General features: G+C 72.3%; 51 protein-coding genes (2 of these 51 cut by a window edge). 30 read left to right on the top strand and 21 right to left on the bottom strand.

The annotated features are described in order from the left end of the window. Positions 1–925, bottom strand: partial view of an aa3-type cytochrome oxidase subunit II gene (gene ctaC / locus QNO09_RS09270; protein ID WP_283969604.1) — the 5' portion only. The gene continues 41 nt to the left of window position 1, outside the view; 925 of the gene's 966 nt are visible here — the first part of the coding sequence; it begins with the start codon at positions 923–925; its stop codon lies beyond the left edge, outside the window. A gap of 264 nt (positions 926–1,189) precedes the next feature. Between ctaC and QNO09_RS09265 the strand changes: the two genes are divergently transcribed. Further along, the gene (locus QNO09_RS09265; protein WP_283969603.1) at positions 1,190–2,569 is read left to right on the top strand and encodes a cysteine desulfurase/sulfurtransferase TusA family protein; all 1,380 of its coding nucleotides are present in this window, start codon (positions 1,190–1,192) and stop codon (positions 2,567–2,569) included. A 63-nt stretch (positions 2,570–2,632) separates the two neighbouring features. Here QNO09_RS09265 and QNO09_RS09260 read toward each other — a convergent pair whose 3' ends face one another. Next, the gene (locus QNO09_RS09260) at positions 2,633–3,607 is read right to left on the bottom strand and encodes a carbohydrate kinase family protein (RefSeq protein ID WP_283969602.1); all 975 of its coding nucleotides are present in this window, start codon (positions 3,605–3,607) and stop codon (positions 2,633–2,635) included. Between the two features lie 132 nt (positions 3,608–3,739). Here QNO09_RS09260 and QNO09_RS09255 point away from each other — a divergent pair, with 132 nt between their 5' ends. After that, positions 3,740–3,949 (top strand): hypothetical protein, encoded by a 210-nt coding sequence (locus QNO09_RS09255; protein ID WP_283969601.1) that lies wholly within the window; start codon positions 3,740–3,742, stop codon positions 3,947–3,949. 146 nt (positions 3,950–4,095) lie between these two features. Continuing rightward, positions 4,096–6,216, top strand: coding sequence for a hypothetical protein (locus QNO09_RS09250; RefSeq protein WP_349636956.1), 2,121 nt, complete (start codon positions 4,096–4,098; stop codon positions 6,214–6,216). Positions 6,217–6,306: 90 nt separating this feature from the next. Here the strand turns inward: QNO09_RS09250 and QNO09_RS09245 are convergent, their stop codons facing one another. Beyond that, complete coding sequence (locus QNO09_RS09245) at positions 6,307–6,663, bottom strand: HesB/IscA family protein (protein WP_031109243.1); 357 nt, start codon at positions 6,661–6,663, stop codon at positions 6,307–6,309. A 283-nt stretch (positions 6,664–6,946) separates the two neighbouring features. Here QNO09_RS09245 and nadA point away from each other — a divergent pair, with 283 nt between their 5' ends. After that, complete coding sequence (gene nadA, locus QNO09_RS09240; RefSeq protein ID WP_283969600.1) at positions 6,947–8,143, top strand: quinolinate synthase NadA; 1,197 nt, start codon at positions 6,947–6,949, stop codon at positions 8,141–8,143. 18 nt (positions 8,144–8,161) lie between these two features. Here nadA and QNO09_RS09235 read toward each other — a convergent pair whose 3' ends face one another. The 6 genes from QNO09_RS09235 to QNO09_RS09210 all read right to left on the bottom strand — a co-directional run bounded on the left by QNO09_RS09235 (position 8,162) and on the right by QNO09_RS09210 (position 16,835). Then, on the bottom strand, positions 8,162–10,375 hold the full coding sequence (locus tag QNO09_RS09235; RefSeq protein ID WP_283969599.1) for a protein kinase domain-containing protein: 2,214 nt from the start codon (positions 10,373–10,375) through the stop codon (positions 8,162–8,164). A 115-nt stretch (positions 10,376–10,490) separates the two neighbouring features. Next, positions 10,491–13,613, bottom strand: coding sequence for an efflux RND transporter permease subunit (locus QNO09_RS09230; RefSeq protein ID WP_283969598.1), 3,123 nt, complete (start codon positions 13,611–13,613; stop codon positions 10,491–10,493). A 160-nt stretch (positions 13,614–13,773) separates the two neighbouring features. After that, complete coding sequence (locus tag QNO09_RS09225) at positions 13,774–14,457, bottom strand: response regulator (protein ID WP_283969597.1); 684 nt, start codon at positions 14,455–14,457, stop codon at positions 13,774–13,776. Then, entirely contained in the window at positions 14,454–15,677 is a 1,224-nt protein-coding gene (locus QNO09_RS09220) for a sensor histidine kinase (protein WP_283969596.1), read from the bottom strand. The genes QNO09_RS09225 and QNO09_RS09220 overlap by 4 nt, the downstream gene beginning before the upstream one ends. A 70-nt stretch (positions 15,678–15,747) precedes the next feature. Beyond that, a complete protein-coding gene (gene pspAA / locus QNO09_RS09215) occupies positions 15,748–16,026 on the bottom strand; it encodes a PspA-associated protein PspAA (protein WP_283969595.1) in 279 nt (92 codons plus the stop codon). A gap of 23 nt (positions 16,027–16,049) precedes the next feature. After that, on the bottom strand, positions 16,050–16,835 hold the full coding sequence (locus QNO09_RS09210) for a PspA/IM30 family protein (protein ID WP_283969594.1): 786 nt from the start codon (positions 16,833–16,835) through the stop codon (positions 16,050–16,052). A 317-nt stretch (positions 16,836–17,152) separates the two neighbouring features. Between QNO09_RS09210 and QNO09_RS09205 the strand changes: the two genes are divergently transcribed. Both QNO09_RS09205 and QNO09_RS09200 read left to right on the top strand, forming a co-directional pair. Further along, positions 17,153–17,752: a DUF3043 domain-containing protein gene (locus tag QNO09_RS09205; protein WP_283969593.1), complete on the top strand. Its 600-nt coding sequence runs from the start codon at positions 17,153–17,155 to the stop codon at positions 17,750–17,752. An 83-nt stretch (positions 17,753–17,835) separates the two neighbouring features. Next, a complete protein-coding gene (locus QNO09_RS09200; protein WP_283969592.1) occupies positions 17,836–18,537 on the top strand; it encodes a class I SAM-dependent methyltransferase in 702 nt (233 codons plus the stop codon). 73 nt (positions 18,538–18,610) lie between these two features. Here the strand turns inward: QNO09_RS09200 and QNO09_RS09195 are convergent, their stop codons facing one another. Next, positions 18,611–18,823, bottom strand: coding sequence for a hypothetical protein (locus tag QNO09_RS09195; RefSeq protein ID WP_283969591.1), 213 nt, complete (start codon positions 18,821–18,823; stop codon positions 18,611–18,613). 222 nt (positions 18,824–19,045) lie between these two features. On the opposite strand from QNO09_RS09195, the gene QNO09_RS09190 reads away from it, so the two are divergent. Continuing rightward, complete coding sequence (locus QNO09_RS09190; protein ID WP_283969590.1) at positions 19,046–20,245, top strand: bifunctional adenosylcobinamide kinase/adenosylcobinamide-phosphate guanylyltransferase; 1,200 nt, start codon at positions 19,046–19,048, stop codon at positions 20,243–20,245. Positions 20,246–20,272: 27 nt separating this feature from the next. Here the strand turns inward: QNO09_RS09190 and QNO09_RS09185 are convergent, their stop codons facing one another. Beyond that, entirely contained in the window at positions 20,273–21,319 is a 1,047-nt protein-coding gene (locus tag QNO09_RS09185; RefSeq protein ID WP_283969589.1) for a class I SAM-dependent methyltransferase, read from the bottom strand. 184 nt (positions 21,320–21,503) lie between these two features. On the opposite strand from QNO09_RS09185, the gene cobT reads away from it, so the two are divergent. After that, positions 21,504–22,667 carry a nicotinate-nucleotide--dimethylbenzimidazole phosphoribosyltransferase gene (cobT, locus tag QNO09_RS09180; RefSeq protein ID WP_283969588.1) on the top strand — a complete coding sequence of 388 codons (1,164 nt, stop codon included), beginning with the start codon at positions 21,504–21,506 and terminating at the stop codon, positions 22,665–22,667. A 392-nt stretch (positions 22,668–23,059) separates the two neighbouring features. Here cobT and QNO09_RS09175 read toward each other — a convergent pair whose 3' ends face one another. Continuing rightward, positions 23,060–23,824: a hypothetical protein gene (locus QNO09_RS09175; RefSeq protein ID WP_283969587.1), complete on the bottom strand. Its 765-nt coding sequence runs from the start codon at positions 23,822–23,824 to the stop codon at positions 23,060–23,062. Positions 23,825–23,884: 60 nt separating this feature from the next. Between QNO09_RS09175 and QNO09_RS09170 the strand changes: the two genes are divergently transcribed. Continuing rightward, entirely contained in the window at positions 23,885–24,667 is a 783-nt protein-coding gene (locus tag QNO09_RS09170) for an adenosylcobinamide-GDP ribazoletransferase (RefSeq protein WP_283969586.1), read from the top strand. Positions 24,668–24,747: 80 nt separating this feature from the next. Here QNO09_RS09170 and QNO09_RS09165 read toward each other — a convergent pair whose 3' ends face one another. Then, positions 24,748–25,530 (bottom strand): endo alpha-1,4 polygalactosaminidase, encoded by a 783-nt coding sequence (locus QNO09_RS09165; RefSeq protein WP_283969585.1) that lies wholly within the window; start codon positions 25,528–25,530, stop codon positions 24,748–24,750. Beyond that, positions 25,527–26,138 carry a putative glycoside hydrolase gene (locus QNO09_RS09160; protein WP_283969584.1) on the bottom strand — a complete coding sequence of 204 codons (612 nt, stop codon included), beginning with the start codon at positions 26,136–26,138 and terminating at the stop codon, positions 25,527–25,529. The genes QNO09_RS09165 and QNO09_RS09160 overlap by 4 nt, the downstream gene beginning before the upstream one ends. 367 nt (positions 26,139–26,505) lie before the next feature. Between QNO09_RS09160 and QNO09_RS09155 the strand changes: the two genes are divergently transcribed. From QNO09_RS09155 to aceE, 5 genes are all read left to right on the top strand, one after another. Then, positions 26,506–28,032 carry a leucyl aminopeptidase gene (locus QNO09_RS09155; RefSeq protein WP_283969583.1) on the top strand — a complete coding sequence of 509 codons (1,527 nt, stop codon included), beginning with the start codon at positions 26,506–26,508 and terminating at the stop codon, positions 28,030–28,032. 746 nt (positions 28,033–28,778) lie between these two features. Next, on the top strand, positions 28,779–30,167 hold the full coding sequence (gene lpdA / locus QNO09_RS09150; protein WP_283969582.1) for a dihydrolipoyl dehydrogenase: 1,389 nt from the start codon (positions 28,779–28,781) through the stop codon (positions 30,165–30,167). Positions 30,168–30,231: 64 nt separating this feature from the next. After that, positions 30,232–32,070, top strand: coding sequence for a 2-oxoglutarate dehydrogenase, E2 component, dihydrolipoamide succinyltransferase (sucB, locus tag QNO09_RS09145; protein WP_283969581.1), 1,839 nt, complete (start codon positions 30,232–30,234; stop codon positions 32,068–32,070). 258 nt (positions 32,071–32,328) lie between these two features. After that, complete coding sequence (locus QNO09_RS09140) at positions 32,329–32,952, top strand: GntR family transcriptional regulator (RefSeq protein WP_283969580.1); 624 nt, start codon at positions 32,329–32,331, stop codon at positions 32,950–32,952. A 293-nt stretch (positions 32,953–33,245) separates the two neighbouring features. Continuing rightward, entirely contained in the window at positions 33,246–35,948 is a 2,703-nt protein-coding gene (aceE, locus tag QNO09_RS09135; protein WP_283969579.1) for a pyruvate dehydrogenase (acetyl-transferring), homodimeric type, read from the top strand. An 82-nt stretch (positions 35,949–36,030) separates the two neighbouring features. On the opposite strand, the gene QNO09_RS09130 is transcribed toward aceE, so the two are convergent. Next, positions 36,031–36,171, bottom strand: a complete 141-nt coding sequence (locus QNO09_RS09130) for a methionine/alanine import family NSS transporter small subunit (protein ID WP_283969578.1) — start codon at positions 36,169–36,171, stop codon at positions 36,031–36,033. After that, positions 36,171–37,739, bottom strand: a complete 1,569-nt coding sequence (locus tag QNO09_RS09125) for a sodium-dependent transporter (RefSeq protein WP_283969577.1) — start codon at positions 37,737–37,739, stop codon at positions 36,171–36,173. Before QNO09_RS09125 ends, QNO09_RS09130 begins: the two co-directional genes overlap by 1 nt. Before the next feature lie 139 nt (positions 37,740–37,878). On the opposite strand from QNO09_RS09125, the gene QNO09_RS09120 reads away from it, so the two are divergent. Then, positions 37,879–38,865 carry a helix-turn-helix transcriptional regulator gene (locus QNO09_RS09120; protein ID WP_283969576.1) on the top strand — a complete coding sequence of 329 codons (987 nt, stop codon included), beginning with the start codon at positions 37,879–37,881 and terminating at the stop codon, positions 38,863–38,865. 56 nt (positions 38,866–38,921) lie between these two features. Further along, the gene (locus QNO09_RS09115; protein WP_283969826.1) at positions 38,922–39,440 is read left to right on the top strand and encodes a DUF4240 domain-containing protein; all 519 of its coding nucleotides are present in this window, start codon (positions 38,922–38,924) and stop codon (positions 39,438–39,440) included. On the opposite strand, the gene QNO09_RS09110 is transcribed toward QNO09_RS09115, so the two are convergent. Next, entirely contained in the window at positions 39,441–39,626 is a 186-nt protein-coding gene (locus tag QNO09_RS09110; RefSeq protein WP_451523712.1) for a hypothetical protein, read from the bottom strand. 102 nt (positions 39,627–39,728) lie between these two features. Next, a complete protein-coding gene (locus QNO09_RS09105; protein WP_283969825.1) occupies positions 39,729–40,505 on the bottom strand; it encodes a peptidoglycan recognition protein family protein in 777 nt (258 codons plus the stop codon). Positions 40,506–40,773: 268 nt separating this feature from the next. On the opposite strand from QNO09_RS09105, the gene QNO09_RS09100 reads away from it, so the two are divergent. Continuing rightward, entirely contained in the window at positions 40,774–41,955 is a 1,182-nt protein-coding gene (locus QNO09_RS09100; RefSeq protein WP_283969574.1) for a MarP family serine protease, read from the top strand. Positions 41,956–41,959: 4 nt separating this feature from the next. Here the strand turns inward: QNO09_RS09100 and QNO09_RS09095 are convergent, their stop codons facing one another. Next, entirely contained in the window at positions 41,960–42,457 is a 498-nt protein-coding gene (locus tag QNO09_RS09095) for a GNAT family N-acetyltransferase (protein ID WP_283969573.1), read from the bottom strand. 71 nt (positions 42,458–42,528) lie between these two features. Between QNO09_RS09095 and QNO09_RS09090 the strand changes: the two genes are divergently transcribed. Both QNO09_RS09090 and QNO09_RS09085 read left to right on the top strand, forming a co-directional pair. After that, a complete protein-coding gene (locus QNO09_RS09090; RefSeq protein WP_283969572.1) occupies positions 42,529–43,431 on the top strand; it encodes a TIGR01777 family oxidoreductase in 903 nt (300 codons plus the stop codon). A 326-nt stretch (positions 43,432–43,757) separates the two neighbouring features. Continuing rightward, positions 43,758–45,164, top strand: coding sequence for an NAD(P)/FAD-dependent oxidoreductase (locus QNO09_RS09085; protein ID WP_283969571.1), 1,407 nt, complete (start codon positions 43,758–43,760; stop codon positions 45,162–45,164). Between the two features lie 301 nt (positions 45,165–45,465). Here QNO09_RS09085 and QNO09_RS09080 read toward each other — a convergent pair whose 3' ends face one another. Then, entirely contained in the window at positions 45,466–46,944 is a 1,479-nt protein-coding gene (locus QNO09_RS09080) for an NsdA family TPR-like regulatory protein (protein ID WP_283969570.1), read from the bottom strand. Between the two features lie 239 nt (positions 46,945–47,183). Here QNO09_RS09080 and lipB point away from each other — a divergent pair, with 239 nt between their 5' ends. From lipB to QNO09_RS09060, 4 genes are all read left to right on the top strand, one after another. Further along, a complete protein-coding gene (gene lipB, locus QNO09_RS09075; protein ID WP_283969569.1) occupies positions 47,184–47,984 on the top strand; it encodes a lipoyl(octanoyl) transferase LipB in 801 nt (266 codons plus the stop codon). Positions 47,985–48,085: 101 nt separating this feature from the next. Then, positions 48,086–49,075 carry a lipoyl synthase gene (lipA, locus tag QNO09_RS09070; protein WP_283969568.1) on the top strand — a complete coding sequence of 330 codons (990 nt, stop codon included), beginning with the start codon at positions 48,086–48,088 and terminating at the stop codon, positions 49,073–49,075. Positions 49,076–49,337: 262 nt separating this feature from the next. Continuing rightward, positions 49,338–49,541, top strand: coding sequence for an SCO2195 family GlnR-regulated protein (locus QNO09_RS09065; RefSeq protein ID WP_283969567.1), 204 nt, complete (start codon positions 49,338–49,340; stop codon positions 49,539–49,541). Positions 49,542–49,616: 75 nt separating this feature from the next. Further along, complete coding sequence (locus QNO09_RS09060; protein WP_283969566.1) at positions 49,617–50,318, top strand: DUF4191 domain-containing protein; 702 nt, start codon at positions 49,617–49,619, stop codon at positions 50,316–50,318. A gap of 100 nt (positions 50,319–50,418) precedes the next feature. Here QNO09_RS09060 and QNO09_RS09055 read toward each other — a convergent pair whose 3' ends face one another. Then, complete coding sequence (locus QNO09_RS09055) at positions 50,419–50,886, bottom strand: RDD family protein (RefSeq protein WP_283969565.1); 468 nt, start codon at positions 50,884–50,886, stop codon at positions 50,419–50,421. A gap of 210 nt (positions 50,887–51,096) precedes the next feature. On the opposite strand from QNO09_RS09055, the gene glnA reads away from it, so the two are divergent. The 7 genes from glnA to QNO09_RS09020 form a co-directional block, all read left to right on the top strand. After that, positions 51,097–52,506, top strand: a complete 1,410-nt coding sequence (gene glnA / locus QNO09_RS09050) for a type I glutamate--ammonia ligase (RefSeq protein WP_283969564.1) — start codon at positions 51,097–51,099, stop codon at positions 52,504–52,506. A gap of 112 nt (positions 52,507–52,618) precedes the next feature. Further along, a complete protein-coding gene (locus tag QNO09_RS09045; RefSeq protein ID WP_283969563.1) occupies positions 52,619–52,882 on the top strand; it encodes an SCO2583/SCO2584 N-terminal domain-containing protein in 264 nt (87 codons plus the stop codon). 88 nt (positions 52,883–52,970) lie between these two features. Further along, complete coding sequence (locus QNO09_RS09040; RefSeq protein WP_283969562.1) at positions 52,971–54,290, top strand: hypothetical protein; 1,320 nt, start codon at positions 52,971–52,973, stop codon at positions 54,288–54,290. 11 nt (positions 54,291–54,301) lie between these two features. After that, positions 54,302–54,673 (top strand): cupin domain-containing protein, encoded by a 372-nt coding sequence (locus QNO09_RS09035; protein WP_283969561.1) that lies wholly within the window; start codon positions 54,302–54,304, stop codon positions 54,671–54,673. A gap of 98 nt (positions 54,674–54,771) precedes the next feature. Next, positions 54,772–55,686: a zinc metalloprotease HtpX gene (gene htpX, locus QNO09_RS09030; RefSeq protein WP_283969560.1), complete on the top strand. Its 915-nt coding sequence runs from the start codon at positions 54,772–54,774 to the stop codon at positions 55,684–55,686. Between the two features lie 7 nt (positions 55,687–55,693). Beyond that, entirely contained in the window at positions 55,694–56,278 is a 585-nt protein-coding gene (gene pspAB, locus QNO09_RS09025) for a PspA-associated protein PspAB (RefSeq protein WP_283969559.1), read from the top strand. 40 nt (positions 56,279–56,318) lie between these two features. Further along, a protein-coding gene (locus QNO09_RS09020) for an alpha/beta fold hydrolase (protein ID WP_283969558.1) crosses the window boundary here: on the top strand, positions 56,319–57,671 show its 5' portion. 270 nt of this gene lie beyond the right edge of the window; 1,353 of the gene's 1,623 nt are visible here — the first part of the coding sequence; its start codon is at positions 56,319–56,321; its stop codon lies off the right edge, out of view.

Here is a 57,671-nt window from a genome sequence, read left to right as displayed (position 1 = left end):
GCTCGATGCCGGCGGGTACGTAACCGGTCTGCCCCTTCTTCACGAGGTCCTTGAGGTGCTGCTCGTAGCGCTCGGGGGAGACGACCTTCACGTTGAACAGCATCCGGGAGTGGTCGACGCCGCAGAGCTCGGCGCACTTGCCGAGGAAGGTGCCCTGCTTGTTGGGGGTCACCTCGAAGGCGTTGGTGTGGCCCGGGATGACGTCCTGCTTCATGAGGAACGGCACCACCCAGAAGGAGTGGATGACGTCACGCGAGGTCAGGACGAAGCGGACCGTCTTGCCCTCGGGGAGCCAGAGGGTCGGGCCCGGGTTGTTGGTCTGCGGGTTCCGCGTACCGGGGGTGCCGCAGTCGTAGGTGCCGCCGGCGTTGGCCGGGAAGTCCTCCTTGAAGCGGTCCGGGATCGCGTCCAGGTCCCTGGAGGTCTTCGCGTCACCGGAGGAACCGGCGACGGGCTCGATGTAGTTGAAGCACCAGCTCCACTGGAAGCCGACCACGTTGACCGTGACGTCGGGCTTCTTCTTGAGGGTGAGCAGCTCGGACTCGTCACGGGCGGTGAAGTAGAACAGCACCGAGACGATGATGAGCGGGACCACGGTGTACAGGGCCTCGATGGGCATGTTGTACCGGGTCTGCGGAGGAACTTCGACCTTGGTGCGGCTGCGCCGGTGGAAGAAAGCACTCCACAGGATCAGACCCCACACCAGCACGCCGACGGCGAGCGCAGCCGCCCAGGACCCCTGCCACAGGGAGAGGATCCGCGGAGCCTCTTCCGTGGTCGGGGTGGGCATACCAAGGCGGGGGAAGTCTTCCCAGTTGTACGAGCAACCGGTGGCTGTCGCCAAGACCAGGCCCGCGGTCAGTGCCTGCAGCAGCTTCCGCCGCATCGGGCGCCGCGGCGAGCGGTCGGAGCCGTTGGGACTCACGTAGCGCCTTCCCGAGAGTCTCGCCCGCGCGGATCGGCTGCGGCCTGGCCTTCTCGCTGGTCGGTCGCGGCCCTGCGTCGGGCAGGGGTTTGGATGTTTATGCGGACCAAACCCTAGCCGACGCCCTCAGGGGGTTCTCGAGGAGGGGTGCCTACTCACCCGGGTGGTTCGCCGATTTGGCGGCTGCGGGTGGTTTGTGGCTGTTCGCGCGGTTCCCCGCGCCCCCGGGGCCCACTGTCCCCGGGGACGTTCTAGCGTTGCCGTGTGGCCTACTTCGACGCTGCTTCCGCTGCTCCGCTGCACCCGATCGCCCGGCAGGCTCTGCTGGCCTCGCTCGACGAGGGGTGGGCGGATCCCGCGCGCCTCTACAGGGAGGGGCGGCGAGCCCGGGTGCTGTTGGACGCCGCGCGGGAGGCCGCCGCCGAGGCGGTGGGATGCCGGCCGGACGAGCTGATCTTCACCTCGTCCGGAACCCGTGCCGTGCACACGGGGATTGCCGGGGCGCTGGCCGGGCGGCGACGGGTCGGGCGTCACCTGATCGTGTCCGCGGTCGAACACTCCTCTGTACTGCATTCGGCGGAGCTCCTGGAGGCGGCCGGAGGGAGCGTCACCCAGGTCGGGGTGGACCGCACCGGGTTGGCGGATCCGGCGGCCTACGCCGCTGCCCTGCGCGAGGACACCGCGCTGGCCTGTCTCCAGTCCGCCAACCACGAGGTCGGGACCGAGCAGCCCGTCGCGGCGGTGGCCGAGGTGTGCCGGGAGGCCGGGGTGCCGTTGCTGGTGGACGCGGCGCAGTCGCTGGGGTGGGGGCCGGTGGAAGGGGACTGGTCACTGCTCGCGGGCAGTGCGCACAAATGGGGCGGCCCGTCCGGGGTCGGGCTGCTCGTCGTGCGCAAGGGCGTGCGGTTCGCCGCGCAAGGTCCGGTGGACGAGCGGGAGTCGGGGCGGGCGCCCGGTTTCGAGAACATCCCGGCGATCGTGGCGGCGGCCGCGTCGCTGCGGGCCGTACGGGCGGAGGCGGCCGAGGAGGCGGCGCGGCTGCGGGAGCTGACGGAGCGGATCCGGGCACGGGTGCCGCGACTGGTCCCCGACGTCGAGGTGGTGGGCCATCCGGTGCGCCGGCTGCCCGGGGTCGTCACCTTCTCCTGCCTCTACGTCGACGGCGAGGCGCTCCTGCACGAGCTGGACCGCGAGGATTTCTCCGTCTCGTCCGGATCGTCCTGCACGAGCAGCACGCTGACGCCGAGCCATGTGCTGCGGGCCATGGGCGCGCTGAGTGAGGGAAACGTGCGGGTTTCGCTGCCGCCGGGGGTGGCCGAGGAGGAAGTGGAGAGATTCCTGGCCGTCCTTCCCGGGACCGTGGCGGCGGTCCGGGAGAAGCTGGGCGCGCCGGTCGCCTCCGCGGTCGCCCGCGAGGAGGACGTCCTGGTCGTGGACTCCCTCGGCAAGCGCTGCCCGATTCCGGTGATCGAGCTGGCGAAGGTCATCGGCGATGTGCCGGTGGGCGGGCTGGTGCGGGTCCTGTCCGACGACGAGGCGGCCCGGCTGGACATTCCCGCGTGGTGCGAGATGCGGGGTCAGGAGTACGTCGGGGAGGAGACGGCGGACCGGGGTACCGCCTATCTGGTCCGCCGGGTGGGCTGACCGGCCCGACGGGACGCGGGGGACTGTGCGACCGGCCCCCGCGCGCCCGCGCACGGACGACGGTCAGGACAGATGCGCCTGCACCTCCGCCGCCGCCTCGTCCCCGTAGGCCTTGGTGAACCGCTCCATGAAGTGCCCGCGACGCAGCTGGTACTCCTGCGTCCCCACCGTCTCGATGACGAGCGTCGCCAGCATGCACCCGACCTGCGCGGCACGCTCCAGGGAGACGCCCCACGCCAGACCCGAGAGGAAGCCGGCGCGGAAGGCGTCGCCGACGCCCGTGGGGTCGGCCTTGCGCTCCTCGTCGGGCGTGCCGACCTCGATCGGGTCCTCGCCGGTCCGCTCGATGCGTACGCCGCGGGCGCCGAGGGTGGTGACCCGGTGGCCCACCCGGGAGAGGATCTCGGCGTCGCTCCAGCCGGTCTTGGTCTCGATGAGGCCCTTCTCGTACTCGTTGGAGAAGAGGTACGTCGCCCCGTCCAGCAGGATGCGGATCTCCTCGCCGTCCATCCGGGCGATCTGCTGGGAGAAGTCCGCGGCGAACGGGATGTTCCGGGAGCGGCACTCCTCGGTGTGGCGGAGCATGGCCTCCGGGTCGTCGGCACCGATGGAGACCAGGTCGAGACCGCCGACGCGGTCGGCGACGGTCTTGAGCTCGATGAGGCGGGCCTCGCTCATGGCACCGGTGTAGAAGGAGCCGATCTGGTTGTGGTCGGCGTCCGTCGTGCACACGAAGCGGGCGGTGTGCAGCGTGTCGGAGATGCGGACGGAGTCGGTGTCCACGCCGTGCCGCTCCAGCCAGGCCCGGTACTCGTCGAAGTCCGCGCCCGCGGCGCCGACCAGGATCGGGCGGGTGCCGAGCTGTCCCATGCCGAACGCGATGTTCGCGGCGACGCCGCCGCGGCGGACGTCGAGCTTGTCGACCAGGAACGACAGCGAGACCGTGTGCAGCTGGTCCGCTACGAGCTGGTCGGCGAAGCGGCCGGGGAAGGTCATGAGGTGGTCGGTGGCGATGGAGCCGGAGACTGCGATGCGCACGGCGTGGACTCTCCTGAGGGAGGCGGACCTTGACGGTTCACGCTATCGGGTGGGCGGGGCGGCTCTGAAGGCATCGAAACTACCCGATAGTAGATCTTTCTCCGTGAGCTCGACCGTGCGTACGGTGCCGTTATGACGAACCTCAAGTTCCACATGCCCGTTCCGGTCGATCTGGAAGGCGAACTGGCGTCGCTGCCGGGCGACGGGGCACGGATGGCTCCGCACTGGGCGGTCCCCGACCGGGTCGCCTCCCGGCCGGTCTCCCCCGCCCTGATCCACGGCGTGTCCGTACCCCCGGCTTCCGCACGGCTGCTCGACGCCATGGAGGACTACGGCGACTGAACGGCGCATTCGCGGGAACCGTGTGCTCCCCCGCTGCGTCCCATCGCTGTCCCCCGTAAAGGGGAGGCGGGATACGACCCACCAGCGGGCCCGTAGGTGACGGGCCGGGTCCCATGGGACAGCTGTGCAGCCGAAGGAGCGATGCGGTGAACACCGAGCGACCCGACAAGGACGACGACGCCAGGGAAGCGGCCGGCGCGACCACCGGCGCCCCGGAGGCCGAACAGCCGGGTACGGCGGATGCCGGTACCTCGGCGCGGGCCGAGGCGTCGGCCGACGGCGAGGTGTCGCCGGGTACCGCCGGGTCTGCCGAGGCCACCGGGTCTGCCGAGGCCACCGGCGCCCCCGATGGCGGGCAGCGCGCCGCGGAGGCCGAGACGACGGAGGGCGACGAGCCCGAGGCGGCGGCCCCGGAGGCCGTCCAGCACGGGGCGCCGGAAGCCGCGCAGACGGATGAACATGGTGCGCAGGCGGACGAACGCGGCGCGCGGGAGGCCGCGCGGGCGGACGGGCACGGGGCGCAAGCCGCGCAGGCGGACGCGCCCGAAGACCGGCAGGCCGGCGACGAGCGGGCCACGGCGACCGGGGCCCGGGAAGCCGGTGCCGAGTCGGCCCCGGATCGCGAACCCGCCGCCGAAGGCGCGGGAGCCGAAAACCCGGGAGCCGAAAACCCGGGCATCGAGGAGGCCCACCCCGTCCCGGTACCAGGACCGGGATCGGGATCGGGATCGGGATCGGGACCGGCCCACGGCGCCACCGCGGAGGACACCGGTGCCGGGGCAGCCCGCCCTCGTGCCACAGCGGCACCGGGTGACGACCTGGTCCAGCACGCAGGGGGCCGTCCCCGTACGCCCGCGATCATCGCCTCCGTCGCCGCCGCCGTGCTGCTGATCGGTGGGGGCGGGGCCTGGCTCGCCTCCAACGCGTCCGGTGGGGCGGGCGGCGGTACGACCTCCGGTGCGCCCGGCGGGGACGGCACTCCCCCGCCGCTCGCGCTCGACGGGTACTCGGAGTCCGGGGCGGACAGCGGGGACGGCATCGCGCCCGGCGAGCCCAACCCGTACGGCGTCACCTACCGGGCCGACGGCACGCTGCCGGACGGTCCGGGCAAGGCGGCGGTGTACCGGGCGCGGGGCGAGGTGAGCAGGGAGGACGTGGCCCGGCTGGCGAGGGCCCTCGGGGTCGACGGGGCGCCGGTGGCGCAGGGCGAGGCCTGGAGGATCGGGGGTAAGGACGGGTCCGGGCCGAGCCTCCAGGTGGACAGGCGGGCGCCCGGGGCCTGGACGTTCAGCCGGTACGCCCCGGGCACCGACAACTGCAAGGGCACCGACACCTGCACCGCTCCGCGGCCGGGGGGCACACCGGTGAGCGAGGAGGTGGCCGAGAAGGCCGCCGCGCCCGTGCTGAAGGCCGTGGGCCAGGACGACGCGAAGCTCGACGCGAGCCAGGTCATGGGGGCTCAGCGGGTGGTGAACGCCGCCCCCGAGATCGGCGGACTGCCCACGTACGGCTGGACGACCGGCATCACGGTCGGCTCGGACGGGGAGGTCGTCGGCGGCAGCGGTCGGCTCGAGGCGCCGGTGAAGGGCGACACCTACCCCGTGGTCAGCGCCGGGAAGGCACTGGAGCTGATGAACGGACAGCCGGAGGACGATCCCCGGACGGGCATCGGCGGCTGCGCCTCCCCGGTGCCGCACAAGGACCGGCTGGAGGAGCCCTGCGAGCAGTCGGCGAGCGGCGCTCCGAAGCGGGACGCGGTCACGGTCGGGAACGCGGTGTTCGGACTGGCCGCGCACGTCGTGGACGGACGGCAGGCGCTGGTGCCGTCCTGGCTGTTCGAGGTGACGGCACCGGGCGCGAAGGACCCGTTCACCGTGACGTACCCGGCGGTGGAGCCGAAGTACCTCGTCTCCCCGGGGACGGAGACGGACGGGCCCGGCGACCGGCCGACATCGGCTCCCGGTCCTCGCGAGGTGAAGGTGAACGGCTACCGGGCCGAGGGCTCGGAGCTGACGGTGACCTTCACGGGCGGGGTGTGCTCCGACTACGACGTGAAGGCGAGCGAGAAGGGCGACGAGGTGACGGTCACCGTGACGTCGACCCCGTGGCCGAACAAGGTCTGCATCCTGATCGCCAAGGGGTTCCAGAAGACCGTGCAGCTGGACGAGCCGCTCGGTGACCGGGCCGTGGTGAACGCGGACGGCAAGGCGATCCCGCTGGCCAAGGAGGGCCCACGGCTGCCGGCTCCCCCGACGCGGGAGCGGTAGGAACCGCCGTACAGCGCGAAGGCGGCGGCCCCGTCGGAGGGGGCCGCCGCCTTCGTCGTGTGCGCGGTCGCCGCCGGCGGCCCGGCAGGCTCAGCTGAAGGAGTCGCCGCAGGCGCAGGAGCCCGTCGCGTTCGGGTTGTCGATCGTGAAGCCCTGCTTCTCGATGGTGTCCACGAAGTCGATCGTGGCACCACCCAGGTACGGGGCGCTCATGCGGTCGGTGACGACCTTCACACCGCCGAAGTCCTTCTCCACGTCGCCGTCGAGGGCGCGCTCGTCGAAGAAGAGCTGGTAGCGCAGGCCGGAGCAGCCGCCGGGCTGGACGGCGACACGCAGCGCGAGGTCTTCGCGGCCTTCCTGGTCGAGCAGCGCCTTGACCTTGGACGCGGCGGCGTCGGTCAGGATGATGCCGTCGGTGACGGTGCTGGTCTCGTCCGATACGGACATCTACATCTCTCCCGGGTTGTACGGAGACTGCTTGCCGACGGTTCCAACCGGCGGGGCCTCGGATTCATTCCGGGGCCGGGCGCTCGATCTCGGCTTCTTTTCATGCTCGCACACGCACCGGCAACCGGAAAACGGCTCTTTCCGGGTCTTTGCGGGAATGAACGGCGGCTCGCCGGGATTCACGTCACACCGACGCTATGGCCATCGTCAAAGTGACGTGAAGCGGTTATGATAGATAGCGTCAAATCGACGAAAAGTCGCAGAAACAGAAAGGGTGCGTGCCGTGACCACCGCCCAGACCCAGGACCTCGACGTACAGCCGACGCCCCTCGCCCTGCTGCTCCTCGGCCGTGAGGCCGACCCGAGGAGCGAGCGCGGTGTGGAGTGTCCCGGCGACCTGCCCTCGCCGTCCGACCCGGACCTGGTGGAGCGCGCCCGCAAGGCGAAGGAGAAGCTCGGGGACAAGGTCTTCGTACTCGGCCACCACTACCAGCGCGACGAGGTCATCCAGTTCGCCGACGTGACCGGTGACTCGTTCAAGCTGGCCCGGGACGCGGCCGCCCGCCCGGAGGCCGAGTACATCGTCTTCTGCGGCGTGCACTTCATGGCGGAGTCGGCGGACATCCTGACGTCCGACGACCAGAAGGTCGTGCTGCCCGACCTCGCCGCCGGCTGCTCGATGGCCGACATGGCGACGGCCGAGCAGGTCGCCGAGTGCTGGGACGTGCTGACCGAGGCCGGTATAGCCGAGCAGGTCGTGCCCGTCTCGTACATGAACTCCTCCGCCGACATCAAGGCGTTCACGGGCAAGCACGGCGGCACGATCTGCACCTCCTCCAACGCCAAGCGCGCCCTGGACTGGGCCTTCGAGCAGGGGGAGCCCTCCACCACCAAGGTCCTCTTCCTCCCGGACCAGCACCTGGGCCGCAACACGGCCGTGCGGGACATGGGCATGTCCCTGGAGGACTGCGTCCTCTACAACCCGCACAAGCCGAACGGCGGTCTGACGGCCGAGGAGCTGCGCGCGGCGAAGATGATCCTGTGGCGCGGCCACTGCTCGGTGCACGGCCGCTTCAGCCTGGACTCGGTGAACGACGTCCGCGAGCGCATCCCGGGCGTGAACGTCCTGGTCCACCCCGAGTGCCGGCACGAGGTCGTGGCCGCGGCGGACTACGTCGGCTCGACGGAGTACATCATCAAGACCCTGGAGGCCGCGCCGGCCGGCTCCAAGTGGGCCATCGGCACGGAGCTGAACCTGGTGCGCCGCCTGGCGAACCGTTTCGCGCCCGAGGGCAAGGAGATCGTCTTCCTCGACAAGACGGTCTGCTTCTGCTCGACCATGAACCGCATCGATCTCCCCCACCTGGTCTGGGCCCTGGAGTCCCTGGCCGAGGGCAACCTCGTCAACCGCATCGAGGTGGACCAGGAGACGGAGGCGTTCGCGAAGCTGGCCCTGGAGCGGATGCTGGCGCTGCCGTAGCCCCGGTCCCGCCCCTCGTCACCCCGAGCGCGGTTTCCGCTCGGGGTGCGCGGGGTCGAGGCTGAAGACGCTGCCGCCGGGGGTGGCCGCGACCAGGGCGCCTTCCAGGAGCCGCACCCGGGTGGCGCCCCAGTCGGTGGCGTTGCTCTGGGCCCGCGGCTGCGTCTCCCACAGCAGCGTGCCCTTCCTCGCGTCCAGCGCCCCGACGCGGCCGCTGTCGCTGGCGAGGTACACGGTCCGGGTGCGCGGGTCGTAGGTGGCCTCGCTCGGCTGTTCCAGGCTGGTCGGGGTCTGCCACAGCGGCCTGCCCGTGCGGGCCGACACGGCGGTGACCCGTCCGCTGGAGGTGGCGAACCACAGAGTGCCGTCCGCCAGCGTCACCTCGCCCTCGTACTCCTCGGCCAGCTCCGTCGTGCTCTGCGCGCCTGTGCCGGGGTCCACCAGCCGGATCGCCGCATACGGCGCGTCCTCCCCCACGAGGGTGTTCCCGTCCTGGTCCTGGGTCGGGTCCAGGAACAGGAGCCGGCCGTCGTGGGCGCCGAGCAGCCCCGCCTCGCTCGGTACCCGAAGCCGGCGCGCCGGGCCGTCGGCCGGGTGCAGTTCCATGACGAGGCCGTCCTCCCCGCCCGCCTCCGAGCCGCACCACAGGTACAGGGTCCCGGCAGCCTCCGTGATCCCGCAGAAGTGCTTCGCGGGCAGCCGTTCCGTCCAGCGTGCGGCGCCGGTGCGGACCGAGCGGGCCGTCACCGAGGTGCCGTCGCCCTCCGGGATCACGACGATGCCGCCGGAGAGGGCCACCTCGGTCCACTCGTCGTTCACCGCGCGATCCCAGAGCCGGTCACCGGTCCCGGTGTCGAAGGCGAAGACCCGGGTCGCCCCTTCACCCGGGAGCTCCTGCCGCACCAGGACCGTGTCGTCCCGGACGCCGAGGATCACGAACCTGGAGAAGTCGTCACCGGTGACGGACGCCACCGGGCCGGAGCGCCAGACGGTCTCACCCGTCCTCCCGTCCAGGCGGACCGGGAGGATCCCGTCGCCCGCGCAGTAGACGGCCCCCTCGTACGCCCGGCACTCCGGCCCGCCCCGCGACCCGCCGGCCTGCGGCTGCCGCACCTCCCGCACACCGCGCCCGGCCGTCTCGTACACGGTCGTCTGCCAGGGCTTCCAGCCGGCCGGTGGCGCCGCCCACCGAGAGTTCGCGGACGGTGAGGTGCCCGGCCGCTCGGTGCTCAGCGCCCGGCCGGGGCCGAGCGTCAGATAGGCCGTCAGGGCGAGGGCGACGGCGCCGACCGTGCCCGTCGCGGCGAGCAGCGGGCGGACGCGACGGCGGGGGCGGAGTGCGCCCGGCAGGTCGGCCACGGTCGCGGGGTGGACGGGCTCGACGGCCGGGAGCCGGTCCGCGCGCAGGGGCACGGTGGCCGGCTCGGGCAGGATGGCCACCAGCTCCCGGGCCAGTTCGTCGAGTCCGGGCCGGTCCGCGGGCTCCTTGGACAGGCAGCGCCCCAGCAGCCCGCGCAGCGGCGCGCCGACGCCGTCCAGCACGGGTTCGTCGTGCACTACGCGGTACGCCGTCAGATAAGGGCTGTCCGCGTCGAAGGGGCCGCGTCCGGTGACGGCGTACACCAGCAGCGCCCCCAGGGAGAAGACGTCCGACGCCGGACCGACCGCGCGGGCGTCGACGAGCTGTTCGGGGGACATGAAGGGCGGTGTGCCGATCATCTGGCCGGTCTCGGTCAGCGTCTGGTGGTTCTCCGCCGCGCGGGAGATGCCGAAGTCGATGACCCGCGGGCCGTCTTCGGCCAGCAGGACGTTGGCCGGCTTCAGGTCCCGGTGCACGACCCCCGCCCGGTGGATGTCGCGCAGGGCCTCCACCAGGCCCAGGGCCAGCCCGCGCAGTTCGGCGTCCGGCAGGGCGCCCCGGTCGCGGATCCGCCGGGCGAGCGAGGGCCCGGGCACGTACTGGGTGGCCATCCAGGGCCGGGCCGCCTCGGGGTCCGCGTCCAGGACCGGTGCCGTGAAGGCTCCGCTGACCTTGCGGACCGCCGCGATCTCCTGCCGGAACCGGGCGCGGAAGACGGCGTCCGCCGCGTACTGGGCGTGCACGACCTTGATGGCCACCTCACGGCCCGAACGCGCCCTGGCCCGGTAGACGACGCCCATGCCCCCGGCCCCGAGCCGGTCGAGCAGCCGGTGGCCGCCGACCGACTTCGGGTCGTCGCTGTGCAGCGGCACGCCCGGATCCCCCTCCCCCGTTGAGCGGTTCGAGATCACAGGATACGGAACGCGTGCACGGGCGGCCGGGCACCGGCCCGCGGGTCCGGTGCCCGGCCGCCGCCGGATCAGGCCGTCAGACGTTCGCGGGCTCCGGCTCCGGCGCGTCCGTCCGCTCGGCGGGCAGGCCCCTCTTCGCCGCCCGCTTCCTCGCCCGGCGCTCCCTGCGGAGTTCGACCATCGCGTAGAGCGTCGGCACCAGCAGCAGGGTGAGCAGCGTCGACGTCACCAGGCCGCCGATGACGACCACGGCCAGCGGCTGGGCGATGAAGCCGCCCTCGCCGGTGATGCCGAGGGCCATGGGCAGCAGGGCGAAGATCGTCGCCAGGGCGGTCATGAGGATCGGGCGCAGCCGGTGCCGGCCGCCCTCGATCACGGCCTCGACGACGCCGTGGCCCTGCCGGCGGTACTGGTTGATCAGGTCGATCAGCACGATCGCGTTCGTCACCACGATGCCGATCAGCATCAGCATGCCGATCATCGCCGGGACGCCCATCGGGGTGCCGGTGGCGATCAGCAGGCCGATCGCGCCGGTCGCGGCGAACGGGATGGAGACGAGCAGGATCAGCGGCTGGATCAGGGACCGGAAGGTGCCCACCAGCAGCATGAAGACGATCGCGATGGCCGCCAGCATCGCCAGGCCCAGGTTGGCGAACGCCTCGTCCTGGTCCTCGGAGACGCCGCCGATGGACGCCGTCGCGCCGTCGGGGAGCTTCAGCGCGTCGATCTCGGACTGGAGCCGGGTGCTGACCGCGCCGGTGTTGTCGCCGGTCGGCTTCGCGGTGATGGTGGCCGCGCGCTGCCCGTCGATGCGGGTCATGGAGACCGGGCCGTCGACCAGCTTGACGGTGGCGATGTCACCGAGCTTCACCGTGCCGCCCAGGCGCAGGTCCTGAAGCTGCTTCAGGGTCGTGGCGGGCTTCGCCGAGCGGATGACGACGTCGCGCTCGGTGTCGTCCAGGGTCGCCTTGGCCGCGGTGGTGCCGCGAACGGCCTGGGCGACGGCCGCTCCGAGCGTCTGGTCGTTGAAACCGGCCGCGGCCGCCTTGTCGCCGGCCGTGACCGAGATGCGGGGCACGCTGGTCGCCAGGTCGCTGCTGACGTCCGTGACGTCGTCGAGGGAGGCGACCGTCTTGCGGACCTCCTCGGCGGCCGTGCGCAGGACGTCGGCGTCGGCGGCCTTGACGACCACGCTGAGGTCCTGGCTGCCGAAGCCGTCACCGGCGGCGACGGTGGTCGTACCGATGCCCTTCAGCCCGGCCAGGCCCTTCTCGATGCTGCTCTGGACGTCCTCGTAGGACGCCGAGCCCTCCAGCATCACCTGGTAGGAGGCCTGGTTGGTGTCGGTGCCGCCGCCGAAGGCCGCCATGAAGCCGGACGAGCCGACCGTGACCTGGTAGTCCTTCACGCCCTCGGTGCGGGCGAGCAGCTTCTCGACCTTCTTCGCCTGGGCGTCGGTCGCGGCCAGGCTGGTGCCGGGCTTCAGCTCCTGCCTGACGGTGAGGACCTCCTGCTCGCCCTGGTCGAAGAAGTTCGTCTTCAGCAGCGGCGCCATGCCGAAGGTGCCGACCAGGACGACGAGGGCGATGGCCACGCTGGTGAGGCGGCGGCGGGTCGCGAAGCGCAGGACGGGGACGTAGATGCGCTGGAGGCGGCTCTCGGCCTCCTTCTCCTCGGCCAGCCGGCGTGCCTCGGCCGCGTCCTCGGGGGTGCCCTTGGGCGGGCGCAGGAACCAGTACGACAGGACCGGCACGACCGTCAGGGAGACGAGGAGGGACGCCAGCAGGGCGGCCGTCACGGTGAGGCTGAACGAGCCGAACAGTTCGCCCACCATGCCGCCGACCAGGCCGATCGGCAGGAACACCGCGACCGTGGTGAGCGTCGAGGACGTCACCGCGCCGGCCACCTCGCGGACGGCGGTGAGGATGGCCGAGTGGCGCTCCTCGCCGTAGCCGAGGTGGCGCTTGATGTTCTCCAGGACCACGATCGAGTCGTCGACGACCCGGCCGATGGCGATGGTCAGGGCGCCCAGCGTGAGGACGTTCAGCGACAGGTCGCGCGTCCAGAGCACGATCAGGGCGAGCACCACGGACAGCGGGATGGACACCGCGGTCACGAGGGTCGAGCGGATCGAGGCCAGGAAGACCAGGATCACCAGGACCGCGAAGAGCAGACCGAGCGCGCCCTCGGTGGTCAGGCCCTTGATGGACTTCGACACGGCCGGGCCCTGGTCGCTGACGATCGTGAGGTTCGCGCCGGACCCGAGGTCCTCGCGCAGGTCCGGGAGCTTGTCCCGGACGGCGTCGGAGATGGCGACCGCGCTGCCGTCGCGGTCCATGGTGACGGCGACGGCGAGGCTGGGCCTGCCGTCGGTGCGGGTGATGGAGTCGGCCGTGGCCTCCTGCTGCTTCACCGTGGCCACGTCACCGAGGCGCACCGGCTTGCCCTTGGCGCCGGGCTCGCCCGGGACCATCAGGTCCTGGATCTGCCGCAGCGAAGTGAGACCGCCGCCGACCCGGACCGTGCGGTTGGCGCCGCCCTCGTCGAAGGAGCCGGCCGGGACGGTCGCGCCGCCCGCCTGGAGCGCCTGGGCGAGGGACTGCGAGGTCAGACCCGCCTTGGCGAGCTCGGCGTCGTCGGGTGTGACGGTGACCTGGAGGTCGCGCACACCGTCGACGGTGACCTGGCCGACGCCGTCGATGCTCTTCAGCTCCGGCACGACGGTCTGGTCGAGCTGGTCGGCCAGGGCCTGCTGGTCCCGGCCGGAGGTGACGGCGAGGACGACGGTCGGCATGTCGTCCGTGGAACCGGCGACGACTTGCGGGTCTACGTCGTCCGGGAGCTGGACGCGGGCCCGGTTGACGGCCTGCTGGACGTCGGCGACGAGCTGCTTGGTGTCGTTGCCGTAGTCGAAGGACGCCATGATCACGGCGTTGCCCTCGCTGGCGGTGGAGGTGACGCCGCTGATGCCGTCGACGGCTTCGAGGGTGTCCTCGAGGGGTTCGACGACCTGCTTCTCGACCACGTCCGGTGACGCGCCCTGGTACGGCGCCAGCACGGACACCACGGGCAGTTCGATGGTGGGCAGCAGCTGCTGCTTGAGCTGGGGTATCGCGATCGCCCCGAAGACGAGCGCGATGATCGACATCAGCCCGATCAAGGCCCGTTGCGCGAGGCTGAACCTGGACAGCCAGGACATGGGTGAGGGTCTCTCTTCTGTTTGGCGGCAGAAGCGGCAGCGGACGCGCGGAAGAGCGCCCGCCCCTACACCCTGGGCCATGGGGGAACGGGGTTTCGTAGGCCCCAGGTCCATTTCCTTATGCGGCGCATACTCCCGCCGCAGTACGCCCGGGTCGGGCCTACTCCACCCTCGGACGGACCAGGCCCGACTCGTACGCGGTGACCACGAGCTGAGCCCGGTCCCGGGCTCCGAGCTTGGCCATGGCCCGGTTGACGTGCGTCTTCACCGTCAGCGGGCTGACTTCGAGGCGCTCGGCGATCTCGTCGTTGGAGTGCCCGCCGGCGACCTGCACGAGAACTTCGCGCTCGCGGACGGTGAGCGAGTCGAGCCGTTGGCCGCGGGCCGGGTCGCGCTCGTCGTCGGCCGGGTCCCGTGTGGCGAGGAACCGGGCGATCAGGCCCGTGGTGGCCGCCGGGGAGAGCAGGGCCTGGCCGCCGGCCGCGATACGGATGGCGTTCAGGAGTTCCTCGGGCTCGGAGCCCTTCCCGAGGAAGCCGGACGCTCCCGCGCGCAGCGACCGCACGACGTAGTCGTCGACCTCAAACGTCGTCAGGATCACCACCCGGACCTCGGCGAGGGCGGGGTCGGCGCTGATCATGCGGGTCGCGGCGAGGCCGTCGGTGCCGGGCATGCGGATGTCCATGAGGACGACGTCCGCGCGCCGCTCCTTCGCCAGCCGCACCGCCTCGGCGCCGTCGGAGGCCTCGCCGACCACCTCCATGTCGGGCTCGGAGTCGACGAGCACGCGGAAGGCGCTGCGCAGCAGCGCCTGGTCGTCGGCGAGCAGGACACGGATGGTCATGCGGGGTCCTCCCCGGTGGGTGTGCGGTTCTTGACCGGCAGGATGGCATGGACGCGGAAGCCGCCGCCGTAGCGGGGACCGGTGGTGAGGGTGCCGCGCAGGGCGCTGACGCGCTCGCGCATGCCGAGCAGTCCGTGGCCGCCGCCGCTGTGCCGGTTCTCGTTCTCGCCGCTGCCGTCGTCGAGCACGGTGATCTCGATGTTCGGTCCGACGCGTACGACGCTGACCTCCGCCTTGGCCCGGGGCCCGGCGTGCTTCTGCACGTTGGTGAGAGCCTCCTGGATGATCCGGTAGGCGGCCAGGTCGACGGCCGCGGGGAGGGTGGTGCCCCCCTGGTCGGCGCGGGCGACCTCGATGTGCAGGCCGGCACTGCGGAAGGTGCCGGTGAGTTCGTCGAGGCGGTCCAGGCCCGGGGCGGGTTCGGTCGGGGCCTCCGGGTCGCCGGACTGCCGCAGCAGGCCCACGGTGGCGCGAAGCTCGTTGAGGGCGGAGCGGCTGGCCTCGCGGACGTGCGCGAGTGCCTCCTTGGCCTGGTCGGGGCGCTTGTCCATGACATGGGCGGCGACTCCGGCCTGGACGTTGACCAGGGCGATGTGGTGGGCGACGACGTCGTGCAGGTCCCGGGCGATGCGCAGGCGCTCCTCGGCCACCCGGCGGCGGGCCTCCTCCTCACGGGTGCGCTCGGCCCGTTCGGCGCGCTCCCGGATGGCCTGGACGAAGGCGCGGCGGCTGCGGACGGCGTCGCCGGCGGTGGCACCGATACCGGTCCAGGCGAAGATCGCGAGGTTTTCCTGGGCGTACCAGGGCAGGGAACCGGCCGACATGGCGGCGCCGGTCAGCACGGTCATGGTGAGCAGGCCGACGCGCCAGGTGGTGGGGCGGTCGGTGGTGGAGGCGACGGTGTACAGGGCGACGACGGCGGACATGGCGACGGGGGCGCGGGGATCGCCGGTGACCGACTCGACCACGGAGACGGCGCCGGTGAGGGCGAGGACCGTCATCGGGGCCCGGCGGCGGAAGACCAGGGCGGCGGCGCCGAGGGCCATGAGGACGAGGCTGAGGGTGTCGGGGGTGCGCAGGGCCCAGCTGACGCTGTCTTGGTGCCGGGGCTCCACGAACGAACCGGCGACCATGCAGAGAAGGACGGAGGTGGCCAGGACCGCGTCCATGGCCAGGGGATGCGCCTTGGCCCGGCATCGGGCCCGCGCGAGAGTGCTCACGGCTGTCCACGGTAGCCGGACCGGGGCCGCGCCCCCAGTCCCTCCTCGGCCCGGCCACGGGGTGCGGCACTCAGCCCGGGATCAGACCGTCGTCGCTCAGGAACTCCCTGACGTCCTCCAGCGTGGCGTCCGGAGAGGGCAGGATCAGTTCCGAAGGCTCCAGGGAGTCGTCGGGCAGGGGGTCGCCCAGGTCGCGGACCCTGGACAGGAGAGCCTGGAGGGTGCGGCGGAAGCCGGGGCCGTCGCCGTTCTCCATCTCCGCCAGGAGTTCGTCGTCCAGCTTGTTCAGCTCGGCGAGGTGGCCGTCGGCCAGGCTCACCTGGCCCTCCCCCATGATCCGTACGATCATGTCGCCCTCCTAGGCGTGGACCCCTACTGCTTGTCGAAGCGCGGAGTGTCCTGCGGCTGCTGCGGGGACTGCTGCCCGTTCGCGCCGCCTTCGATGGCCTGCTGCCCGCTGCCCGAACCGCCGGCCAGCTCGGCCTTCATGCGCTGCAGTTCCAGCTCCACATCCGTACCACCGGAGAGCCGGTCCAGCTCGGCCTGAAGGTCGTCCTTGTGCATGCCGGAGGGGTCCTCCAGGGCACCGGAGGCGAGCAGCTCGTCGATCGCGCCGGCGCGGGCCTGGAGCTGGGCCGTCTTGTCCTCGGCACGCTGAATGGCCAGGCCGACGTCGCCCATCTCCTCGGAGATGCCGGAGAAGGCCTCGCCGATCCGGGTCTGTGCCTGGGCCGCGGTGTACGTCGCCTTGATCGTCTCCTTCTTCGTGCGGAAGGCGTCGACCTTGGCCTGGAGCCGCTGGGCCGCGAGGGTGAGCTTCTCCTCCTCGCCCTGCAGCGTCGCGTGCTGGGTCTCCAGGTCGGTCACCTGCTGCTGGAGCGCGGCCCGGCGGGAGAGTGCCTCGCGGGCCAGGTCCTCACGGCCCAGCGCGAGCGCCTTGCGGCCCTGGTCCTCCAGCTTGCCCGACTGCGACTGCAACTGGTTCAGCTGGAGTTCCAGACGTTTGCGGGAGGTCGCCACGTCGGCGACGCCGCGGCGGACCTTCTGGAGCAGCTCCAGCTGCTTCTGGTACGAGTAATCGAGGGTCTCGCGCGGGTCCTCGGCCCGGTCCAGGGCCTTGTTCGCCTTCGCGCGGAAGATCATCCCCATACGCTTCATGACACCGCTCATGGGCTTCGCGCGCCCCCTTCTGACCGACTTCGGCAGCTGCTCCTGCGACAGAACCCACAGTACGGGCCCTGCATCCATTACCGCACTGTTCGGGGACGGATGCGCTCATCCCCAAGGACGACTGCGTACGCTCCCGCTCCGGCGTAGGGAGTAGGTGATCCCCGGGGCCACCGGAGCCGTACACCCCGAGAGGCATCCGGAGACGTACGCAACGTCCCCTCTGTCCCCTTACTGACGACTGGTGTTGCCGGATCGTTCCCCGCGGGGCTGGGGTCCATGCCCCGAAGCCCTTACCCTTGGGTTTTGTGTTCCGTAGCCGTGCGAAGGATGAGAAGGCCCAGGACGCCGACAAGGCGCCGGTGACCGACTCCAGTCAGCCCCGTCACCCCGAGGCCCCCAAGGGCCGCCCCACGCCCAAGCGCAGCCAGGCCCAGTCCTCGCGCCGCAGCGTGGCCAACACGTCGATGACGCGCAAGGAGGCCGCCAAGCGACAGCGCGAGGAGCGCCGTGCCGCGATGGAGCGGCAGCGCCAGGCGCTGGCGAGCGGCGACGAGCGGTATCTGCCTGCGCGGGACAAGGGACCGGTCCGCCGGTTCGCGCGCGACTTCGTCGACTCGCGGTTCAACATCGCCGAGTTCTTCCTGCCGATGGCCGTGGTCATCCTCGTGCTGAGCATGGTGCGGGTGGCGTCGCTGCAGAACATCGCGCTGCTGCTGTGGCTCGTGGTGATCGTGCTGATCGTGCTCGACTCGTTCGCGACGGCCTTCCGTCTGAAGAAGCAGCTGAACGAGCGCTTCGCGGGTGAGAACAAGCGCGGCGCCGTCGCCTACGCCCTGATGCGCTCCCTCCAGATGCGCCGGCTCCGGCTGCCGAAGCCGCAGGTCAAACGTGGAGAGCGGCCCTGACCACGACGCCGTTCTCCGGGGGTGCGGCGCAGGCCTGGCTGGACAAGCTGGGCGGGCTGCGCGATGTCGTCCGACAGGAGCTGGTGGCCCGCCAGCTGGACGAGCAGATAGTCGGCCGGTTCCCGGTCGGTCAGCGCCTGCGGGTGCTCGACGTGGGGATGGGCCAGGGCACGCAGGCGCTGCGGCTGGCCCGGGCCGGGCACCAGGTGACCGGTCTGGAGCAGAACGCGACGATGGTCGCCGCGGCCCGGGAGTCCCTGGCCGGGGAGCCGGAGGGCATCCGGGAGCGGATGCGCGTCATCGAGGGCGACGGCCGGGACACCGGTGTGCACTTCCTGCCCGGCAGTTTCGACGTGGTGCTGTGCCACGGCGTCCTGATGTACGTCGAGGAACCCGACCCGCTGCTGGCGGGTCTCGCCCGGATGCTCGCGCCCGGCGGGCTGCTGTCCCTGCTCGTGCGCAACGGCGACGCGCTCGCGTTCCGGCCGGGCCTGTCCGGTGACTGGCCGGGGGCGCTGGCCGCCTTCGACACGGTGTCCTACCGCAACCGGCTGGGGCTCGACGTGCGCGCCGACCGGCTGAAGGACCTGACGTCGACGCTCGCGGGGATCGGGGCGCCGCTGCACGCCTGGTACGGGGTGCGGGTGTTCACCGACACGGCGGCGGACGGCGCGCAGGTCCCGGCCGACGTGGAGACGCTGGTCGCGGTGGAGGAGAAGGCCGGGCGGACGGATCCGTACCGCGGGGTGGCCGCGCTGCTGCACCTGTGCGGCGTGCGCGGCTGACACACGGACGACGCGCACGAGGGGTGGGCGGGGCCTCGGCGGGTGGGCGGGGGCCTCGGCCCCCGCCCGGGGCTCACGCCTCGGCCGCGTGCAGGCTCATCGGCCCGTAGATCTCCGCGGCGTCCTCGAACAGCCGCACCTGGTCGGCACCGCCCTCCTCGAGGGCCTTCCAGTGCTCTCCGATCCAGGACTCGGCATCCCCCTGGGTGGGGAACTCCTCCGGCGGCACCGCGGGCTGGACCTCCGTCCCGTCGGTCTTCTCGAACCGCCACGTCCATGCCGCCATGTACGCCTCCCATGTGTGTGAGCACACTGCACAGCGAAAAGCCGGATCTTGGTCCGGCTCCCGCCCCGAGCCTATGCGCTCGACCGGGTGTCCCGTCACAGGACCGCGGGTGACCGGTTGCGCGCGGGTGGTCACCCCCGCTTCCCGTACGGACCCCGCGCGGGGGCTCCATCCGGGGTGCCAGGCGCGCAGGAGCCGGGCGGGCAGGCGAAAATCGGTGCCGTGGAACTCACTCTGCTCGGCACCGGCGCCCCGGCGGGCCTCCCCCGCCCCGACTGTCCCTGCGCGGCCTGTGCGGCCGCCCTCGGCCCGGACGCGCGGGCGGCCACCGCGCTGCTCCTGGACGGGGCCCTGCTGCTCGACCTGACACCGGGCGCGGCGTTCGCGGCGGCGCGGGCGGGCCGTTCCCTGACGGGCGTACGGCAGGTGCTGCTGTCGCATCCGCACGACGGGCCGGCGGTGGAGGTGCCCGCGGGGCTGCCGCAGCCGGGGCGGGTGCCGGACGGGCGGGAGTTGACGCTGCTGACGGGGCACCGGGTGCGGGCGGTGGCGCTGGACGCGCCGGGCACGGGATACGCGGTGACCGGGCCGGAGGGGCAGCGGCTGCTGTATCTGCCGCCGGGCGGGGCGCCCGCGGGCCTGGAGGCACCGGCCGCGTCCTACGACATGGTCCTGGTGGACGTCGTGGGCCGGCCGGACGCGCTGGCGAAACTGCGGGCGGTGGGGGCGGTCGGGCCGACGACCGATGTGGTCGCCGTCCACCTCGACCACGACGTGCCGCCCGGCCCCGAGCTCGGGCGGCGGCTCGCGGCGGCCGGGGCGCGGGCCGTACCGGACGGGGTGACGCTGGTGGTGGGGGCGTACGAGGACGTGCCGGACGTGCCGCGGCGGACCCTGGTCCTGGGCGGGGCGCGCTCGGGCAAGTCGGTGGAGGCGGAGCGGAGGCTGGAGGCCTTCCCGGACGTGCTGTACGTGGCGACGGGCGGCTCGCGCAACGGGGACACGGAGTGGTCCTCGCGGGTGGCGGCGCACCGGGACCGGCGGCCGGGATCGTGGCAGACGGTCGAGACCTGCGATCTGGTGCCGCTGCTGGAGACCGAGGGGCCGCCTCTGCTCATCGACTGTCTGTCGCTGTGGCTGACCGACGCGATGGATTCCGCCGGGGCATGGGACGACGCGGTATGGGCGGAGCACGGGGAGAAGGTGCTGCGGGAGCGGGTGCGGGAGCTCACGGAGGCGGTGCGGGTCACCCGGCGGACCGTCGTCGCCGTGTCGAACGAGGTGGGCTCGGGGATCGTGCCGGCGACGGCGTCGGGGCGGCGGTACCGGGATGAACTCGGGCGGCTGAACGCGGGCTTCGCCGACGAGTGCGAGCACGTGCTGCTGGTGGTGGCGGGGCAGGCCGTGGTGCTGCGGGGCTGACGGAGGCCGGGGCTGCGCCCCGGTCGGCTACGCGGCTTTGCGGGCGATCACCCGGTAGGTGTTCGCGCACCGAGTGCGGCGGGCCACCGGGGCCAGGAGCAGATCCGCCACCGCCGCCAGGGCCACCAGCGGGATGCCCGCGCGGAGCAGAGCGGTACGGGCGTGCCTCTGGACGGGGGGCGGGGGGATCGCCCGCCAGGGGGTGTCCGGGGCCGGCAGGGCGTGGGAGAGGGCCAGCGACGTGGCGCCCGCGAGGTCGTGGGGGACGTGCACCGGGCGGTGGTCGAGCGTCAGGACCGTGCAGCCGGCCGCCTCCAGTTCCGCCCGGAGGTTGGGCGGGGGGATCAGGTGGAGGTGGCGGGGCTGGTCGTGGGCGAGCCACCAGCGGCCCAGGAGGACGGCGAAGAGGCTGCGGGGGTCCAGGGTCTCCAGCAGCAGGTGGCCGCCGGGACGCAGGACGGACAGGGCCGCGTGGAGTTCCGCTCGCGGGTCCGGGGTGCCCTCCAGGTGGTGGAGCATGCTGACCACGTCGTAGCGGGCGCGCAGGGGCGCGGCGAGCCGAGGGTCCGTCAGGCGGCCGACGTGGGCCTCCTCGACGCGCTCGGCCGAGCGGGCGCGGACCACGCGCGGGGTGGGGTCCAGGCCGTCGAAAGCGGTGTACGGGAAGAAACGCCGGGCCGTGGCCGGGAAGCGGGCATGCCCCGTCCCCACGTCGAGCCAGCTCTCCGGCTCGCCGAAGCGCAGCATCGCGCGGGCTGCCGAGCGGTGGCGGCGCGGACTGGCGCGCAGGGCCAGGAGGCCGTCGCTCGCCGGGTCCCTGGGCGCCCCGCGCACGGTCCGGTGGTAGAGGGCCAGGCCCTGCGCGGTGAGACGGGGGTTCTGGAAGGTGTGGCCGCAGTCGCGGCACGCGTCGACGGTGAAGCTGCCGGGCTTGTACTGCCGCAGGTCACCGGTGCGCAGCCGGTTGCGGAGCCGGGCGGAGCCGCACCAGGGGCAGTCCTCCCGGCGCGGTTCGTGGACCGGCGTGGTCGCCTGCGGGGCGGGGGGTGCTGAAGGGGCGGGATGTGCGGTCATGGGCGGCTCCCGGGCGCGGCGGCGTACGGCAAGGACGTACGGCGGGGACATCGCACGGGGCACGTACGACAATCCGCTGCAAACCGGAACGTATGGGATGCCGATCCCGGGTGCAATGACGTCGCCTCGGCGGAGTGGTGATGTGGCGCCGTGCTGTTCGACCGGTGCCGGTACTGTTCGGCGAATGAGCTCGCTTAATCTCGACGACTTCACCGATCTGATCGAGCGTCCGGACGGCGGGATCCGCCGGGACGCCGAGGCGCGCCGGGAGCGACAGGTCGTGCCGCCCGGGTCGCTGGGCCGCCTCGACGAACTGGGTGAGTGGCTGGCGGCGGCGCAGTCCGCCGTGCCGGTGCGGCCGGTGGAACGGCCGCGGGTGGTGCTCTTCGCCGGTGACCACGGCATCGCCGAGCTGGGCGTCTCGGCCCGGCCGGCGGGCGGCGCCGGGGAGTTGGTGCGCGAGGTGCTGGAGGGCGGCCGGCCCGTGTCGGTGCTGGCACGGCGGCTGGGCGTGCCGGTGCGGGTCGTCGACATGGCCCTGGACTGCGACCCCGACTCGCTGCCCGGGGACGTCGTACGGCACCGGGTGCGGCGCGGCAGCGGGCGGATCGACATCGAGGACGCGCTGACGGCGGAGGAGGCCGAGGCGGCGTTCCGCGCCGGGGTCGCGGTGGCCGACGAGGAGGCCGACTCGGGCACGGACCTGGTGGTGCTCGGTGATGTGAGCGTCGGCGGGACCACGGTGGCGGGCGTGCTGGTCGCGGCACTGTGCGGGGTCGACGCGTCGGTCGTCACCGGGCGGGGCGGGCTGGCGATCGACGACCTGGCGTGGATGCGCAAGTGCGCGGCGATCCGGGACGCGTTGCGCCGGGCGCGGCCGGTGCTCGGGGACCAGTTGCGGCTGCTGGCCGCGGTGGGCGGAGCGGACGTCGCCGCGATGACCGGCTTCCTGCTGCAGAGCGCGGTGCGCAAGCTGCCCGTGGTGCTGGACGGGGTCGTGACGGCCGCGTGCGCGCTGGTCGGACAGCGGATCGCGTTCCGGGCACCGGACTGGTGGCTGGCCGCGCACGACAGCGGGGAGCCCGGGCAGGCGAAGGCGCTGGACCGGATGGCCCTGGAGCCGCTGCTGTCCCATGGGGTGACCGTCGGCGAGGGCGCGGGCGGCCTGCTGGCGCTGCCGCTCGTGCAGGCCGCGGCCGCGCTGGCGGCGGAGCTGCCGGAGAAGCCGAAGGACTCCGAGGAGCCGGCCGGGCCGGCCGGGCCGGACGCGTCCGAGGCATCCGAGGCCTCGGGAGCATCCGGGGCGTCTGAGGCGTCTGAGGGTTCTGAGGCGTCCGCCGGGCAGTAGCACCCCGGAGCCGGCAGGTCGGCCCGGCCGGACGCGTCGAGGCGTCCGGGCGTCGGGGCGTCCGTCGGGCAGTAGCACCCCGAGATCCAGGTCACTCCCGCCTGGCTCGGCTTCGTCCCGTTCCGGTCGGTCTTGGAACGTGGTGTCGGCTTGACCGATTCGCGGACACCCTCAGACGTTTCCACGCGCGGACGAGGACGACCGCCGTCGGCGGCGGTGGTGGTCGGGCCGTCTTCCTCGGGTGGCGCCACCGCGCCTGGGTCACGGCCTCGGTCGTGGTCGTGGCGATGCTGGTCGAAGTGGTGGCTGAAGGAGAACCTCGCGGGCAAGGAGCACCTCGCGGCCATCGTGGCGGTGCTGGTGCTGGTGCTGTGCGCGCTCGGCGAGCCGCGTCAGCGGCGTTCGAGGGACCGGGCCGGCTCGGGGTCGGGCGCGCCGCCGATCCAGTCCTGGAAGGCGCGCCGGGGGCCCGCCCAGCGGCGGTCGTGGTGGTAGGCGCGCAGGGTGGACTTCGCACGGGCGCGAGGGCGGTTCCCGTACAACCGCTTGGCCCACGGGGAGGCGGGGCGGGCCAGCCGCACGGCGGCGACCAGGGCGACGAGCGGGACGATCACGCCCAGGACCGCGAGGCGGACCTTGCCCTTGAACAGGGCGATGAGGGCGAACGCGAAGTTCACGAGGATGTTCCCGAGGACGACGGCGCGGTTCTGCTGCTGGTCCTCGTTGAGATCGTTGACGCCCAGCGGCGAGAAGCCGATCAGGAGCAGGCCCACGAGCGAGGCGGTCAGGACGACCATCTCCACGCTCTTGCGGCCGTCCGGGGTCCAGTAGACGTCGGCGAGATGCAGGACCAGGGCGAACTCGTCGAGGACGAGGCCCGCGCCGATGCCGAAGATCACCGCGGCCAACGCCGAGCCGAAGCCGTACTGGCCGCCGGCGACCGCGCCGAAGCCGCCGATGATCGTCAGGATGACACCGGGGACCACGTGGTGGACGTGGACACCGCCGCTGCCGCTGATGTTGCGGAAGGGGCCCTTGCCCGCCCGGATGAGACGGGTGATGCCCCGGGTGATCAGGAAGGTCAGGACGAAGGAGACGAGAGCGAGAAGCAACGGCAGCTTGCCGGGTTCCATGATGTTCCGCTCGAACCATCCCATATGTGAACTTTATCCACGGCTGCCGTTCCCGCTCTCCTGACCGGCCGGTAGCCTGCGCCGGTGCCCAGTACCTCGCCCCTCGACGGACTCCGCTTCGCCTTCGGCACCCTCACGGTGATCCCGGTCCGGGTGACCCGGTGGGACCGGGAGGCCGCGCGCGGCGGCATGCTGTGCGCTCCGCTGGCCGGGCTGGTGGTGGGTGCGGCCGCCGCCCTGCTCGGGCTGGTCCTGCTGTCCCTGGGCGCGGGGGCGCCGCTCGCGGCCGTGGCGACCGTCGCCGTGCCGGCCGTGCTCACGCGCGGGCTCCATCTCGACGGGCTCGCGGACACCGCCGACGGGCTGGGCAGCGGAAAGCCCGCCGAGGACGCACTGCGGATCATGAAGCAGTCGGACATCGGGCCGTTCGGGGTCATCACCCTCGTCCTCGCCCTGCTCGCGCAGGTCGCCGCGCTCGCCCAGGCGTACGAGGCCTCCTGGGCCCGGGGCGCGTGTGCCGCCGTCGTCTCCGCGACACTCGCCCGGCTGGCCCTGACCCTCGCGGCCCGGGCCGGGGTGCCGGCCGCGCGGCCGGAGGGGCTGGGGGCGGCGGTCGCCGGTGTGGTGCCACCGCGGGGGGCGGTGATCGCCACCATGGCCGTCGCGGGGGCCGCCACGGCGGCCGGGGCCCTCCTCGGGCCGTACGACATGGTCCGCGGCGTGCTCGCGGTCGTCGTTTCCCTGGCCGCCACCGAGACGCTGCTGCGCCACTGCACCCGCCGCTTCGGCGGGGTGACGGGGGACGTCTTCGGCGGTCTGGCGGAGACGGCGGCGACCACGGCGCTGGTCGTTCTGTCACTGGGCTGAGACGATCTCCTCGTCACTCTCCCGCGGCCGCCGGTCCCTCGCCGAGTGGATCGCGGGCACGACGGTCACCGGGATCGGGCTCAGCAGGCCCGTCGCCACACCCCTAGGTCGTACTTCTTGAGCAGCGAACTGAGCTTCAGGCGGCGCGAGTCGGCACAGAAGCGGCCGGTGGGAACCTCGTACTCGACGTGGAAGACGGCCTTGCCCGCCTCGATGAACGGCGTGAGGGCCGCGCACTCGCCGTACTGGGCGCACTGTTCGTTGACCGCGAAGTCGAAGTCCCCGACCAGTTCGGGGATCTGGTCCAGGTCGTTCTTCAGCCCGACCGCCAGGCCCCGGTCGTGGGCCAGCCGGGCGATGAGGCGGTTGTAGCGGAGCTGGTCGGTGGCCGTCAGGGGAAAGCCGGTGTCGTTGCGGTAGCCGTCCATGTTGTCGGGCTCCACCGCGTCGAAGCCCTTGTCGCGGCACATGTCGATCCGGGCCGCCATGAGCGGCTCCAGGACGTCGGTGCGGCGGATGTCGAGCCAGCGCTCCCCCTTCCAGCCGTTGCCGCGGCCGAGGACCGACTCGGGGAACTTCTCCGCGTCGGGGCGGAACTCCTCCCAGGCGCCGGTGGAGAGGTAGCAGATGACCTTGCGGTCCTCGCGGTGCAGCCGGGCGACGGTGTCCTCGGAGTGGTCGAAGCCGTCGATGTCGTAGACGGGCACGTCGACGGAGGTGTCCAGGCGCCCGCTGAGCTGCCACTGCCAGTCGGTGCCGGGGCGGGGCCGCCAGCGGGGGCCGGGCTTGTCGTCCGAGGGCTGGGCGCACCCCGCGAGCAGCACGAGGAGCAGGGCGACGACGAGGAGGGGCAGGCGTCTCACGGGGTGTTCTCCGCGTTCTGGAGGGTGTGCGGCAGGGTGCCCCACGGATGATCTCCGGTCCCGGGCACCGCGCAGTGCACCACCGCGCCCCGCGCCCGGGCCAGACCTTCCGGGTCGGCGCCGGGCGGGACGTCGTACACCAGGTGGCACAACCGTACGTCCGGGCCGCCGGGCCGGGGCTGCGGGGGTAGGGCGCGGTACGTGTCCCAGGGGCCCTCGAAGGTGACGAGGACGTCGGCGATGCGGGCGTAGCAGGGGTGCGGTGCCGTGCCGTGGTTGAGGACGAGGGTGCCGCAGCCGACGCCCCAGGCGGCCGCCGCCAGCCTCTGGTACCGCTCGAACCGCTCGGGCGCGGCCGGCCGCCCACGGTGTCGCTCAGGAACGACGCCGTGATCGTCGGCCGGCCGGAGTCGTTCAGGTCGACGGTCGTGTACGGGACGCCCGTGTTCCTGAGCTCGGCGGTGACGGCCCTGACGGGGCTGTCCCCGTTGTCCACCACCAGCACCCTCAGGTCGACGCGGGGTTCCTCGGCGGCCGTCGCCCCGGGCGCGGAGGCCCCGGCCGTGATCAGGCCCGCCGCCGTCATCGCGGCGGCCGTGTTCCTCCATCTGCGCGCACGCTGCGCCATGGTTCCTCCCCCAGATGATCCCCGGCACCCTCGTGCGGTCGAGCAGAGGACGGAGCCGTGGGAATCGTGCAAAGGGGCGAGCAGGGCGCTCACCGGATCGCGACGAGTGTGACCCAGTTCACCGGTGTGAGGGATCAAGAAATGGCCACTACGCCACCGCCAGGTGAACGCCCGCAGGAATGAGCGAACGGGACCACGCGCGTAGTCTCGACGTCGAGTGTTCGCCGTACCGGGGAAGGCCCCGTGGATACCGGACCCTGAGGTCGGAATAGGGTCGGCTGTCGGGCCCGGTCGACCCACATCGTTCGACCACTGCAACTTCACATCGGAAGCGAGATTTCACCACCGTGACTGCTCTCACTCTCAGCACCGCCGCGGCGTCCGGTCTGCGGGCCGACGCGATCGTGATCGGTGTCGCCAAGGGTGCCAACGGGCCGGTCGTCGCACCGGGCGCCGAGGCCGTGGACAAGGCGTACGACGGCAGGCTCGCCGGCGTTCTGGAGACTCTCGGCGCCTCCGGCGGCGAGGGCGAGGTGACGAAGCTGCCGGCGCCGTCCGGCTTCAAGGCACCGCTCGTCCTGGCGGTCGGCCTGGGCGCGGCCCCCGAGAAGGACGCCGACTACGACTCCGAGGCCCTGCGCAAGGCCGCCGGTGTCGCCGCCCGCGCCCTGGCCGGGTCCAAGAAGGCCGGCTTCGCGCTGCCGCTGGGCGACGCCGCCGCCGCCGGCGCGCTCGGGGAGGGCGCGCTGCTCGGCGCGTACTCCTTCGACGCCTACAAGGCCAACGGCCAGGATGCCAAGGCCAAGAACGGCAAGGCGCCCCTGGCCGAGGTCACCCTGCTCGGCGGCAAGCCCCGCGACAAGGCGTACAAGGCCGCGATCGAGCGTGCCGTCGCCGTGTCCGAGGAGCTCAACCGCGCCCGCGACCTGATCAACACCCCGCCGAACGACCTGAACCCCGAGTCGTTCGCCGCGATCGCCCAGGCCGCGGCCAAGGAGCACGGCATCAAGGTGCAGGTGCTCGACGAGAAGGCCCTGGTCAAGGGCGGCTACGGCGGCATCCTCGGTGTCGGCGCGGGCTCGGCGGCGGGACCGCGCCTGGTCAAGCTGTCGTACACCTCCTCCAAGGCCAGGAAGCACCTCGCCTTCATCGGCAAGGGCATCACGTACGACTCGGGCGGCATCTCGCTGAAGCCTGCCGGCCACAACGAGACGATGAAGTGCGACATGAGCGGGGCGGCCGCCGTGTTCGCCGCGGTCGTCGCCGCCGCGCGCCTCGGCCTGGAGGTCAACGTCACCGGCTGGCTCGCCCTGGCCGAGAACATGCCCTCCGGTTCCGCTACCCGTCCGGGTGATGTGCTGCGGATGTACAGCGGCAAGACCGTGGAGGTGCTCAACACCGACGCGGAGGGCCGGCTGGTGCTGGCCGACGCGCTGTGGGCGGCCTCGCAGGAGAAGCCGGACGCGATCGTGGACGTGGCGACGCTGACCGGGGCGATGGTGCTGGCGCTGGGCAACCGGACGTTCGGGATCATGGGCAACGACGACGCGTTCCGTGCGGCGCTGCACGAGGCGGCGGAAGAGGTCGGGGAGCCGGCGTGGCCGATGCCGCTGCCGGAGCACCTGCGCAAGGGGATGGACTCGCCCACGGCCGACATCGCGAACATGGGCGAGCGGATGGGCAGCGGTCTGGTCGCCGGTCTGTTCCTGCGCGAGTTCGTGGGCGAGGGCATCACCTGGGCGCACCTGGACATCGCCGGACCGGCCTTCAACGAGGGCGGACCGTTCGGATACACGCCGAAGGGCGGCACGGGCTCGGCCGTACGGACGCTGGTGCGGGTCGCGGAGCTGACGGCCGCGGGCGAGCTGGGCTGAGTCCCGCCCGAGAGCCCGGTCTCGCCGGTGGTGTGGCGAGTGCGGGGGCGTGGGGCTGTTCGCGCAGTTCCCCGCGCCCCTCGGGTTCGCCGTCCCCACCCCCGCGCGGCAGAGCCCAGACCCGATACAGCCCCGCGCCCCCCGCGAGCACGTCCCACCGTCGATCGCCGGTGCGCATGAGGACCGGTCGCGCCCGCACGGCGGAGCCGCAGATCGGACACAGCCCCGCGCCCCTCGGGTTCGCCGTCCCCACCCCCGCGCGGCGGAGCCCAGACCCGATACAGCCCCGCGCCCCCCGCGAGCACGTCCCACCGTCGATCGCCGGTGCGCATGAGGACCGGTCGCGCCCGCACGGCGGAGCCGCAGATCGGACACAGCCCCGCGCCCCTCGGGTTCGCCGTCCCCACCCCCGCGCGGCGGAGCCCAGACCCGATACAGCCCCGCGCCCCCCGCGAGCACGTCCCACCGTCGATCGCCGGTGCGCATGAGGACCGGTCGCGCCCGCACGGCGGAGCCGCAGATCAGACGCGACACCGCGCCCCTCGGGCATCGCCCCCGGGGGCGGCTCATCTGAACGTGGGGCGTCTCACACCGCAGCCCGGCGTCTCCTTGTGTGCTGACAAGTGCGAAGATGGGGCTCGGCAGGACAGGGCCCCACCGAAGGGCCGAAGAACGAGCGGCCGGACACCAGCCGCCTGCCGGTCATCGACGACCGGCTCACGGCGCACATGCATGGAGGACGTGACGTGGCGAACGACGCCAGCACCGTTTTCGACCTAGTGATCCTCGGCGGTGGCAGCGGTGGTTACGCCGCGGCCCTGCGCGGGGCGCAGCTGGGCCTGGACGTCGCCCTGATCGAGAAGGACAAGGTCGGCGGCACCTGCCTGCACCGGGGATGCATCCCCACCAAGGCCCTGCTGCACGCGGGCGAGATCGCCGACCAGGCCCGCGAGAGCGAGCAGTTCGGTGTGAAGGCCTCCTTCGAGGGCATCGACATCGCCGGGGTCCACAAGTACAAGGACGGCGTGGTCGCCGGCCTGTACAAGGGCCTGCAGGGGCTCGTCGCCTCCCGGAAGGTGACGTACATCGAGGGTGAGGGCCGACTGTCCTCCCCCACCTCCGTCGACGTGAACGGCCGCCGTGTCGAGGGCCGCCACGTCCTGCTCGCGACCGGCTCCGTGCCGAAGTCGCTGCCCGGCCTGGACATCGACGGCAACCGGATCATCTCCTCCGACCACGCCCTCGTGCTGGACCGCGTGCCCAAGTCCGCGATCATCCTGGGCGGCGGTGTCATCGGCGTCGAGTTCGCCTCCGCCTGGAAGTCCTTCGGCACCGAGGTCACGATCGTCGAGGGCCTGAAGCACCTGGTGCCGGTCGAGGACGAGAACTCCTCCAAGCTCCTGGAGCGCGCGTTCCGCAAGCGCGGCATCAAGTTCAACCTGGGCACCTTCTTCCAGAAGGCCGAGTACACCCAGGACGGCGTCAAGGTCACCCTTGCCGACGGCAAGGAGTTCGAGGCCGAGGTCCTGCTGGTGGCCATCGGCCGCGGCCCGGTCTCCCAGGGCCTGGGCTACGAGGAGCAGGGCGTCGCCATGGACCGCGGCTACGTCCTGGTCGACGAGTACATGCGCACGAACGTGCCGACCATCTCCGCCGTCGGTGACCTCGTCCCGACCCTCCAGCTCGCGCACGTCGGCTTCGCCGAGGGCATCCTGGTGGCGGAGCGCCTGGCCGGTCTGAAGACCGTTCCGATCGACTACGACGGTGTCCCGCGGGTGACGTACTGCCACCCGGAGGTCGCCTCCGTGGGCATCACCGAGGCCAAGGCCAAGGAGATCTACGGTGCGGACAAGGTCGTCGCTCTGAAGTACAACCTCGCGGGCAACGGCAGGAGCAAGATCCTGGGCACCTCGGGCGAGATCAAGCTCGTCCAGGTCAAGGACGGTGCCGTCGTCGGCGTCCACATGGTCGGCGACCGCATGGGCGAGCAAGTCGGTGAAGCCCAGCTGATCTACAACTGGGAGGCGCTGCCCGCCGAGGTCGCGCAGCTCATCCACGCCCACCCGACCCAGAGCGAGGCGCTCGGCGAGGCCCACCTGGCCCTGGCCGGCAAGCCCCTCCACGCGCACGACTGAGCCCCTCGGTCGACGAACGCGACGACACAGACTTCCGCACTTTCCGTAAGGAGCAACCGAAACCATGGCGGTTTCCGTAACCCTTCCGGCGCTCGGCGAGAGCGTCACCGAGGGCACTGTCACTCGCTGGCTGAAGGCCGAGGGCGAGCGCGTCGAGGCCGACGAGCCGCTGCTCGAGGTCTCCACCGACAAGGTCGACACCGAGATCCCCTCGCCCGCCGCCGGTGTCCTGGCCTCCATCAAGGTCGCCGAGGACGAGACGGTCGAGGTCGGCGCCGAGCTGGCCCTGATCGACGACGGCAGCGGCGCGCCCGCCGCCGAGCAGGCCCCGGAGGCCGAGCAGGTCGCCGAGCCCGCTCCCGAGCCGGCCCCGGCCGCCCCGTCCACCGAGCAGGCCGCCCCGGCGCCCGCTCCCTCCACCGACACCGCCGCCGGCGGCGGCTCCGCCGAGGGCACGGACGTCGTTCTGCCCGCGCTCGGCGAGTCCGTCACCGAGGGCACCGTCACCCGCTGGCTGAAGTCGGTCGGTGACAGCGTCGAGGCCGACGAGCCGCTGCTCGAGGTCTCCACCGACAAGGTCGACACCGAGATCCCGGCGCCCACCTCGGGCACCCTGCTGGAGATCGTGGTCGGCGAGGACGAGACCGCCGAGGTCGGCGCCAAGCTCGCCGTCATCGGCGAGGCGGGTGCCGCTCCGGCCGCCGCCCCCGCGCAGGAGGCCCCGGCCGCCCCGGCGCAGCCCGAGCCCGCCCAGGCCCCGGCACAGCCCGAGCCCGCCCAGGCCCCGGCCCCGCAGCAGGCCGCCCCGGCCCAGCAGGCCCCGGCCGCCCCGGCTCCGGCTCCGCAGGCGCCGTCCGCCCCGGCCCCGCAGCAGCAGACCACCCCGGCTCCCGACCCGGCCCCGGCCGCTCCGGCGCCCGCCCCGGCTCCGGCCCAGGCCCCGGCCGCTCCGGCCGCCGCCAAGCCGGCCGACGACGGCGCCTACGTGACCCCGCTGGTGCGCAAGCTCGCCGCCGAACAGGGCGTCGACCTGGCCGCTGTCAAGGGCACCGGCGTCGGCGGCCGTATCCGCAAGCAGGACGTCGTCGCCGCGGCCGAGGCCGCGAAGAGCGCCGCCGCCCCGGCCCCCGCCGCTGCCGCCCCGTCGGCCGCGAAGAAGGCCCCGGCGCTGGAGGCGTCGCCGCTGCGCGGCCAGACCATCAAGATGCCGCGGATCCGCAAGGTCATCGGCGACAACATGGTCAAGGCCCTGCACGAGCAGGCCCAGTTGTCCTCGGTCGTCGAGGTCGACGTCACCCGTCTGATGAGGCTGCGCGCCCGTGCCAAGGACGCGTTCGCATCGCGTGAGGGCGTCAAGCTCTCCCCGATGCCGTTCTTCGTCAAGGCCGCGGCCCAGGCGCTGAAGGCGCACGCGCCGATCAACGCCAGGATCAACGAGGCCGAGGGGACCATCACCTACTTCGACGCCGAGAACATCGGTATCGCGGTGGACTCCGAGAAGGGCCTGATGACCCCGGTCATCAAGAACGCCGGTGACCTCAACCTCGCCGGTATCGCCAAGGCGACGGCCGAGCTCGCGGGCAAGGTCCGGGCCAACAAGATCACCCCGGACGAGCTGTCCGGCGCGACCTTCACCATCTCCAACACCGGGTCGCGCGGCGCGCTCTTCGACACGATCATCGTGCCGCCGGGCCAGGTCGCCATCCTCGGCATCGGCGCGACGGTCAAGCGCCCCGCCGTCATCGAGACGGAGGAGGGCACGGCCATCGGCGTCCGCGACATGACGTACCTGACCCTGTCCTACGACCACCGCCTGGTGGACGGCGCCGACGCCGCCCGTTACCTGACGGCGGTCAAGGCCATCCTGGAGGCGGGCGAGTTCGAGGTCGAGCTCGGCCTGTAGTCGCCGACCAGCAGTACGCATCGATGCCCCGTCCGGCTTTCCCGGGCGGGGCATCGTCGTCCCCGGGGGCGCGGGGCTGTATCGATGTGCGGCTCCGCCGCGTGGGCGCGACCGACCCCAACGGCGCCGCAGCCGAACGACCACCCCACACCCCTGGTGTAAGCCTCGTCTCACCTGCATCAAAGCGCCTTCGCCCGCCCCACCCGCGGCGTGAACCGGCCGTATTGTCTAAACGTCGATCCCGCGTAAGGAGCCCTCATGACCGCGCCCGTCATCCACTCGCTCCGCGAGCAGATCCGCGAGCACATCCTGGAGGGGATCATCAGCGGACGCTGGCAGCCGGGCGAGCGGATCGTCGAGCGCCGGATCGCCACCGAGCTGGAGGTCAGTCAGACCCCGGTCCGTGAGGCCCTGCGCGAGCTGGAGTCCCTGCGCCTGATCGAGTCCGCTCCGAACAAGGGCGTGCGCGTCCGCAACCTCACGGCCGCCGACCTGGAGGAGAGCTACCCGGTCCGGGCGGGCCTGGAGGCCATCGCCGCGGAGCTGGCCGCCCAAGGGCTCGCGGAGGACTGCTCGGCGCTGGAACCCCACGTCAGCGCCCTGTACGAGGCCGACCGCGTCTCCGACGGCACGGCTCAGGTGCGGCACACCGTCGCCTTCCACCGCGAACTGGTCCGCGCCGCGGGCAACTCCGTGCTGCTGCACACCTGGGAGGGGCTCGGCATCGAGGTGTTCACGGCCCTGTCGATCCGCTGGCTGGGCACCCGGCAGCAGTCGTACGCGGAGGAGCACGAGGAACTCGTCGCCGCGTTCAAGCGCCGTGACCCCCGGATCGCGGAGCTCGTGAAGGCGCACGTCCTGGGCTGCGCGCCCCGGGCGTGACACCCGAGCGCACCCTCGCTCAAACGCCTCCGACCTGCGAAAACCATGCGAAAACAGGTCACCGCGTGCCACCGCCGGAGGCACCCCGTGCCTACTTTCTCGCGATCAAGAGGTTTTGCCCCTCAACCCTTTGATCGATCATCGATCAGCAAGTTACAGTCGCCGACGGGCCACGCGGCGGAAGCCGCAAGGTGTCACAGCACCCGAGGCCCGCGCCCTGTCCTGCCAAAGACCAAGGGCACCCCCGATCCCCTTTTGTGAGGGAACCCCCTTCGACTGAGGAAGGCGGCGACATGACCGACCCCCACGCCATCCAGCCGAGCGAGCTCGACCAGCTCCCCGACCGGGACCCGGAGGAGACCGCCGAATGGCAGGCCTCCCTGGACGCGGTCACCAAGGCTGCCGGGCCGCACCGTGCCGCATACCTGATGCGCCGCACGCTGGAGCGCGCCGAGGGCGCCGGCATCGCGCTGCCGAAGCTCCTCGAGACCGACTACGTCAACTCCATCCCCACCTCCGCCGAGCCGGCGGTGCCCGGTGACGAGGCGATGGAGCAGCGGATCACCGCGTGGAACCGCTGGAACGCGGCCGCGATGGTGACCCGGGGCAGCAAGTACGGCGTGGGCGGCCACATCGCCACCTTCGCCTCCGCCGCCTGGCTGTACGAGACGGGCTTCAACCACTTCTTCAAGGGCAAAGAGGCCGACGGCTCCGGCGACCAGCTCTACATCCAGGGCCACGCCTCCCCCGGCATCTACGCCCGCGCGTTCCTCGACGGCCGTCTGAACGAGGAGCAGCTCGACAACTTCCGCCGCGAGTCGGGCGGCAACGGCCTGCCTTCCTACCCGCACCCGCGCCGCCTGCCCTGGCTGTGGGAGTTCCCGACCGTCTCCATGGGTCTGGGCCCGCTCTCCGCCATCTACCAGGCGCGCTTCAACCGCTATCTCACCAACCGCGCCATCAAGGACACCTCCGCCTCACACGTGTGGGCGTTCCTCGGTGACGGCGAGATGGACGAGCCCGAGTCGACGGCGGCCCTCGCGCTCGCGGCCCGTGAGGAGCTGGACAACCTCACCTTCGTCATCAACTGCAACCTGCAGCGTCTGGACGGCCCGGTCCGCGCCAACTTCAAGATCGTGCAGGAGCTGGAAGCGCAGTTCCGCGGCGCCGGCTGGAACGTGATCAAGACGCTGTGGGGCACGGCCTGGGACGAGCTGTTCCGGCTCGACACCACCGGCGCGCTCGTACGCCGTCTGCGCCAGGTACCGGACGCGCAGATCCAGACGTACCAGACCCGCGACGCGGCCTACATCCGCCAGGACTTCTTCGGCGGCGACCCGGCGCTCGTGGAGATGGCGAAGCTGCTGAGCGACGACAAGATCCTGGAGTGCTTCCACCTCTCGCGCGGTGGTCACGAGGCGCGCAAGGTGTACGCCGCGTACAAGGCCGCCGTCGAGCACAAGGGCGCGCCGACCGTGATCCTGGCCCAGACGGTCAAGGGCCACACCCTGGGCGAGGGCTTCGCGTCGAAGAACGCCAACCACCAGATGAAGAAGCTCTCGGTGGACGAGTTCAAGAACATGCGCGATCTGCTCGGCCTGCCGATCAAGGACAGCGACTTCGTCGACGGCGTGGTCCCCTACGGCCACCCGGGCGCCGACTCCCCCGAGGTCCGCTACCTCCAGGAGCGGCGTGCCGCCCTCGGCGGTCCGGCCCCGGCCCGGCGCGTCCACCCGGTCGCCCCGCTGCCCGCCCCGGCGGAGAAGGCGTTCGCCTCCTTCGACAAGGGCTCGGGTGCGCAGAACGTCGCGACGACGATGGCCTTCGTCCGCCTGGTCAAGGACCTGGTCCGCGACAAGGAGACGGGCAAGCGCTGGGTGCCGATCGTCCCGGACGAGGCGCGCACCTTCGGCATGGAGTCGCTGTTCCCCTCGCTCGGCATCTACTCGCCCAAGGGCCAGACGTACGAGCCGGTCGACCGCGACCAGCTGATGTACTACAAGGAGGCCAAGAACGGCCAGATCCTCAACGAGGGGATCACCGAGGCCGGTTCGATGGCCGACTTCATCGCCGCTTCGACGTCGTACGCGACGCACGGCGAGACGATGATCCCCTTCTACATCTTCTACTCGATGTTCGGCTGGCAGCGCACGGCCGACCAGATGTGGCAGCTCGGTGACCAGCTCGGTCGCGGCTTCCTCGTCGGCGCCACGGCCGGCCGCACGACGCTGACGGGCGAGGGCCTCCAGCACGCCGACGGCCACTCCCCCGTCATCGCGGCGACGAACCCGGCGGCGCTGTCGTACGACCCGGCGTTCGCCTACGAGGTCGCCACGATCGTCAAGGACGGTCTGCGCCGGATGTACGGCGAGGCGGCCCCGGACGAGGACCAGGACGTCTTCTACTACCTCACCGTCTACAACGAGCCGCTGCCACAGCCCGCGAAGCCGTCCGTCGCCGGGATCGACGAGGGCATCGTCAAGGGCCTGTACCGCTTCAACACGGCGGAGTCGGCCGGTGTCACCGTGCCGGCGAACGCCCCGCGGATCCAGCTGCTCGGCTCCGGTACGGCGATCCACTGGGCGCTCAAGGCGCAGCGGCTGCTCGCCGAGGAGTGGGGCGTGGCGGCCGACGTGTGGTCGGCGACGTCCTGGAGCGAGCTGCGCCGGGACGCCCTGGAGGCGGACGAGGCCGGCTTGCGCGGCGAGGAGCGGGTGCCGTTCGTGCGGCAGGCGCTCCAGGGTGCCGAGGGCCCGGTGCTGGCGGTCTCCGACTACATGCGCCAGGTCCCGGACCAGATCGCGCAGTGGGTCGAGCAGGACTGGTCCTCGCTGGGCGCCGACGGCTTCGGCCTCTCGGACACCCGTGAGGCGGCCCGCCGCCACTTCGGGGTGGACGCCGAGTCGATCGTCGTCGCGGCCCTGGCCCAGCTCGCCAAGCGCGGCGAGGTCAAGGCGACATCGGTGAAGGAAGCGCGCGCCACGTACGGTCTGTGAAGGACCCTGCGGACGGCGAAGCGGTCGTCGGCCTCCCGTGGTTCGGGAGGCCGACGACCGCTTCCGTGGTACTGCCTGGACGCTACTCGGTGTGCGGGACCGTCGCCTCCTCGGCGTCCGGTCCGGGGTCGGGGTGGCGGCGGAGCTGGACGATGGCCAGTCCCAGGCCGCCCCAGACGATGACGATCGCGATGATCATCATGATGATGGCGCCGCCGGACATCAGCGGTCCTCCTCTCCGGGCCGCTTGCCCTTTCGGTGGCCCTCGGCCTCGTCGAGGGACTCCATGTCCAGGTCGCTCAGCCCGCCCTCGGCCGCCTTCCACGGGATGAGGGAGAGCAGCACGCCGACCACCAGCGCCGCGATCGCCACGCTCCAGCCCGCTCCCAGCAGGAAGTCGGTGGGGTAGCCCTCGTAGTTCTCGTCGAACTCCGAGCGCAGGCTGTCGATCATCATCCAGCCCAGCACCAGCGGGGTGATGACACCGAGGCAGATCCGCCACCAGTGGCCGAGCCGCACGGCGGAGGTGGCGTCGGCGTCGCGTTGCAGTTCGGGCAGCTTGCGCATGAACCAGGCCACCGCGATCACGCCGACCAGCGCGGCCATCGCGATGCCGTACTGGTTGATGAAGTGGTCGGAGGCGTCGAGCAGGTAGACGCCCTCGTTGGTCGGGAACAGCAGGATGGAGGCCACCGCCACGGCGCCGCCCACGCCGAACACGGCGGGGGCGCGGCGCATGCCGGTGCGGTCCTGCACTGCGGAGACCACCACCTGGACGATCGAGATCAGCGAGGACAGACCCGCGATCACCAGGGACACGAAGAACAGCACGCCGAAGGCGCCGCCCAGCCACATCTCGGAGATGATCGTCGGGAAGGCGACGAACGCCAGCCCGAGCCCCGCGGTCGCCACGTCGCCGACCGGCACCCCCGCGGCCTGCGCCATGAAGCCCAGCGTGGCGAACACGCCGATGCCGGCGAGGATCTCGAAGGAGCTGTTGGCGAACCCGGCGACCAGGGCGGAGCCGGTGAGATCGGAGCGGCGCCGCAGATAGGACGCGTAGGTGATCATGATGCCGAAGCCGATCGACAGCGAGAAGAAGATCTGGCCGTAGGCGGCCACCCAGACGCTGCCGTTGGTCAGCTCCGACCAGTCGGGGCGGAAGAAGGCGTCCAGCCCCTGCGCCGCGCCGTCCAGGGTGAGGGCCCGGATCACCAGGACGACGAAGAAGACCACCAGCAGCGGGATGAAGACCTTGTTGGCCTTCTCGATGCCGCGCCGGATGCCGAACGCCAGGATGCCCAGCACCACGACCCAGACGGCGATGAGCGGCCACAGCACCCCGGAGACGTAGCCGGAGACGAAGCCCGGCGCCTCGGACGCCTTGAGGAAGCTGCCGAAGAGGAAGCCCTCCGGGTCGTCGCCCCAGGCCTGGTCGGCGGAGAAGCCGATGTAACGGACCGCCCAGGCGATGATGACCGCGTAGTACGTGGCGATCACGAAGGAGATCGCCACCTGCCACCACCCGAGCACCTCCGCCGGGCGCGCCATCTGCCGCAGCGCCGCCGGGGGAGACGTCCGGTATCTGCGCCCGATCGCGTATTCCATGATCAGCAGCGGGATACCGGCAGTGAGCAGGGCGATGAGATAAGGGAAGAGAAAGGCGCCGCCGCCGTTCTCGTAGGCGACGGCGGGAAAACGCCAGATGTTGCCGAGCCCGATGGCGGAGCCGATCGCCGCCAGCAGGAATCCCGTGCGTGTGGCCCATTGTTCGCGAGGGTGTTTCGTCATGTGTGTCCTCGTCGAGGGACGTTCCGATTGATCCACCGAACCTCTGCAACCTGAACTCCGACCGACGCTAACAGCGGTGACGGCATGATCACACCGTGTGTACACCCAGGCAGGTGGCACGCCCGGCACAATGGCGGCCATGCGTGCTGCCCGGCTGATCAAGATGGTGCTGCTGCTCCAGTCCCGGCCCTCCATGACGGCCGCCGAGCTCGCCCGTGAACTGGAGGTGTCGGAGCGGACGGTCACCCGGGACGCCCAGGCGCTGTCGGAGGCGGGCGTGCCGGTGTACGCGGACCGGGGCCGGGCCGGCGGCTACCGGCTGGTCGGCGGGTACCGGACGCGGCTGACCGGGCTGCACCGCGGCGAGGCCGAGGCGCTGTTCCTGTCCGGGGTGCCCGGGGCGCTGCGCGAGATGGGTCTGGAGGACGCCGCCTCGGCGGCCCGGCTGAAGGTGTCGGCGGCGCTGCTGCCGTCCCTGCGGGACGCCTCCCGGACGGCCTCCCAGCGGTTCCATCTGGACGCGCCCAGCTGGTTCAAGGAGCCGAAGACGCCCGAGCTGCTGCCGGCCGTCGCCGACGCGGTGTGGGACGACCGGCGGATCGGCGCCCGCTACCGGCGCGGGGAGGACGAGATCGTCCGGGAGCTGGAGCCGTACGGGCTCGTGCTGAAGGCGGGCGTCTGGTACCTGTGCGCCCGGGTGGCCGGGTCCGCGTCCTTCCGGGTGTACCGGATCGACCGGTTCACGGCGGTGGACGCGGACGGGGAGCGCTTCGAGCGGGAGCCGGACTTCGACCTGCCCGCGTTCTGGGAGGAGCGGGCCGAGCAGTTCGCGCGGTCCATCCTGCGGGCGCGGGTCGTGGTGCGGCTGTCGCCCGACGGTGTGCGGGCCCTGCCGTACGCCCTCGACGCGATGACCGCCCGGGAGGCACTGGCGGACGCCGACGCCCCGGACGAGAACGGCTGGGTGACCGTGACGCTGCCGGTGGAGTCCGAGGAGGTCGCCCACACCCAGCTGGCGGCCCTGGGCCCGGAGGTGGAGGTGCTGGCGCCGGAGAGCCTGCGCGAGCGGTTCGCCGCGGACGCGACACGGCTGGCCCGGCTCTACCGGCCCGAGGGCGGCACATAACGATCGTGCGCACTCCGGGTGCGTCCGTGTCCCCCAGGGCCGATGCTTGACCCGTGATGGACGAGACGGAGTTCTGGGAGCTGATCGACGATGCCCGGGAGGCCGCCGAGGGCGACCCGGAGGAGCAGGCCGACCTGCTCGTGGACCGGCTCGCCCAGCTGGATCCGGACTCGGTCCTGGACTTCGCCCGGCACTTCGAGTCCCGCTACAACCGCGCCTACCGCTGGGACCTGTGGGGCGCCGCCTGGGTGCTGCTCGACGGGGCGAGCGACGACGCCTTCGACTTCTTCCGGTGCTGGCTGATCGGGCAGGGCCGCGAGGTCTTCGAGGGCGCCGTGCACGACCCGGACGCGCTCGCCGATCTGCTGGGCGACTTCGACGAGGAGATCGACGGCGACGGCGAGGAACTCGGCTACGCGGCGGACGAGGCCTACGAGCAGCTCACCGGCGTGGTCGCCCCCGACTTGGAGGTCGCGCCGCCGCCCCCCGAACCCGAGGGCACCCCGCTCGACTTCGAGAACGAGGGGCTGCTCGCCGGGCGTTACCCCCGGCTGTGGCAGCGCTTCAGGGGCTGATCAGGCGACGCGGCGGCTGGTGTCGGACGGGATGTACGCGTGTACCGGATCGGCCCGCACCGCGTGGTGCAGCGGAGCGGCGTTGGCCTGGTCGAGGGCGGACGCGGTGACCGCCGCCGGGCCCAGGACGACCGTCACGGCCGCGCAGAGCACCGCCCAGGGGCCGCGCACGGCCCTCGCCCGCACACTCGCGCTCCCCGCGTCTGCCGGGGCTTTCGTACGACCGTCTTTCATGGCCCCCACCTCCAGTCGGCTGCCTGTGGGCATGACCGTAGGGGGGCCGGGATCTCAAGACGCCGCGCGTTCGCTGTGGCCTTCCTGTGGACCGTCGGGCCGGCCCTGGAGGCGGGCGGCGAGCTGTCTGATCTCGGGCAGGCGGGCGCGCAGGGCGGCGCCCGGGCAGCTGGTCATGTAGCCGTCGCTGTGACCCGCGAGGGCGGGAAGGCGGACGGTGGTGCCGGCCGCGTACCGGCTCAGGCCGTTGCTGGAGACCAGACGGACGTCCGCGCGCGGGTCCGTGCCGGTCAGGCCCAGCTTCCACGCGGACAGCGCGGCGATCGCGCGGATCATGGGCCGGGGCACGGGCATCCCCTCGGTGAAGGTGCCGAGGGCCGCGATGCCCGCGGTCCGGTGGTTGAAGCCCTGGGTGTGGGCGCCCGTGACCGCGCGTTCCACGCCCCCGGCGCGGCCCTCGTAGAGGGTGCCGCAGCGGTCGACGACGAAGTTGTAGCCGATGTCGTCCCAGTCGCGGGTGCCGGTCTGGCCGGTGTACAGACCCCGGATGATGCGGGGCGCGTCGGCGCAGTCGTAGCCGTTGGGCGAATCGGTGTGATGCACGAAGACGGCGGCGACCCGGTCGTCGTAGCGGGGGCGGGGTTGCGCGCGGGCGGCGTCGCCCAGCCACCGCGCTCTGGGCACGATGGGCGGGCGGGGAGCGGTGTGGGGCGCGGCGGTGGAACGGGCCGTGCCGGCGCGGGAGCCGGTCTCGGCGGCGTTCTCGACGCCGTGGGCGCACAGCACCAGCGCCACGGCGGCGGCAAGGCCCGGCAGGCAGCCGAGCACCACCCGGGCCGCGCGCGGCAGGCCGGGTGTCCCGGCGACGGAGGGCCTGCGTGCGCCACGCCGTCTTCGCACGACACGCATGGTCCCACTGTCGGCCTGATCCGGTCCGTCCGCGATGTGTGATGTGCCACCCGGTGGAACCATCGTCACGGTCCGCGACGTTTCTCCGTGTGCACGTCCGCGGGCCGATTCCGATCATCCCGCGCGCGTGTGACTGATCACCGGGCCCTCCCCCCGCGTATTAAGGGGTTCCGAGAGAAAGGCGGCGTGCGTGGACCTGCTCGACATCCTGCTGTTGCTGGTCGTTCTGGCCTACGCGGCGTCCGGGTACCGGCGCGGCCTGGTGGCCGGCTGCGTGTCGCTGGCGGGCTTCGTGGGCGGTGCGGTCGTCGGCGTGTGGATCCTGCCGTGGGTCATGGACCTGGCGGAGCCGGGCACGACGCGGGCGACGGTGACGGCGGTGTTCACGGTGCTGCTCCCGGCGGTGGTGGGGCACGAGCTGGCGGGGCGCCTCGCGCTGCGGCTGCGGCGGGAGCTGGACCGGGGACCGCTCAGGGTGGCGGACGGGCTCGGCGGGGCCGTGGCCAACTCGGTGGCCGTGCTGATCGTGGCGTGGGTGATCGCGAGTGTCCTGGGCGTGTCCTCGTCGCCGCTGGTCACCTCTGCGATCCGGGACTCGCGGCTGCTCGGCGCGGTGCAGCGGACGATGCCGGACACGACGCCGGCCTGGTTCTCGGGGGCCACGTCCGCGCTCACGCAGGCGGGCTTCCCGCAGGTCTTCAACCCCTTCGAGAACGAGTCGACGGCCGAGGTCGCCAAGCCCACCGGCGACAGCGTCACGGCCGCCGCCACCGAGGCCGCCAAGCGGAGCACGGTGAAGGTCGAGGGCGTCGCGGGCACTCAGGGCCGTGAGGGCAGCGGGTTCGTGTACGCGCGCGAGCGCGTGATGACCAACGCCCACGTGGTGGCCGGCATCGACGAGCCGACCGTGCAGATCGGCGGGGTCGGGCGGACGTACGAGGCGCGCGTGGTGCTCTTCGACCCGCAGAAGGACGTGGCCGTGCTGTACGTGCCGGATCTCGAGGCGCCCGTGCTGCGGTTCGACGACGACGCCGAGCGCGGCGACTCCGCGGTCGTCGCGGGCTATCCGCAGGACGGCGACCTGAACCTCCAGGCGGCCACGGTCGCGAACCGGGTGCGGGCGACGGGCCAGAACATCTACAACGACGGGACGGCCACCCGGGAGATCTACTCGATCCGCTCCACGGTCCGCCCGGGCAACTCCGGCGGCCCCCTGCTCACGACGGACGGCCGGGTGTTCGGCGTGGTCTTCGCCCGCTCCACCTCGGACGCCGAGACGGGCTACGTCCTGACGGCGGACGAGGTCGCCTCCGACGCGCGCGACGCCGCGGGCGCCACGGCACCGGTGGACACGGGCGAGCCGGCCGCCTAGGTGTTCACAGGAAGCGCCCCATGAACACGTCGTCGACGTACTTCCCGTCGAGCAGGAACTCCTCGGGCAGGATCCCCTCCGTCACGAACCCCTCGGCCTCGTAGAGGGCCCGGGCCGGGGTGTTGTGCGCGAGGACCCGCAGGGTGATGCGGCGTGCGCCGCGCCGTCGGGCCTCGTCGGTGGCGGCACGCACCAGCGCCCGCCCGACCCCCCGGCCGCGTGCCTCCTCGGCGACGGCGAGTCCCTGGATCTGGAGGACGTGCCGGTTCGAGTCGAGCGGAGTGGGGAAGCCGAGGTGGACATAGCCCGCGAGCCGGTCGCCGAGCTCGGCGACCAGACAGTCACCGGGGGTGTGCCGCTCGCTGAAGAAGGGAGCGTACGGCGGCTGCGGCTCGGGCATCACCGCGTGCAGGTGCGACCAGGTGAGACGGTCGAGCAGGGCCAGCTCGCCGTCGTCGTCGGGCCGGGCGGCGCGGATGCGCGGTGCGGGGAGCTCGGGCATGTGCGTCACCCTACGGCGAGCGGATCGAGGCCTTGCAAGGGATTTACGCAGCCACCCGGCAGGATGGGTTCATGGAGCGTTCAAGAGTGGCGGTGGCGGGTGCGTCCGGCCTCATCGGCAGTGCCCTGGTGCGGTCCCTGACCGCCGACGGACACGAGGTGCGCCGCCTGGTGCGTGGCACGCCCCGGGCGGCCGGGGAGATCCGCTGGGACTCCGAGGGCGGGCACGTGGACGCGGCCGGGCTCGCCGGGTGCCACGCGGTGGTGAACCTCGCGGGGGCCGGCGTCGGCAACCGGCGCTGGACGGAGGCCTACAAGCGGCGGATCCGCGACAGCCGGGTGAAGGGCACCGCGGCGCTCGCCGAGGCGATCGCCTCGCTGGAGGGCGCGAACCGGCCGCGGGTCTTCGTGAACGGCAGCGCCATCGGCTACTACGGCGAGACCGGCGAGCGGGCGGTGGACGAAAGCGCGCCCCCGGGAGAGGGCTTCCTGCCGGAGCTGTGCGTGGAGTGGGAGGGGGCCGCCGCACCCGCCCAGGAGGCCGGTGTGCGCACGGTGTTCACACGGACCGGGCTGGTCGTCTCCCGTGCGGGCGGAGCCTGGCAGCGGCTCTTCCCGCTGTTCCGGGCGGGACTGGGCGGACGGATGGGCGACGGGCGGCAGTACTGGTCGTACATCGCCCTGCACGACGAGGTCGCCGCGATCCGGCATCTCATCGACACCGACGGCCTGTCCGGGCCGTTCAACGTCACCGTCCCGAACCCCCTGACGAACGGTGAGATCACGGCGGCGATGGGACGCGTGCTGCATCGCCCGACGCTGTTCGCGGTGCCCGCGCCCGTCCTGCGGAGCGTGCTCGGCGAGATGGCCGGGGACGTCCTCGGCAGCGCCCGGGTGCTGCCCACGCGCCTGCTGGAGTCGGGCTTCCGGTTCGCGTTCCCGGAGATCGAGGGAGCGATCCGGGCGGCGCTCTGACACCCCCGGGTCGTGTTCTTCCGCGGTCCCGCAAGAGGTCCGCCGGTCTCCGGGCCCGGCCGCAAGGGGCCCTCGCGACGCGGACCGGCCGTCTGTCCGAGATCCGACCGGCAGGTCCGAGACAGCTCCTCGCCCCGCGCACCAGCCTCCTGCGACCACTTCATGCCCACGAGGCATCCGTATGCGACCGCCGTGCGACCGTGCCCTGTTCATGCGCGACTCCCGCTGACCGATCACGGCCCTACCCTCGACCAGAACTCGCGTATCCCTGCGGCCTGTTGAGGGCATGACGTCTCCAGCGCCCGCGCAACCTCGAGGAGGGGCACGTGCTTGAGCCCGCGTACCAGGCGGACGTGGTCGTCGTGGGGGCCGGGGTCGCCGGACTCTCGGCCGCGCACCGGCTGACCCGCGCAGGAGTGACGACCATGGTCCTGGAGGCCGCCCATGGGGTCGGCGGCAGGATGGCGACGGAGAAGATCGACGGCTTCCGACTCGACCGGGTCGGCCAGTTGCTGTCGACGGCGTATCCGGAACTACGGCGCACGCCGGGTCTCGACGGGCTGGTGCTGCGGCCCTTCGCGCCCGGCGTGCTGCTGCACGGCGACGGACGCCACCACCGGGCCGGCGTCCAGCCGGGCGCGGGGGGCGCACGGGGCGCACTGCACGCGGTGCGCGCCCTGGCGACTGTTCCCCGGCCGCCGTCCGCGCCCAGGCCGCTCAGGCGGCCGGTGGCCGTGCCCGGACGACAGGTCTCCGTCCCCCGGAGCCGGTCCGGTGCCCCGCTCGGCACGGCGGTCGACCAGGCCCGGCTGGGTGCCGCCCTGACCCGGCTGGCGGGCACACCCGCCGAACGGCTGCTGGCCCGCCCGGAGTTGCCCGCCGGTGAGGCCCTGGCGGCACGCGGGCTGCCCGCCCGTACGATCGACGGCTTTCTGCGTCCGCTGCTCGCCGCCCTGCTGTGCGACCCGGGCCTGACGACCTCCAGCCGGTGCGCGGACCTCGCGCTGCGTTCCTTCGCCCGGGGCCGGCTGTGCCTGCCGGAGGGCGGTGCCGAGGCCCTGCCGGAGCTGCTCGCGCGCACACTGCCGCCGGGCACGGTGCACACCGGCGTGCGCGTCACCTCCGTCTCGACGACCTCGGTGACCACCGCCGAGCACGGCGAGATCCGGTGCCGGGCGGTGCTGGTGGCGACGGACGCCCGGGCCGCGGCGGAGCTGTTGCCGGGCCTTCGGGTGCCGGAGTTCCATCCGGTGACGGTGGTGCACCACACGACCGACGAGCCGCCCGAGACGGAGGCGTCGCTGCTGCTCGACGCGGACCTGGGCGGGCCGGTCGCCCATACGGCGGTGATCAGCCGGGTCGATCCGTCCCGGGCGCCGGCGGGACGGGCGCTGGTGTCCTCGACGGTGCTGGGACGGCCGCCGGGGGACGTCGACACGGCGGTGCGCATGCATCTGGCGCGGCTGTACGGGGTGTCGACGGCCCGGTGGGAGACGCTGGCCGTGCACCACACGGCCGAGGCGGTGCCGGCGATGCGGCCGCCGCACGACCTGCGGCGGCCGGTGCGCTTGCTTGCGGGCCTGTACGTGTGCGGGGATCACCGGGACACCAGTACGGTCCAGGGCGCTCTGCACTCCGGGCATCGGGCGTCGGCGGCGATTCTGACGGACTTGGGGGCGGGGCGGTCGATGCACGCTGCCGACCCGCTGCCGACCGTGCCGCGGGCTGCCTAGCGCCGCAGCACGCAACGTTCGCCCCGTCGCGACGCCCGGCACGCTCCCCCGTTCTCGGCTTCGCTCGAACGGGAGGGGCCCCCACCGCCGCACCGGGCACAAGCCCAAGTACACCCGGTACGAGGGCTTGCACCCGGCACTCCCCCAAGCTCTTCGAGCAGGGGGGGACCCCCAGAGCACGCACCGGACGCCGCTCCTTGACGGGCAAACGTGGCCTGCCGCGGCACGAGCGCCGCAGCAGGCTCGTCGGGCGCGGGTGCATCGTCGTGGTGCGCGCGGTGCTCCGCGCCCCTGAGCCCTTCTACCCGAGGGCCGCCACCTTGTCCCGGTACGTGCGCACCGGGGCCGCGTCCTTGTACGGCTCCAGGCGCCGCTCGAAGTCCCTCACGTACTCCACCGCCCGGACCGAGCGCATCTCGGCCGCCTGGCCCGCCGCTTCCGCGGCGAGCTGGCAGGCCTGGTCGAGTTCACCGAGGCCCAGGCGGGCGGTGGCCAGGACGATCCGGCAGAAGAGGCGGCTGCGGGCGTAGGACGGGGCCCGCAGCTGCAGGGAACGTTCCGCGTGCTGGGCCGCGGCGCGGAACTGCTGAAGGTCGCGGTGGCAGTGGCCGAACTCGTCGGCGAGCTGTGCCTCGTCGAAGAACCTCGCCCAGTGCGGCACGTCGTCGCCGGGCCGGGCCGTCTCCAGGGCGCGTTCGGCGCGGACCAGGGCCGCGGTGCAGGCCCGGACCTCGCCGAGCACGCCGTGTCCGCGCGCCTCGGAGGCGTGCAGCAGTGCCTGGACGACGGGCGGGCCGGAGGTGCCGACGCCCTGCTGGGCCACGCGGGCGAGCTGGACGGCCTCCCGCCCGTGCCCGAGGTAGACGGCCTGGCGGCTCATGGTGACCAGCACATAGGCGCCGTACGTCCGGTCCCCGGCCGCCTGGGCGAGCCGCAGCGCCTGCACGAAGTAGCGCTGGGCGAGACCGTGCGCGGCGATGTCGTACGAGGTCCAGCCTGCGAGCCGGGTCAGGTCGGCGGCGGCCGCGAACAGCCGGCGGCCGGTCTGCTCCCCGTAGGTGCCGCGCAGCATGGGCTCGCACTCGTGCTCCAGGTAGCGCACGAGGGCCTGGCGGGCGTGGCCGCCGCCGTAGGCGTCGTCGAGGGTGCGGAACAGCTCCCCGACCGAGCGCAGGGCGGCGATGTCGCCGGTGGTGACCTTCTGGCCGGGGCCGCGTTCGGCCTGGCCGCGCTGGCGGGGTAGGGACGGCACGCCCTGCTCGGACGGGGCCGTGGGGCGCAGGAGGGGGCGGCCCTGCGCCGGGATGCGGGCGGCGGCCGGCTCGCCCCGGGCGACCTTCTCGTCGGCGCGGCCGATCAGCCAGTCGCGGCTGGGCACCACGAGCCCGGCCGGGGTGAAGGCGATCTTGCGGAGCTCGGCGTGGCTGCCGGAGTCCTTGCGCCACAGCCCGCTGACGATGTCGACGGCCTCCTCGGGGGTGGCGGCGAACTCCAGCCCCGCGTAGACGGGGGCGCAGGCGTCCAGGCCGAGGTCCTGGGCGGTGAGGCGGCGGCCCAGGCGCCGGGTGAAGACCTCGGCGATCAGGGCGGGGGTGGTGCCACGGGGCTGCTGACCGCGCAGCCACCGGGTGACGGAGGTCTTGTCGTATCTGAGGTCGAGCCCGTGTTCGAGACCGAGCTGGTCCACGCGACGGGCGAGTCCCGCGTTGGAGAACCCCGCTTCTGCGATGAGCGCGGCGAGCTGTCGGTTGGGGGTGCGCTGCGCGGGTCGTTCCGTCATCTGCGGTGCGGTCTCCTGCCTTACGGCCTTCGTGATGTGCGCGGGATTGCCTGTGAGCAGGCCTTATGCCTTGCCGAACGGCGCGAATGTAGCGGAGAGTAAGCACCCCATCACACATTTTGGCGGACATTCATCCGATCGTGTGAGGATTGGTCCCGGGACTGACGCGTCCGGACCGGACGTACAGTGGCTTGGGCGCGATACGTGCCTTACACACCCGTCCGAGGGAGGCGCTTGCCGTGAGTGAGTTGCGGTTCGTCCGCATGGGGTTCGGTGACGAGGCCGTCGAGTACCAGGAGGCGTGGGACGAGCAGCGCCGGGTGCACGCGGCGCGCTTCGCGGACGAGGTCCCCGACACCGTACTGCTCCTGGAGCACCCGCCGGTCTACACGGCCGGGCGGCGCACGGCGGACGACGAACGGCCCCTCGACGGCACGCCGGTCATCGACGTGGACCGCGGCGGCAAGATCACCTGGCACGGCCCCGGCCAGCTGGTGGGCTACCCGATCCAGAAGCTCCCGCGCCCGGTGGACGTCGTGGCGCACGTACGCCGCCTCGAAGAGGCCCTGATCCGTACCTGCGCGGACTTCGGCCTGGAGACCAGCCGGGTCGAGGGCCGCAGCGGCGTGTGGATCCTGGGCGACCCGGTCGAGCGGCGCCCCGCGCTCGGCGGACTGTCGCTGGACTTCGACCCCCGGCTGCACGACGAGGAGTTCGACCCGCGCATGAACGGCCCCGAGTACGCGCCGTCCAACGCGGGCCAGCGCCGCGAGGACCGCAAGATCGCCGCGATCGGCATCCGGGTGGCCAAGGGCGTCACGATGCATGGCTTCGCGCTCAACGTGAACCCCGACAACAAGTGGTTCGACCGGATCATCCCGTGCGGCATCCGCGACGCGGGCGTCGCCTCGCTGGCCGGCGAGCTCGGCCGGGACGTGACGATCGAGGAGGTCCTGCCGGTGGTCGAACGCCATCTGCGGGAGGTCCTGGAGCACGCGGAGCCGAAGCCGCGCGAGATCGAGAAGACGCCGGCGGCATAAAACGGCCCGTGGCGGAGCTGGAGGGGTAGCGCCACACAGGCATTCAAATCAACGGGCGTACCCTTGAGGACGCCGAAGAATCAATCGCTAGGGAGCCGGTCGTGTCCGCAGTCGCACCCGACGGACGCAAGATGCTGCGCCTGGAGGTCCGCAACAGCCAGACCCCCATCGAGCGCAAGCCCGAGTGGATCAAGACCCGGGCGAAAATGGGCCCCGAGTACACCGCGATGCAGAAGCTCGTGAAGAGCGAGGGCCTGCACACGGTCTGCCAGGAAGCCGGCTGCCCCAACATCTACGAGTGCTGGGAGGACCGCGAGGCGACCTTCCTCATCGGCGGCGACCAGTGCACCCGGCGCTGTGACTTCTGCCAGATCGACACCGGCAAGCCCGAGGCGCTCGACCGCGACGAGCCCCGCCGCGTCGGCGAGTCCGTGGTCACGATGGACCTGAACTACGCCACGATCACCGGCGTCGCCCGCGACGACCTGGAGGACGGCGGCGCCTGGCTGTACGCCGAGACCGTGCGCCAGATCCACCAGCAGACCGCGGGCCGCGAGGCCGGCCGGACGAAGGTCGAGCTGCTGGCCCCGGACTTCAACGCGATCCCCGAGCAGCTGGCGGAGGTCTTCTCCTCCCGGCCCGAGGTCTTCGCGCACAACGTCGAGACGGTCCCGCGGATCTTCAAGCGCATCCGCCCCGGCTTCCGCTACGAGCGCTCCCTGAAGGTGATCACCGAGGCCCGCGACTACGGGCTGGTCACCAAGTCGAACCTGATCCTCGGCATGGGCGAGACCCGCGAGGAGGTCAGCGACGCGTTGCAGCAGCTGCACGAGGCGGGCTGCGAGCTGGTCACCATCACGCAGTATCTGCGGCCCTCCGTGCGTCACCACCCGGTGGAGCGCTGGGTCAAGCCGCAGGAGTTCGTCGAGCTGAAGGAGGAGGCCGAGCAGATCGGCTTCTCCGGCGTGATGTCCGGGCCGCTGGTGCGCTCCTCGTACCGCGCCGGGCGGCTCTACGGGATGGCCATGGAGCAGCGTCATTCGGCCGCTCCGCGGCGGGAGGACGGGCACGTCGCGGCACAGGCCGTCTGACGGACCGCCACCACCCCTGCCCACGCGGGGGCGGGACAAGCGTGTGAATTCGCGCACAAGAGACTACTCGCCGGTAGTGACCGATTTGACGCGGTCCTGACCGTCCTCGCAGATGAGGGCACATGTCAGGACCGCGTCGGCGTTCCACCACTGCGCGCCGGGGCTTCATGGGTGTTTGACCGGCCGGTCACGCCCTGGTAACACCAATCAGTGACGCTGAACTCACAGCACGTACACCCGCACCCGAGGGGGGACCTCACCCATGCAGGCCGCGCCGCCCGTCCGCGCCACCGCGATTCCGTCCTTCACGACCGCCCTGCGCGCCGTGGAGTCACTGCTGATGAGCAGCGGTCAGCGCACCGCCCGCCGCAACGCCTGGACCTCCGTGCTGGAGGACCGTCGTCGCGCCAAGGACCGGGTCGAGGCGCAGCGCGTCATCGAGCAGTCCCTGTCCGTCCACCCCTGACTTCCGGCCCTCCTCCAGGGGCCCCGGCGGACACTGCCGTCGTCGGCGCTTGTGGGGCCACGTAGACTTCGTGGCATGGCGAGGAAGGAACCCGCAGCGGACGCTGCGAACCCCGGGCGACTGAAGCAGATCGCTCTGACCTACAAGATGACCCGCAGGGCCGACAAGAAGATCGGTCTTGTACTCGCGGCAGTCGGAATCGTCACCTTCGGTGTCTTCCTCGCGATCGGTTTCTTGATCGGTCACCCCATCTATCTCGGCATCCTGGGCCTCCTGCTCGCCTTCCTCGCGTCGGCGATCGTGTTCGGGCGCCGGGCCGAGCGGGCCGCCTTCGGGCAGATGGAGGGACAGCCCGGTGCCGCCGCGGCGGTGCTGGACAACATCGGCCGTGGCTGGACGACGACCCCCGCGGTGGCGATGAACCGCAACCAGGACGTGGTGCACCGCGCGGTCGGCAAGGCCGGCATCGTGCTGATCGCCGAGGGCAACCCGAACCGGGTGAAGACCCTGGTGGCCGCCGAGAAGCGGAAGATGAACCGCATCGTGGCGGACGTCCCGGTGCACGACCTGCTCGTGGGCACGGGCGAGGGTCAGGTCGAGCTGAAGAAGCTGCGGACCACCATGCTGAAGCTCCCGCGCGTACTGACCGGCCCCCAGGTGACGTCCACCAACGACCGGCTGCGCGCCCTCGGTGACCTGATGAGCAACATGCCGCTGCCGAAGGGTCCGATGCCGAAGGGCATGCGGCTGCCCAAGGGCGGGCCGAAGGCGCGCTGACACCCCGCACACGACATGGACGAGGGGCGCCCGGATCGATCCGGGCGCCCCTCGTTCTCGGTTCCTGGCGCGTCGTTCTCGGTTCCTGGCGCGGTCGGGGTCAGATGCGGACCTCGACCGTGCCCGCCAGCCGGTCGTGCAGCCCGCGGCCGTCGCGGTCCCAGATCAGGGCCGGGATCGCGAGGAAGAGCAGGACCGTGCGCAGTGCGGCGCGCCACGGGCTGACCCGGCCGGTGTCCAGGGCCAGCACCCGCAGACCGAGGAGGCGCTTGCCCGGGGTGCAGCCGACCGTGCCGAGCGTGAGGACCATCAGCGCGAACATGATGAGCGGCGCCCAGATCTGGGCCGCCTCGTTGTAGCTCTGGGTGACGAGACCGTATGCGATCAGGAGGCACAGGCCCCAGTCGACGGCGAGGGCGACCAGCCGGCGGTCCGGGCGGGCGATCGAACCGGACCCTTCCTCGGGCAGACCGAGTTGCTCGCCCCGGTATCCGAAGTCGACACCGGCCTCTTCCGCGGCCGCGCGGGGCCCGGAAAGCCACGATCCGAGTGCTTGCCTGTTGTCCACCCGTCCACGGTACTGCGCCCGCAAATGCCCAGGGCACGGCGGGGTGTGTCCGGGCTAGGGTGGAGCGGGAGCCGGTTAACTTGTGCGAAACAAATGAGTCACGCCAGAGAAACCACCCGTCCCTAGGGTCGAGGTCAGCGTGTGCCACCCGCACTGGCCGCACGAACGAACTACCACCCCGGCGGGACGGTCGGGAGTAGGAGGAGCTGGATGTTCCAGAACGCCGACGAGGCCAAGAAGTTCATCGCGGACGAGGACGTCAAGTTCATCGACGTCCGCTTCTGCGACCTCCCGGGCGTGATGCAGCACTTCACGGTGCCTGCGGAGGCGTTCGACGCCGACGAGGAGCTGGCCTTCGACGGCTCCTCGATCCGGGGTTTCCAGGCCATTCACGAGTCCGACATGGCGCTGCGCGCGGACCTCACGACCGCCCGGGTCGACCCGTTCCGCCGTGACAAGACGCTGAACATCAACTTCTTCATCCACGACCCGATCACGGGCGAGCAGTACTCCCGTGACCCGCGCAACGTGGCGAAGAAGGCCGAGGCCTACCTCGCCTCGACCGGTATCGCCGACACCGCGTACTTCGGTCCCGAGGCCGAGTTCTACGTCTTCGACTCCGTCCGCTTCGCGACCAGCGCGAACGAGTCCTTCTACCACATCGACTCCGAGGCCGGCGCCTGGAACACCGGCGCCCTGGAGGACAACCGTGGTTACAAGGTCCGCTACAAGGGCGGCTACTTCCCGGTCCCGCCGGTCGACCACTTCGCCGACCTGCGCGCCGAGATCTCCCTGGAGCTGAACCGGGCCGGCCTGCAGGTCGAGCGCCAGCACCACGAGGTGGGCACCGCCGGCCAGGCCGAGATCAACTACAAGTTCAACACGCTGCTCGCCGCGGCCGACGACCTGCAGCTCTTCAAGTACATCGTGAAGAACGTGGCCTGGCGCAACGGCAAGACCGCGACCTTCATGCCGAAGCCGATCTTCGGTGACAACGGCTCGGGCATGCACGTCCACCAGTCGCTGTGGACCGGCGGCCAGCCGCTCTTCTATGACGAGGCCGGTTACGCGGGCCTGTCGGACACCGCCCGCTACTACATCGGCGGCATCCTCAAGCACGCCCCGTCGCTGCTGGCCTTCACCAACCCGACGGTGAACTCGTACCACCGCCTGGTGCCGGGCTTCGAGGCTCCGGTGAACCTGGTGTACTCGCAGCGCAACCGTTCCGCCGCGATGCGTATCCCGATCACGGGCTCGAACCCGAAGGCCAAGCGCGTGGAGTTCCGCGCGCCCGACGCCTCCGGCAACCCGTACCTGGCCTTCTCGGCGCTGCTGCTGGCAGGCCTGGACGGCATCAAGAACAAGATCGAGCCCGCCGAGCCGATCGACAAGGACCTGTACGAGCTGGCTCCCGAGGAGCACGCGAACGTCGCGCAGGTCCCGACCTCCCTCGGCGCGGTCCTGGACCGCCTGGAGGCCGACCACGAGTTCCTGCTCCAGGGCGACGTGTTCACCCCGGACCTGATCGAGACGTGGATCGACTTCAAGCGCGCGAACGAGATCGCGCCGCTGCAGCTGCGTCCGCACCCGCACGAGTTCGAGCTGTACTTCGACGTGTGATCGACGCCTGATCGAGGCATGACGCCCGCGCCCCCGCTGTCCTTTCCGACAGCGGGGGCGCGGGCGTATGTTCTATTCTTGGGGCAGGACTACACGGGGGTGTGGAGCAGGCATGTCCCAGCACGGACAGGACGACCAGGAGCGCGAGTTCGACCTCGGATGGGCGGACGGGGCCGAGCACAAGGAGCCCTCCGCCAGGGCTCGTATGCTCGCCGCGCGCTGGAAGGAAAACCCGCCCGGACCCGTGCCGTTCCGCCCCGAACCTGAAAACGTCTCGTCCCGCCACCGCTCCCCCTGGATCTCGACCGCCGTGGTGCTGGGCTGCGTGGTGGCGGTGATCCTGCTGCTGGGGTACCTCGACTTCAGGGCGCCGTAGCAGGGCACGTCCGGCGCCATGTCACGCGCCGGCCGCGCTCCGCAGGCCCTACGATCCCTCGAAACGGCAGGTGGGGCGGGGGGCGGGCATGAACGAGGACATCCGCAGCGGAGAAGCGGCCGCTGCGCGGCTGGCAAGGGGGGCGCTTCTCGGCGAGGTGCTCGACGTCGCCGATCCGGCCGCCTGGACCGGGCTCGACGCGGGCGTGCGGGCGTGGGGCCGGTACGGGGGCGGGAATCTGCCGGACCGGGCATGGGTGGAGGGGCTGGACGGGGCGACCGCGTCGCCTGGGCGGCCGGGAGTGCGCCGGCTGTTCCGGTCGTCCCGGTGGTATCCGGAGCCCGTCTCCGCGGCCTCGGTCGAGGCCCGGCTCGCCGTGGCGCTCTGCCACCCGGACGGCCGGACCCGTGAAGCGGCGCTCGCCCGGATCGCGGACCGCCCCGCGCTGCTGCCGCTGATGGTTGTGCGCGCCGCGGACTGGGCCGCGCCGGTGCGTGAGAGGGCCCGGGAACTGCTGCGGTCGGACCTGGACGGACGCACCGGTGTCGCGCTCGCGCCCCTGATCCTGCGCGTCGGCCGCCGCGAGCGGGGAGCGTATGGCGTCGAACTGCTCGGCGCGATGCTCAGCCGGGCGCCGCACACAGCGCTCTCCTCCCTGCTCCTCCACCCGGAGCGCGCCGTACGACGATTCGCGTACCGGCTGGCCGCCGAGAAGTCCCTGCTCTCCCCCGTCCGGCTCGCCCGTGCCGCCGCCCGGGACGACGACGTCGTCGTCCAGGACCTGTGCGCCGGGGCGGCCCTGGCCGCCGTGCGCGAGGACGGCGACTGCGCCGACGTACTCGAACCGCTGCTCGCCGCCCGCAACCCGCGGGCCCGGTCCGCCGGGGTCACGGCCCTGCGGCGGGCCGGGCGACCCGGGCGGGCGCTGGAGTTCCTGGCCGACCGGTCGGCCCTGGTGCGGGCCTGTGCGCGGTACGTCGTACGGCAGCACGGGACGGATCCCCTGCCCTGGTACCGGCAGCGATGCGCGGCGGCGGCAGACCCGGCGCTGCCGCCCGGCGCGGTCATCGGCCTGGCGGAGTGCGGGGAGCGCGGCGACGCCGGGTTGCTGCGGCCGTTGCTCACCCACGGCGTGCCGGCGGTACGGGCCCGGGCGGTGGCGGGTCTGCGGACACTGGACGTGACGGTCGTGGAGGACCTGCGGCCGCTTCTCGACGACCCCGCGCCGGGCGTCGTACGCGAGGTCACGGCCACTCTCCTGCCGTCCGCGGCCCTGCTGCCCGAGGCGTGGCTGACCGAGCGCCTCGCGCCGGAGCGGCCCCGGCATGTACGGATCGCCGCGCACCGGCTGGCACAGGCGCGGGGCCGGGTCGTGCGGCTCCCTGTCGGGCCCGGAGGCTGCTGCTAGCGTCCGCCGGTGTGAGTGACAGCGTGTACGTGGGCAACGCCGGCAAGGATGCCGCGCTGGACCGGGGATGGCTCCTCGGGCATTTCAAGGACGTCGGGGATCCGCGGCACAGTGAGGCCGTGGAGATCAAGTGGGGGGTTCATCCCCGGGGGGACGAACGGGCGGAGTGGGTGCGGGGGGAGGCACGCACCGCGCTGCTGGTGCTCGTCAGCGGGCGTTTCCGCGTGGAGCTTCCCGGTCGCAGTGTGCTCCTGGAGCGGCAGGGCGACTACGTCGTGTGGGGGCGCGGCGTCGACCACTCGTGGGTCGCGGAGGAGGAGTCGGTCGTGCTGACGGTGCGGTGGCCGTCCGTGCCCGGGTACGCGGTGGCCCGGCACGGCTGACGGGTTTGCCGGTCCTGGGGCCGATCGCGACCCGTTCATGGGGAGGGCCGGGTGCACACTGGTGGTGGGACGAGTGCGTGAGCTGCGGGGTGATGCAGATGCACAGCCGCTTCCGGAGCGACCGGCGGTTGACCACCCGTATGGGGGTCACGCTGTTCCTGCTCGGGTTGTTGTACGTGGGGTTCGTCGCCGCGTTGATCGTGCTGCTGAAGTCGTGGGTGCTGGTCGTGGTGATCGCGGTGGCGCTGCTCGGCGCGCAGTACTGGTTCTCGGACCGGATCGCGCTGTACGCCATGCGTGGGCGGGTCGTGGAGCGGGAGGAGTATCCCGAGCTGCACGCCGTGATCGACCGGCTGTGCGCCCTGGCCGACATGCCCAAGCCGATCGTCGCCGTGTCGGGTATGGACATGCCGAACGCGTTCGCGACCGGGCGGAACCCGGACCACGCGGTGGTGTGCGTGACGACCGGGCTGCTGCGTCGGCTGGAGCCGGCCGAGCTGGAGGGCGTGCTCGCGCACGAGTTGTCACACGTGGCGCACAAGGACGTCGCCGTGATCACCGTCGCGTCGTTCCTCGGTGTGCTCGCGGGGCTGATCGTGCGGTTCGCCTTCTACTCGCAGCTGTTCGGCGGGGGCCGGAGGGACCAGAACACCGCTGCCGTCTTCGCCGCGGTGATGGGCGTGTCGGCGGCCGTGTACGCGATCAGCTTCCTGCTGATCCGGGCCCTGTCCCGGTACCGGGAACTGGCCGCGGACCGGGCGGCCGCCCAGCTCACCGGACGGCCCTCGGCGCTGGCCTCCGCGCTCACCAAGGTCTCCGGCGACATCGCCCGCATCCCCACCAAGGACCTGCGCACCGCCCAGGCCTTCAACGCCTTCTACTTCACGCCGGCGCTGGGCCGCGAGCCCGGCATCGCGCGGTACTTCTCGACCCACCCGAGCCTGGAGCAGCGGCTCGCCGAACTGGGCCGGATCTCCGTCGAACTCGGCGAGGCGGCACCCGGAGGAGCGTGAGCGGAGCATGGGGCTGCTGGACATCCTGCTCGGCCGGACGAAACCGGTCGTCGCGGATCTCGACCGGCTCTTCGCGCTGCCCTCGGCGGCCGTGACGCTGGAGGCCGCCGCGGGCTTCACACCGACCGGGCGGGGCGCGGTCTGCTTCGCCACGGTCGAGGGCGCGGCGTTCGAGGAGTCCCACCGCGAGGTGCGGGCCCTGCTGGACGCCGACACCGACCGGGACGGCTCGCCGGTGGAACTGCGGCAGGACGACTACGGCTACTCCTGGCTGGTCTCGCGCCGCGCCCCGGACCGGCTCTCCGCGCTGGTGAACGATCTGCACGCCGTGAACAGCCAGCTGGAGGCCAACGGGTTCGGCCCGCAGCTGCTGTGCTCCCTCGCCGGGTTCGAGAACCTCTCCGGCCGGCGGCTCGAGCTGGTCTACCTCTACAAGCGCGGCACGTTCTACCCGTTCGCGCCCCTGCCGGACGGGACTCAGCGGCGCGACAACGCTCTCGAACTCCAGGTGCGGTCCGCGCTCGCCGGCGATCTGCGTATCGAGCCGGATCTGAGCCGCTGGTTCCCGGTGTGGGGAGCGCCCGGGCTGTGAACGCCCCTCGCGGGCTGTGGCCGCGTGAGTGAATGGCCGTATGAGTGAGCTGGTCCCTTTCACCCACACCATCGGAGGCGAACGACTCAGCGGTCTGTCCACCGGCACCGGTGAGCGCGCCCGGGCCACGGCCGTCCTGCTGCACGGCGCCGGCCGCGGTAGCAAGGAGCGGCTGGTGCCGCTGCTGACGGAGTTCGCCGCACACGGCTGCCATGCTCTCGCCTTCGACTTCTCGGGGCACGGGGAGAGCACCGGCCTGCTGCGGGAGCTGAGCCTGCGCCGCCGCTTCGAGCAGGCCGTTTCCGTCATCGACGCGCACGCGCGCGGGGACGGGCCGCTGGTCCTGGTCGGATTCAGCATGAGCGGCCAGACGGTGGCCGATCTCGTCCGGCACTACGGGAACCGGGTGGCGGCCCTGGGGCTGTGCGCGCCGGCGGTGTACGCGGCGGAGGCGTGGGACGTGCCGTTCGGCGAGGGGGACGGGCGGTTCAGCGAGATCATCCGCACGCCCGGAAGCTGGCGTGCGGCACCCGCGCTCGACGTCCTGCGGGCGTACGAGGGACGGGCGGTGCTCGTGGTTCCGGCCACGGACGAGGTCATCCCGCCCGCCGTGACGCAGGCCTGCTCGGAGGCGCTGGCCCGGCGCGCGCAGTTCACCCACCGTGAAATCCCGCGGGCGCAGCACCGGTTGGCCCTGTGGTTCCGCGACCATCCCGACGACCGACGGGAGTTCGCCACCGCCGTCCTGACCGGGCTCGGAGACCACGGCTGGACGGCGACCCGCGCGTGGGTGTCCAAGCAGCTCCCGGAGGGCCGTACGATCGACAAGTCGGCCTTCCTGAGCGGGGGTTGGAGCGCCCAGATGCGGCGGCTCACTCTCGACGACGGCACGGAGCTGGCACTGCGGACCTTCGTGCGGCCCTTCTTCCGGCGGCACGCGCCCGGGCTGCTGGCCCGCGAGGCGGAGATCCTCACGCTGCTCGCGCGGCAGCGGGGCGTACCGGCCGCCGAGTTGATCGGCGTGGACGCGACCGGCGAGCACTGCGACCATCCGTCCCTGCTGATGTCCGTACTGCCGGGGCGGGTGCGGGTCGACGAGGAGGAACTCGACGCGCGGGTGGACCTGCTGGCGGCCCAGCTGGCCCGGATCCACCGGATCGTCCCCCGGGAGCGTCCGCGGGCCTACCAGGCGTGGACGTCGCCGGCTGCGGTCCCCCCGGGCTGGGAGCGGGCCGTGGACGTCATCCGCCGCGATCCCCCGCCGTACGACGGCTGCTTCCTGCACCGGGACTTCCACCCGGGGAACGTCCTGTTCACGGGCTCGGGGGCCGGTCTGCGGATCAGCGGTGTCGTCGACTGGGTGGAGACCTCCTGGGGGCCCGCCGACCTCGAC

The sequence above is a fragment of the Streptomyces sp. 378 genome, assembly GCF_030124145.1.
GTDB lineage: Bacteria > Actinomycetota > Actinomycetes > Streptomycetales > Streptomycetaceae > Streptomyces.
The sequence above is the reverse complement of the archived record's forward strand: the minus strand, read 5'-3'. Positions and strand labels throughout refer to the sequence as shown.

Excerpts from the sequence above, each read along its gene's own strand:
- QNO09_RS09255 (WP_283969601.1), top strand. The coding sequence starts at position 3,740 with ATGACGAACCTCAAGTTCCACATGCCCGTTCCGGTCGATCTGGAAGGC.
- QNO09_RS09245 (WP_031109243.1), bottom strand. The coding sequence starts at position 6,663 with ATGTCCGTATCGGACGAGACCAGCACCGTCACCGACGGCATCATCCTG.
- QNO09_RS09230 (WP_283969598.1), bottom strand. The coding sequence starts at position 13,613 with ATGTCCTGGCTGTCCAGGTTCAGCCTCGCGCAACGGGCCTTGATCGGG.
- QNO09_RS09225 (WP_283969597.1), bottom strand. The coding sequence starts at position 14,457 with ATGACCATCCGTGTCCTGCTCGCCGACGACCAGGCGCTGCTGCGCAGC.
- pspAA (WP_283969595.1), bottom strand. The coding sequence starts at position 16,026 with ATGATCGTACGGATCATGGGGGAGGGCCAGGTGAGCCTGGCCGACGGC.
- QNO09_RS09210 (WP_283969594.1), bottom strand. The coding sequence starts at position 16,835 with ATGAAGCGTATGGGGATGATCTTCCGCGCGAAGGCGAACAAGGCCCTG.
- QNO09_RS09195 (WP_283969591.1), bottom strand. The coding sequence starts at position 18,823 with ATGGCGGCATGGACGTGGCGGTTCGAGAAGACCGACGGGACGGAGGTC.
- QNO09_RS09185 (WP_283969589.1), bottom strand. The coding sequence starts at position 21,319 with ATGACCGCACATCCCGCCCCTTCAGCACCCCCCGCCCCGCAGGCGACC.
- cobT (WP_283969588.1), top strand. The coding sequence starts at position 21,504 with ATGAGCTCGCTTAATCTCGACGACTTCACCGATCTGATCGAGCGTCCG.
- QNO09_RS09175 (WP_283969587.1), bottom strand. The coding sequence starts at position 23,824 with ATGGGATGGTTCGAGCGGAACATCATGGAACCCGGCAAGCTGCCGTTG.
- QNO09_RS09160 (WP_283969584.1), bottom strand. The coding sequence starts at position 26,138 with ATGGAGGAACACGGCCGCCGCGATGACGGCGGCGGGCCTGATCACGGC.
- sucB (WP_283969581.1), top strand. The coding sequence starts at position 30,232 with ATGGCGGTTTCCGTAACCCTTCCGGCGCTCGGCGAGAGCGTCACCGAG.
- QNO09_RS09140 (WP_283969580.1), top strand. The coding sequence starts at position 32,329 with ATGACCGCGCCCGTCATCCACTCGCTCCGCGAGCAGATCCGCGAGCAC.
- aceE (WP_283969579.1), top strand. The coding sequence starts at position 33,246 with ATGACCGACCCCCACGCCATCCAGCCGAGCGAGCTCGACCAGCTCCCC.
- QNO09_RS09130 (WP_283969578.1), bottom strand. The coding sequence starts at position 36,171 with ATGTCCGGCGGCGCCATCATCATGATGATCATCGCGATCGTCATCGTC.
- QNO09_RS09125 (WP_283969577.1), bottom strand. The coding sequence starts at position 37,739 with ATGACGAAACACCCTCGCGAACAATGGGCCACACGCACGGGATTCCTG.
- QNO09_RS09120 (WP_283969576.1), top strand. The coding sequence starts at position 37,879 with ATGCGTGCTGCCCGGCTGATCAAGATGGTGCTGCTGCTCCAGTCCCGG.
- QNO09_RS09115 (WP_283969826.1), top strand. The coding sequence starts at position 38,922 with ATGGACGAGACGGAGTTCTGGGAGCTGATCGACGATGCCCGGGAGGCC.
- QNO09_RS09095 (WP_283969573.1), bottom strand. The coding sequence starts at position 42,457 with ATGCCCGAGCTCCCCGCACCGCGCATCCGCGCCGCCCGGCCCGACGAC.
- QNO09_RS09090 (WP_283969572.1), top strand. The coding sequence starts at position 42,529 with ATGGAGCGTTCAAGAGTGGCGGTGGCGGGTGCGTCCGGCCTCATCGGC.
- QNO09_RS09080 (WP_283969570.1), bottom strand. The coding sequence starts at position 46,944 with ATGACGGAACGACCCGCGCAGCGCACCCCCAACCGACAGCTCGCCGCG.
- QNO09_RS09065 (WP_283969567.1), top strand. The coding sequence starts at position 49,338 with ATGCAGGCCGCGCCGCCCGTCCGCGCCACCGCGATTCCGTCCTTCACG.
- QNO09_RS09060 (WP_283969566.1), top strand. The coding sequence starts at position 49,617 with ATGGCGAGGAAGGAACCCGCAGCGGACGCTGCGAACCCCGGGCGACTG.
- glnA (WP_283969564.1), top strand. The coding sequence starts at position 51,097 with ATGTTCCAGAACGCCGACGAGGCCAAGAAGTTCATCGCGGACGAGGAC.
- QNO09_RS09045 (WP_283969563.1), top strand. The coding sequence starts at position 52,619 with ATGTCCCAGCACGGACAGGACGACCAGGAGCGCGAGTTCGACCTCGGA.
- QNO09_RS09040 (WP_283969562.1), top strand. The coding sequence starts at position 52,971 with ATGAACGAGGACATCCGCAGCGGAGAAGCGGCCGCTGCGCGGCTGGCA.
- htpX (WP_283969560.1), top strand. The coding sequence starts at position 54,772 with ATGCACAGCCGCTTCCGGAGCGACCGGCGGTTGACCACCCGTATGGGG.
- pspAB (WP_283969559.1), top strand. The coding sequence starts at position 55,694 with ATGGGGCTGCTGGACATCCTGCTCGGCCGGACGAAACCGGTCGTCGCG.